The organism is Pseudobutyrivibrio sp. AR14 (assembly GCF_900101325.1).
In the GTDB taxonomy this organism is placed as follows: domain Bacteria; phylum Bacillota; class Clostridia; order Lachnospirales; family Lachnospiraceae; genus Pseudobutyrivibrio.
Map to the genome: position 1 here is coordinate 1 of NZ_FMUY01000015.1, position 57,671 is coordinate 57,671.

At 39.2% G+C, this 57,671-nt stretch carries 50 protein-coding genes (1 of these 50 running past the window's edge); 6 read left to right on the forward strand and 44 right to left on the reverse strand.

From position 1 onward, the window contains the following. Window positions 1–150: 150 nt before the first annotated feature. From panD to BLP50_RS11930, 4 genes are all read right to left on the reverse strand, one after another. Window positions 151–540, reverse strand: a complete 390-nt coding sequence (panD, locus tag BLP50_RS11915; protein WP_090155037.1) for an aspartate 1-decarboxylase — start codon at window positions 538–540, stop codon at window positions 151–153. Window positions 541–627: 87 nt separating this feature from the next. Beyond that, a complete protein-coding gene (gene panC / locus BLP50_RS11920) occupies window positions 628–1,470 on the reverse strand; it encodes a pantoate--beta-alanine ligase (RefSeq protein WP_090155039.1) in 843 nt (280 codons plus the stop codon). Between the two features lie 13 nt (window positions 1,471–1,483). Next, window positions 1,484–2,362: a 3-methyl-2-oxobutanoate hydroxymethyltransferase gene (gene panB / locus BLP50_RS11925; RefSeq protein ID WP_090155041.1), complete on the reverse strand. Its 879-nt coding sequence runs from the start codon at window positions 2,360–2,362 to the stop codon at window positions 1,484–1,486. Window positions 2,363–2,380: 18 nt separating this feature from the next. Further along, the gene (locus BLP50_RS11930) at window positions 2,381–3,286 is read right to left on the reverse strand and encodes a Rossmann-like and DUF2520 domain-containing protein (RefSeq protein ID WP_278335213.1); all 906 of its coding nucleotides are present in this window, start codon (window positions 3,284–3,286) and stop codon (window positions 2,381–2,383) included. Between the two features lie 479 nt (window positions 3,287–3,765). Between BLP50_RS11930 and BLP50_RS14345 the strand changes: the two genes are divergently transcribed. Genes BLP50_RS14345 through BLP50_RS11945 form a run of 3 tightly spaced genes read left to right on the forward strand, consistent with a single transcriptional unit; the run spans window position 3,766 to window position 5,068 of the window. Further along, window positions 3,766–3,990, forward strand: a complete 225-nt coding sequence (locus BLP50_RS14345; RefSeq protein ID WP_176753771.1) for a hypothetical protein — start codon at window positions 3,766–3,768, stop codon at window positions 3,988–3,990. Window position 3,991: 1 nt separating this feature from the next. Continuing rightward, a complete protein-coding gene (locus BLP50_RS11940; protein WP_242869267.1) occupies window positions 3,992–4,195 on the forward strand; it encodes a helix-turn-helix transcriptional regulator in 204 nt (67 codons plus the stop codon). A 33-nt stretch (window positions 4,196–4,228) separates the two neighbouring features. Next, the gene (locus BLP50_RS11945) at window positions 4,229–5,068 is read left to right on the forward strand and encodes a CPBP family intramembrane glutamic endopeptidase (protein WP_090155049.1); all 840 of its coding nucleotides are present in this window, start codon (window positions 4,229–4,231) and stop codon (window positions 5,066–5,068) included. 79 nt (window positions 5,069–5,147) lie between these two features. On the opposite strand, the gene BLP50_RS11950 is transcribed toward BLP50_RS11945, so the two are convergent. The 20 genes from BLP50_RS11950 to BLP50_RS12045 form a co-directional block, all read right to left on the reverse strand. After that, entirely contained in the window at window positions 5,148–5,735 is a 588-nt protein-coding gene (locus BLP50_RS11950) for a rubredoxin-like domain-containing protein (protein ID WP_090155051.1), read from the reverse strand. 26 nt (window positions 5,736–5,761) lie between these two features. Further along, window positions 5,762–6,145: a Fur family transcriptional regulator gene (locus BLP50_RS11955; RefSeq protein WP_090155053.1), complete on the reverse strand. Its 384-nt coding sequence runs from the start codon at window positions 6,143–6,145 to the stop codon at window positions 5,762–5,764. 156 nt (window positions 6,146–6,301) lie between these two features. Next, window positions 6,302–6,694: a holo-ACP synthase gene (gene acpS, locus BLP50_RS11960; RefSeq protein WP_090155055.1), complete on the reverse strand. Its 393-nt coding sequence runs from the start codon at window positions 6,692–6,694 to the stop codon at window positions 6,302–6,304. Window positions 6,695–6,731: 37 nt separating this feature from the next. Continuing rightward, entirely contained in the window at window positions 6,732–7,742 is a 1,011-nt protein-coding gene (locus BLP50_RS11965; protein WP_090155057.1) for a phosphate acyltransferase, read from the reverse strand. 26 nt (window positions 7,743–7,768) lie between these two features. Next, window positions 7,769–8,008: an acyl carrier protein gene (locus tag BLP50_RS11970; RefSeq protein WP_090155059.1), complete on the reverse strand. Its 240-nt coding sequence runs from the start codon at window positions 8,006–8,008 to the stop codon at window positions 7,769–7,771. Window positions 8,009–8,161: 153 nt separating this feature from the next. Next, complete coding sequence (locus BLP50_RS11975; protein ID WP_090155061.1) at window positions 8,162–8,584, reverse strand: Zn-ribbon domain-containing OB-fold protein; 423 nt, start codon at window positions 8,582–8,584, stop codon at window positions 8,162–8,164. Window positions 8,585–8,599: 15 nt separating this feature from the next. Further along, window positions 8,600–9,895 (reverse strand): thiolase family protein, encoded by a 1,296-nt coding sequence (locus BLP50_RS11980; protein WP_090155063.1) that lies wholly within the window; start codon window positions 9,893–9,895, stop codon window positions 8,600–8,602. Window positions 9,896–10,029: 134 nt separating this feature from the next. After that, window positions 10,030–11,136: a butyrate kinase gene (buk, locus tag BLP50_RS11985; RefSeq protein ID WP_176753772.1), complete on the reverse strand. Its 1,107-nt coding sequence runs from the start codon at window positions 11,134–11,136 to the stop codon at window positions 10,030–10,032. A 180-nt stretch (window positions 11,137–11,316) separates the two neighbouring features. After that, window positions 11,317–12,321, reverse strand: a complete 1,005-nt coding sequence (locus BLP50_RS11990) for a flavodoxin family protein (RefSeq protein ID WP_090155067.1) — start codon at window positions 12,319–12,321, stop codon at window positions 11,317–11,319. 249 nt (window positions 12,322–12,570) lie between these two features. Next, window positions 12,571–14,043 (reverse strand): MFS transporter, encoded by a 1,473-nt coding sequence (locus BLP50_RS11995; RefSeq protein ID WP_090155069.1) that lies wholly within the window; start codon window positions 14,041–14,043, stop codon window positions 12,571–12,573. A 69-nt stretch (window positions 14,044–14,112) separates the two neighbouring features. Next, the gene (locus BLP50_RS12000; RefSeq protein ID WP_090155071.1) at window positions 14,113–15,069 is read right to left on the reverse strand and encodes a flavodoxin family protein; all 957 of its coding nucleotides are present in this window, start codon (window positions 15,067–15,069) and stop codon (window positions 14,113–14,115) included. Window positions 15,070–15,238: 169 nt separating this feature from the next. Further along, on the reverse strand, window positions 15,239–17,638 hold the full coding sequence (locus tag BLP50_RS12005; protein WP_090155073.1) for a GH39 family glycosyl hydrolase: 2,400 nt from the start codon (window positions 17,636–17,638) through the stop codon (window positions 15,239–15,241). Window positions 17,639–17,863: 225 nt separating this feature from the next. Beyond that, window positions 17,864–18,934 (reverse strand): Gfo/Idh/MocA family protein, encoded by a 1,071-nt coding sequence (locus BLP50_RS12010; protein WP_090155075.1) that lies wholly within the window; start codon window positions 18,932–18,934, stop codon window positions 17,864–17,866. Window positions 18,935–19,127: 193 nt separating this feature from the next. Then, entirely contained in the window at window positions 19,128–21,539 is a 2,412-nt protein-coding gene (locus tag BLP50_RS12015) for a GH39 family glycosyl hydrolase (RefSeq protein WP_090155077.1), read from the reverse strand. A 131-nt stretch (window positions 21,540–21,670) separates the two neighbouring features. Continuing rightward, entirely contained in the window at window positions 21,671–22,726 is a 1,056-nt protein-coding gene (locus tag BLP50_RS12020; protein ID WP_090155079.1) for a sugar phosphate isomerase/epimerase family protein, read from the reverse strand. A gap of 16 nt (window positions 22,727–22,742) precedes the next feature. After that, window positions 22,743–23,135 (reverse strand): C-glycoside deglycosidase beta subunit domain-containing protein, encoded by a 393-nt coding sequence (locus tag BLP50_RS12025; RefSeq protein WP_090155081.1) that lies wholly within the window; start codon window positions 23,133–23,135, stop codon window positions 22,743–22,745. Between the two features lie 224 nt (window positions 23,136–23,359). Next, window positions 23,360–24,808, reverse strand: a complete 1,449-nt coding sequence (locus tag BLP50_RS12030; RefSeq protein WP_090155083.1) for an FAD-dependent oxidoreductase — start codon at window positions 24,806–24,808, stop codon at window positions 23,360–23,362. Window positions 24,809–25,038: 230 nt separating this feature from the next. Next, window positions 25,039–26,145 (reverse strand): NADH-ubiquinone oxidoreductase-F iron-sulfur binding region domain-containing protein, encoded by a 1,107-nt coding sequence (locus BLP50_RS12035; protein WP_090155086.1) that lies wholly within the window; start codon window positions 26,143–26,145, stop codon window positions 25,039–25,041. Next, window positions 26,145–28,268, reverse strand: a complete 2,124-nt coding sequence (locus tag BLP50_RS12040) for an FAD-dependent oxidoreductase (protein ID WP_090155088.1) — start codon at window positions 28,266–28,268, stop codon at window positions 26,145–26,147. Before BLP50_RS12040 ends, BLP50_RS12035 begins: the two co-directional genes overlap by 1 nt. A 194-nt stretch (window positions 28,269–28,462) precedes the next feature. After that, window positions 28,463–29,674 carry a 6-phosphofructokinase gene (locus tag BLP50_RS12045; RefSeq protein ID WP_090155090.1) on the reverse strand — a complete coding sequence of 404 codons (1,212 nt, stop codon included), beginning with the start codon at window positions 29,672–29,674 and terminating at the stop codon, window positions 28,463–28,465. Window positions 29,675–29,740: 66 nt separating this feature from the next. Between BLP50_RS12045 and BLP50_RS12050 the strand changes: the two genes are divergently transcribed. Continuing rightward, entirely contained in the window at window positions 29,741–30,136 is a 396-nt protein-coding gene (locus BLP50_RS12050) for a hypothetical protein (RefSeq protein WP_090155092.1), read from the forward strand. Between the two features lie 163 nt (window positions 30,137–30,299). Here BLP50_RS12050 and BLP50_RS12055 read toward each other — a convergent pair whose 3' ends face one another. The 6 genes from BLP50_RS12055 to BLP50_RS12080 form a co-directional block, all read right to left on the reverse strand. Next, complete coding sequence (locus BLP50_RS12055) at window positions 30,300–30,842, reverse strand: glutathione peroxidase (protein ID WP_090155094.1); 543 nt, start codon at window positions 30,840–30,842, stop codon at window positions 30,300–30,302. A gap of 193 nt (window positions 30,843–31,035) precedes the next feature. Next, a complete protein-coding gene (locus BLP50_RS12060) occupies window positions 31,036–31,734 on the reverse strand; it encodes an adaptor protein MecA (protein ID WP_090155097.1) in 699 nt (232 codons plus the stop codon). A 130-nt stretch (window positions 31,735–31,864) separates the two neighbouring features. Further along, window positions 31,865–32,773 carry a dihydroorotate dehydrogenase gene (locus tag BLP50_RS12065; protein ID WP_090155099.1) on the reverse strand — a complete coding sequence of 303 codons (909 nt, stop codon included), beginning with the start codon at window positions 32,771–32,773 and terminating at the stop codon, window positions 31,865–31,867. After that, window positions 32,773–33,537 carry a dihydroorotate dehydrogenase electron transfer subunit gene (locus BLP50_RS12070; protein ID WP_090155100.1) on the reverse strand — a complete coding sequence of 255 codons (765 nt, stop codon included), beginning with the start codon at window positions 33,535–33,537 and terminating at the stop codon, window positions 32,773–32,775. Before BLP50_RS12070 ends, BLP50_RS12065 begins: the two co-directional genes overlap by 1 nt. A 69-nt stretch (window positions 33,538–33,606) precedes the next feature. Further along, entirely contained in the window at window positions 33,607–34,527 is a 921-nt protein-coding gene (pyrF, locus tag BLP50_RS12075; protein WP_090155102.1) for an orotidine-5'-phosphate decarboxylase, read from the reverse strand. A 266-nt stretch (window positions 34,528–34,793) separates the two neighbouring features. After that, on the reverse strand, window positions 34,794–36,071 hold the full coding sequence (locus tag BLP50_RS12080; RefSeq protein ID WP_090155104.1) for a dihydroorotase: 1,278 nt from the start codon (window positions 36,069–36,071) through the stop codon (window positions 34,794–34,796). A 169-nt stretch (window positions 36,072–36,240) separates the two neighbouring features. Between BLP50_RS12080 and BLP50_RS12085 the strand changes: the two genes are divergently transcribed. Then, window positions 36,241–37,635 (forward strand): hypothetical protein, encoded by a 1,395-nt coding sequence (locus BLP50_RS12085; protein ID WP_090155106.1) that lies wholly within the window; start codon window positions 36,241–36,243, stop codon window positions 37,633–37,635. Window positions 37,636–38,040: 405 nt separating this feature from the next. On the opposite strand, the gene BLP50_RS12090 is transcribed toward BLP50_RS12085, so the two are convergent. Further along, a complete protein-coding gene (locus BLP50_RS12090; protein ID WP_090155108.1) occupies window positions 38,041–39,111 on the reverse strand; it encodes a hypothetical protein in 1,071 nt (356 codons plus the stop codon). A gap of 12 nt (window positions 39,112–39,123) precedes the next feature. Next, the gene (locus BLP50_RS12095; protein WP_090155110.1) at window positions 39,124–39,723 is read right to left on the reverse strand and encodes a hypothetical protein; all 600 of its coding nucleotides are present in this window, start codon (window positions 39,721–39,723) and stop codon (window positions 39,124–39,126) included. A gap of 200 nt (window positions 39,724–39,923) precedes the next feature. On the opposite strand from BLP50_RS12095, the gene BLP50_RS12100 reads away from it, so the two are divergent. After that, complete coding sequence (locus tag BLP50_RS12100; RefSeq protein WP_090155112.1) at window positions 39,924–40,616, forward strand: hypothetical protein; 693 nt, start codon at window positions 39,924–39,926, stop codon at window positions 40,614–40,616. An 81-nt stretch (window positions 40,617–40,697) separates the two neighbouring features. Here the strand turns inward: BLP50_RS12100 and BLP50_RS12105 are convergent, their stop codons facing one another. From BLP50_RS12105 to BLP50_RS12160, 12 genes are all read right to left on the reverse strand, one after another. Then, window positions 40,698–42,020 (reverse strand): aspartate kinase, encoded by a 1,323-nt coding sequence (locus BLP50_RS12105; protein WP_090155115.1) that lies wholly within the window; start codon window positions 42,018–42,020, stop codon window positions 40,698–40,700. A gap of 131 nt (window positions 42,021–42,151) precedes the next feature. Next, on the reverse strand, window positions 42,152–42,952 hold the full coding sequence (locus BLP50_RS12110; protein ID WP_090155117.1) for an ABC transporter ATP-binding protein: 801 nt from the start codon (window positions 42,950–42,952) through the stop codon (window positions 42,152–42,154). Further along, entirely contained in the window at window positions 42,945–43,898 is a 954-nt protein-coding gene (locus BLP50_RS12115) for an ABC transporter permease (protein ID WP_090155119.1), read from the reverse strand. The genes BLP50_RS12110 and BLP50_RS12115 overlap by 8 nt, the downstream gene beginning before the upstream one ends. After that, window positions 43,898–44,950: an ABC transporter substrate-binding protein gene (locus BLP50_RS12120; protein WP_090155122.1), complete on the reverse strand. Its 1,053-nt coding sequence runs from the start codon at window positions 44,948–44,950 to the stop codon at window positions 43,898–43,900. The genes BLP50_RS12115 and BLP50_RS12120 overlap by 1 nt, the downstream gene beginning before the upstream one ends. A gap of 200 nt (window positions 44,951–45,150) precedes the next feature. Further along, window positions 45,151–46,134, reverse strand: a complete 984-nt coding sequence (locus BLP50_RS12125) for an FAD:protein FMN transferase (protein ID WP_242869268.1) — start codon at window positions 46,132–46,134, stop codon at window positions 45,151–45,153. Window positions 46,135–46,249: 115 nt separating this feature from the next. Further along, on the reverse strand, window positions 46,250–46,561 hold the full coding sequence (locus BLP50_RS12130) for a hypothetical protein (RefSeq protein WP_090155126.1): 312 nt from the start codon (window positions 46,559–46,561) through the stop codon (window positions 46,250–46,252). 147 nt (window positions 46,562–46,708) lie between these two features. Then, entirely contained in the window at window positions 46,709–49,774 is a 3,066-nt protein-coding gene (locus BLP50_RS12135) for a toll/interleukin-1 receptor domain-containing protein (protein WP_090155128.1), read from the reverse strand. A 35-nt stretch (window positions 49,775–49,809) separates the two neighbouring features. Continuing rightward, window positions 49,810–52,821 (reverse strand): TIR domain-containing protein, encoded by a 3,012-nt coding sequence (locus tag BLP50_RS12140; RefSeq protein ID WP_090155130.1) that lies wholly within the window; start codon window positions 52,819–52,821, stop codon window positions 49,810–49,812. Window positions 52,822–53,086: 265 nt separating this feature from the next. Beyond that, window positions 53,087–53,512, reverse strand: coding sequence for a hypothetical protein (locus tag BLP50_RS12145; RefSeq protein ID WP_090155132.1), 426 nt, complete (start codon window positions 53,510–53,512; stop codon window positions 53,087–53,089). Between the two features lie 22 nt (window positions 53,513–53,534). Then, window positions 53,535–54,482: a leucine-rich repeat protein gene (locus BLP50_RS12150; RefSeq protein WP_176753773.1), complete on the reverse strand. Its 948-nt coding sequence runs from the start codon at window positions 54,480–54,482 to the stop codon at window positions 53,535–53,537. A 19-nt stretch (window positions 54,483–54,501) separates the two neighbouring features. Then, window positions 54,502–55,305: a leucine-rich repeat protein gene (locus tag BLP50_RS12155; RefSeq protein ID WP_176753774.1), complete on the reverse strand. Its 804-nt coding sequence runs from the start codon at window positions 55,303–55,305 to the stop codon at window positions 54,502–54,504. A gap of 134 nt (window positions 55,306–55,439) precedes the next feature. Continuing rightward, window positions 55,440–57,671: the 3' portion of a hypothetical protein gene (locus BLP50_RS12160; protein WP_090155139.1), read on the reverse strand. Its footprint extends 450 nt past the window's final position; the window shows 2,232 of its 2,682 coding nt (coding positions 451–2,682); its start codon lies off the right edge, out of view; it ends in the stop codon at window positions 55,440–55,442.

Consider the following 57,671-nt stretch of genomic DNA (forward strand, 5'->3'; position numbering starts at 1 on the left):
AACTCTTACTGCCTATTTTCTTTTTTCTCTTCTAGGCAGTACATTTTTCCAAAACTCTTACTGCCTATTTCCGTTTTTCTCTTCTAGGCAGTACATTTTTTCAAAACTCTTACTGCTTATTCCCTTTTTTCTCTTCTAGGCAGTAGAATTTTACATATCTTCCAACTTGCCATGTTTTTCATAGCTAGTCACGCGACTAATGGCATTTTTTCCATCCACGAATACTACGCTTGGTTTATGACTTTTGGCTTCCATGGCATCCACAGTACAATAGCACATGATAATTACATGGTCTCCCACCTGAACGCAGCGTGCAGCTGCTCCGTTTAAACAGATTACTCCACTTCCACGCTCACCTGCGATAGTGTATGTTTCAAAACGATTGCCATTTTCTACATCAACAATCTGAACCATCTCATATTCAAGAATCCCAGCAGCATCAAGCAAGTCCTCATCAATTGTGATACTTCCCACATAATCAAGGGCTGCCTGTGTGACTGTAGCTCTGTGAATCTTACCTTTAAGCATTGTTAAATTCATAATATCCTCATTTCCTAAAACCAATTAACACGACTTTCTGCTTGCAAAAAATAGAATTACCCGCAGAAATCTATGACTTATTGTGGACTACTCCACAATAAAGTTATCAATCAATCTTACATTGTCGATGTAAACAGCTACCGCTGTAAGGATTGGTCCATCAATAACATCGCACTGCTGGAGTTCTCCCAAATCAACAACCTCTACATAATCAATTTTTGCAAGAGGCTCTGATTCGATAATGTTTGTGATTTCTGTGCGGACTTTTATAGCATCAGTCTCACCAGCTCTTACCATCTCTTCGCCCTTTGTCAGTGCCTTGTGAAGGATAGTTGCCTTTGCTCTAGCATCATCTGATAAGTAAGTGTTTCTAGAACTCTTAGCAAGTCCATCTTCCTCACGGATGATTGGGCAACCAACTATTTCAATGTTGAAATTAAGATCTCTAACCATGCGCTTTACGATAGCAAGCTGCTGTGCATCTTTCTGACCAAAGTATGCCTTGTCAGCTTCTGTAATGTTAAAAAGCTTGCTAACTACTGTACATACACCATTGAAATGGATTGGTCTGCTCTTTCCACAAAGTCCAGCTGATAATGTATCAACACCTACATACGAATGAAAATCTGGGCTGTACATTTCACTTGGTTCTGGATGGAAAATCAAATCAGCTCCAAGGCCCTCACATAATTTGCAATCTGCATCAAAATCTCTTGGATATGTTGCAAGGTCTTCCTTTGGACCAAATTGAATTGGATTAACAAAATCCGATACGATTACTTTGTCACACTCCCCACGTGCACGCGATATTAGGCTTGCGTGCCCCTCATGTAAATATCCCATAGTTGGTACTAAACCAATTTTAAGACCATCCTTCTTCCACTGTCTTACATTTGCTTTTACTTCTTCAATTGTTGTTGCTACTAACATTTTCTCTCCTTTATTACACTGTCTCAGTTTCAAATTCTACTCTAAATTCTGCGTTACCCTGTGCTGCCTTGACCGCTTTCATTACATCAGCATCAATAGCAAAATTATGCTCAGCAGCTGGGAAAGTCTTTGCCTTAACCTCAGCATCATAGGCCTTAAATGCATTCTTCATTTCCTCACCAATATTTGCATAATGCTTTACAAACTTTGGCTTGAATCCAGAAAACATTCCCAGCATATCCTGATATACAAGGACCTGCCCGTCGCAGCCTGCGCCAGCTCCAATACCGATTGTAGGAATAGTAAGCTCCTTTGATATAAGTGTTGCAAGCTCCTCTGGAACACACTCTAAAGTAACCATAAATGCACCTGCTGCCTCAACAGCCTTTGCATCTTCTACTATCTGAAGTGCACGCTCTACATTTTTACCCTGAACCTTAAATCCACCAAATGCATTAATTGACTGAGGTGTTAATCCAATGTGCGCCACAACTGGAATATCCGCATTTACGATAGCCTGAATTTGCTGGCAAACAGAAGCTCCACCTTCAAGCTTTACTGCTTGAGCATGTCCTTCTTTTACAAGTCTACCAGCATTTTTCACTGCATCATAAACAGATGTCTGATAAGACATAAATGGCATATCTGCCACAAGGAATGTATCTTTTAATCCACGAGATACACTTGCGCAATGATGAATGATATCATCTACTGTCACAGGAAGAGTATCACTATATCCCATCATAGTCATTCCAAGTGAATCACCTATTAAAATTGCATTAATTCCTGCATCCTCCATAAGGCATGCAGTTGTGTAGTCATAGCATGTGAGCATGCTGATTTTTTCACCCTTTCTCTTCATTTCCTGAAGAGTTGTAACTGTGTTTTTCATTTCGTTCTCCATCCTTTTTTAAGAAGATAATAATTGCTCCATTGCTTTATAATCTGAATCCGGATGCTTATCCATTGCTATTTCCAGTGCCTTTCTGGAAAGAATTCTGTAAACATCAAGATTATTTCCTTCGAAGGTATTTAAGTGCTTTTTCACTGTTCCCACATCATTTCTTTCGATAGGACCTGTCAGTGCATCTTTTGTGCCAACAGAAAGCACCTTGTTCACATTCCCCACTATTAAAGGAGTTATTGCATCTGCCACCTGCTCGTCAGAAAATCCGCATATACGAAGTTCCTCCTGTGCAGATTGAATCAGACCTACAACAAGATTAGATGCAAAAACTGCTGCTCCATGGTAACGAGTTTTCATCGCTGCACTTATACGTGCTGTTGACAAATTGCATGACTTTAATAAGCCTTCAATTTCATCAATGTGTTTTTCATTTCCTTCGATAGTAAATAAAGCTTTTGGAAGTTCCTGGTATGATTTGTATCTATCCGATACCGCCAGTAATGGATGGACTGAGAAACCGAATGCGCCAGTTTCTTCTATATCCTTAAAGATTTCTGAAGATAAAGATCCGCTGCAATGACATATCATTTTGCCAGTAATAGACATGTGCTTAATCTGCTCCCAAACAATAGAAATCGCATCATCTGGAACAGTGATAAACACTGCATCACTATCTTTAATTAATGTCTCTAAATCTTGAAAATAAGTTGATTTGGTAAAATCAGCTGCATCAATAGCTGATGATGAATGTCGGCTATAATAGCCTAATAGATTGTGCTGACAGTCATTAAATAGCTTTCCTAAGGAATAGCCTACTTTGCCAGCGCCTACAAATCCAACCTTCAATGGCAACACCTCCTTTATTCGCAAGGTGATACAGTCTCGTTCAAAGTGATACGAGCATGCCACGGGTCTTTTATTTTTAAAATTTAGAAATTATAAGGGTATAGTTTCTTGTCGAATACCATCCATGGGACACTATAACAAATGTGAGGTGCAATGTAAATGAAGTTTTTAATTCAAAAGTTGACATACATTAATTTGTGTGATATTTTTGTCACATGAAGTGATAAATATATCACTCATTGTGCACAGATTAGACTAGGAGGATATTATATTTTATGAGCCCTAATTCACCCCAAAGTAGCCAGTTTAAGAAGGATTCAAAAAGACATCTTATGACACTGAAAGCTCAGGCAAGGATAGGATTCTTTACCGGGATATTTTTTATTTTAGAAGTCATTTTTTTGTTTTATGTAAATCATACTATTCCCCACAATATGACAAGAATCCTAGGCATTATCATTCTTCTATTAACCTTTTCCTTTCTAATTTACATCAAGACTAGATGCAAATTGGAATCAGGTGACGAATTATCACAACAACTTATGGGTAAGGCATTATCTTATTCAGCATATGCTCAAATCATCTTTGTATTTATTGTTGGCCTAGTTCTATCAGCAATAGAAAAAGCATATGACCTTAAGGTCCTTATCTCAAGCACACACATAAAGGGACTTGCTCTTTTAATGCTTGGTATACATATAGTTGTGAAATATGGTTCTTACCTTTTGCTAGACAGACTTCCTTCAGGATATGAGGAGGAGGACTAATATGCCAGAATTAAAAACAAAGATAAAAGAATTTAGAGCCTCTAAAAACCTGAAGCAAGGAGAACTTGCAGAACTTGTTAATGTTAGAAGAGAAACAATAATCCGCCTAGAAAAGGGACAATACAATCCTTCATTAAAACTTGCAATGGATATTGCAAAAGTATTTGATACAACAGTTGAAGAAATCTTTACCTTTGAGGAATAAAGTTTTTTCATGTTTACATAGAAAGGAAATACTATGAAAAATCAATTAACTAGAACTATTTTTATATGCTTATTTTCATATTTGGGATATTTATTATTCAGCGTACTTGGTGATTTTATAGCGGTCAAGGCACTAGGACCAGATACTGACGTTTATTGTTTAGCTACGATTGTCGGACTCTTTAGATTGCTATTCCTACTATGCTTATTATTTATTATCAAGAAAACATCAGTCCTTACTAATAAAGGAAATGGTTTCTTTGGAGGCCTTGTATCTGGAGGTTACACAATATTCTCGGTGATTGCCGCATCTATTCTCATACTGTTTACAGACTATCTTGAAACAGGAATCTATAATTTTAAGCTTCCAGAAAAATTCTATTTTGGGCCTACCCAAATTTACCTTATTCTGGCAATTACTATTAGTGCCGGAATATGCGAAGAATTATTATTTAGAGGAATTATTCTAAATACACTCAGAGATTTTTTTGGAAAAGATTCCTTTAAAGGGACAGTCATTGCCATTATCATTTCAAGCTTTGTTTTTGGCGCACTCCATATGACAAATATAATGTCGGGAGTATCTGTATTTGCCGCTGTATTACAATCTATTACAGCATTTGCAGTTGGAATTTATTTCGGAGCTATTTATTGTAGATGGGGAAATATTAAAATTGTTATGTTGCTTCATACTCTCACAGATTTGGCTTCTCTGCTATGTATTAGTATGAGAACAAATTCCGATTTTAGTTCATCGGTTAACAATATTTCTGGCAATTACTCACAGCTTTTTACAGCAGCGCTGTATACTTGTATTGGAATCTTTTTAATGAGAAAGAAAGTCAGAAATCAGATGTTCACTTATTCAATTTAATACTGAGTAAAACAAAGGGCAGGAATTAATCCTGCCCTTCTTTTTTTAAGAAATTCTCTAGTGATTAGTAGTCAGCATATTAGCTAAAATAACGATCTAAGAATCCCTTGAGTGCCTTACCATGTCTAGCCTCGTCGCGAGCCATCTCGTGAACTGTATCGTGGATAGCGTCAAGGTTGTTCTTCTTAGCACATGTAGCAAGGTCTACCTTACCCTGTGTAGCTCCGAACTCGCAATCTACTCTCCATGCAAGATTCTTCTTAGTAGAATTTGTCATGTTAGCCTCGAGATCTGAACCAAGTAACTCTGCGAACTTAGCTGCATGCTCAGCCTCTTCAAAAGCTGCCTTTTCCCAATATAATCCGATTTCTGGATATCCCTCTCTATGAGCAACACGAGCCATGCAAAGGTACATACCAACCTCAGAGCACTCTCCTTCAAAATTAGCCTTGAGCTGTTCGAAGATGTATTTCTTGTCCTCTTCAGAAATATCAGGGTTGTTCTTAACTGTTGATGCATAAACACCAAACTCATGCTCTGCAGCAAGAGTAAGCTCACCCTCTACCTTCTTAAACTTGTCACCAGAAACGTGACATACAGGACACTCCTCAGGTGGATTATCCCCCTCATGAATATAACCACAAACCGGACATACGTACTTTGCCATAATTAGACTCCTTTCATTTTCAAACATTATTTATCATTATCCATGCAGTCTTTACAAACACCTGTAAAGAGTAGTGATGCTTGCTCAACTGTCCCTAGCCCCGTGCTAGATGCAGCGAGAATTTGATCTACGCTAGGTGTAATCTCAACATCCATAACTCTGTGGCAACATCTGCAATAGTAGTGACTATGGGCTGATGTGTCCGCATCATAGTGCTCAGTGCCATCGCCAGTGGAAATCTTCTTCACCTCTCCAAGCTCCACCAGAAGAGTAAGATTTCTATATACGGTACCAAGACTAATTTTAGGATATTCTTCCCTAACATTCTGATAAATAACCTCAGCTGTAGGGTGCTCTTTGGTAGACATCAAATATTCTTTTATGGATTCTCTCTGTCTACTGTAATTCATATAACACCTGCTTTCTTCAAATAACCTCGATAAGCAAAATCGATAATGATTATCTATATAATATCATTTATTATAGCTTTGTCAATATAAAATTAGTAATTATTATCATTTTATATTCAATCACAATATTTGCCCACAAAAAAAGTAGCCTTGCGGCTACTCTCTTTTTATCAACTGGGCAATTGCTATAGCAAAATCGCCTTGATTTGAAATGGAAACTAAAACATCCTCAGCACCTATTGTTTTTAATATATTAAGGAGTTCTATATTGGCAGAAAATCTTGGTGCTCCGTTAGGCTGTTTGATAGTTTCCACATTTCTATAATCAAAATTAACGTCAAGAAAGCTGCCACAAATTGCTTTGTAAACAGCCTCCTTGACAGCGAATCTACCAGCCAGGAACTCATAGTAATTAGATGCCCCCACAGCATCCTCAAGTTCCTTGCTAGTATAAGTCTGCTGGACAAAAGCACCTTTTGTCCTCTCGTCCAAATCACGAATTTCGCTTATTGAAACTAGGTCGATTCCGACCCCTAAAACGTTTCCCATAATTAGATTTGCTCCTATTTAAATCTACCTCTAAATCTTAGCAGTCCCTCTTTGCGCCAAGAGCACGAACAGCAGAGATAATAACATTTCCCTTAATCTCTGAAACAGGTGCCCCTCTAGAGCAATCACAAACAATGCTGTTGAATCCCTGAAGCATTGGTCCGTATGCATCAGCATGTCCAAATTGCTGAATGAGCTTTACAGCAGTATTTCCTACATTAAGATCTGGCCAGATAAGTACATTTGCCTTACCTGCAACCTTGCTTTCTCGATTGACTTTCTTTGCTGCCACAGCTGGAACAATTGCTGCATCAAGCTGGAATTCGCCATCAATATCAAGGTCTGGACGCTTTTCATTTGCAATTGCAAGAGCCTCCTTCACCTTGTCAATTAGCTCACCCTGGCCAGAGCCAAGTGTTGAGTAACATACCATTGCACATCTTGGCTGCCAGTCTAGAAGCCCCTTTACTGTATCGCAGGCAGAAATTGCAATATCAGCAAGCTGCTCGGCAGATGGATTTGTGCATACCGCACTATCTCCAACAGCCAGAAGCTGTCCTTCGCTTCCCTCAAATCCAGGAATATCACAGAGTCCAATAGATGAAACTGTGCTGATTCCCTCCTTTAGACCGATTATCATCTGACCAGCCAGAAGTACATCTCCTGTTGTATTGTCGATTCCAGCAAATGTAACGTCTGCCTCGCCCACAGCCTGCATTGCCATTGCAAAATAAAGTGGGTTTTCCATTCGACGTCCCAATGCCTTTTCCTTAAGAACAGTCTGTGGAAGTGCAACATATTTTGCAATAATATCGTTTTTGTAATCCTCATTTCCAATATCAATTATCGTAAATACGGATTCCTCGTAGCCTCTTTCAGCTATTAATTCTCTAATCTTTGAAGCATCGCCTACCAAAATAGGGACAATATATCCCTCTTGTCCGCATTCGTAAGCGGCTTGCATCATTTTTTCATTTTCAGCCTCTGGAAAAGCAACCTTTTGTGGATTAGCTTTAGCCTTTTCGTAAATATTATCAAGTACGCTCATTTTTTCTCCTTCGTATATACGAATTATTACAATTCCTCTTCGACCTTATCTACAAGCTCTCCGATAGTTGCACATGCAGCTGCATCCTGAAGTGCAATCATTGCATCTAATTCATTTTCAATCTCAGAAACAAGTCCTACCATGAGAACTGATGCTCCTTTTAAGTCATCCTTAAATGTAGTCTCCATTGAAAGATTAGCGGCATCCACGCTGTAGCACTTCGCCACCATCTCAATTATTTGAGACTCTAATTCTTTTCTGTCCATTACTTTACTTCCTTTCTATAATAGCCCTATCCCAGTTTCTCATGCTTCCGCAGGGCACCCTCCGCACTCTCGTGTGGGTCCTTCTGCCGGCGTAGGTCCTCCCACACTCGGCACGGTATCCCCTGCTCGCGCTTACCTAGTATATGTAAGGGCTTAGTTATCAAAATACTTAGAATCCAAATCAAATATTACTGTCTTGTAGCCGTCACGCTGGTAAATGGCAGCGTGGACGTCCAGTGGAAGCTTGTCTAAGAGTTCCTTTCTGGTCTTTTTAGAAATGCCACGGACTACCGCGTTAAGTCTAGCCCCTTCTTCTAGCTCTATCTCGCCATATGCAAACTTTCCTAGAGTCTTGTACTCAGGCTTGCTTGAAAGTGCAGCCGGCATAACGATCGAATGCATCTTGGCATTACCAGATATTTCATACCACTCAGTCTCTAAATTTCCACAAGAGTTGCAAGCATAAACTGGTGGGAATTCTACAGCCCCACATTTAGGACATTTTCTACCACATATTTTTCCTTCTTCAAGTCTATCGTAGAAACCCTGAACAACCTTTTCTAACTTAATTGCCATCTGTCACACCTCCCATTAATCAATTGTCCTGATGATATACGAGCAGATATTTTGCGCACCGCCGTATCCACGTAACATAGCAGTCTTAGGAAGTTTCTTAACCTGTCTCTCTCCGCACTCACCGCGCATCTGCTTTACACATTCATATAAATCAGCTAGACCAGATGCTGCATGGGCGTGGCCAAATGAAGTACGACCGCCATTTGTATTAATTGGCTTATCCCCATCATAGGCTGTTCTGCCATCGCAGATGTATTTCCAACCCTCGCCATAAGGTAAATATCCAGCAATCTCTGCAGATACCAAATGGGAAGTAATAATAAAGTCATTTGCAAAGAAAATATCTATATCCTCTGGCTTAACTTCTGTCACCTCATACACTTGGCGAATGGCCTCTTCCGTAGCCCTTACTTCAAAATGAGGTGTTGTAGCCTCACAAGCTGCACAGCCCACACCTAAAACCTCAATAGGCTTGTGATTTTTATTACCCATGTATTTATCTACCATGTCAGTAGCACAAACAATCACAGCTGCTGCACCGTCGCACTTCAGCTCAATACCACTCATTCGTAGGAAATCACCATTCTTTGGGTTGTATGGGCTTCGCATGTAATCCATAACATCATCAAAGCCCGCCTCTTTGGCAATCTGCTCATATGTGCGTCTCTCAATTGCAAGCTCATCCATGGAAGCATTTTTTCTATTGTTGATTGACATATGGTTGATAGTATCGTCCATCTGCTCATCAGTAAGACCTCTGGTTCTCTTGTACCATTCTGCTGCATCATCATAAATAAGCTCCTGGCCTGCCATAAGAGAACGGGTGTAAGTTCTGTCATAGAGCCAAGCTGTCGTCTGGAGGAACTTCTCCATTGAAAGCTTCTCTCTCTTATATGGATGATTTGGCACTGCTGCACTATCACCAAACTCCACACAACCTGAAAGTACACAATTGTATTTGCCCGAAGCTACCGCATTTACGGCCTGCTCGATAGCATAATATCCTGTACAGCAAGCCTCCGAATGATGAATAGAAGCCTTGCCTTTCATACCAAACCAATTTGCAATCTGCACATTTGGAGTAAGGTAATTTGACTGGTGAAGAGGCGAAGCCTCACCATGAAAATAGAAATCAATATCCTGTGGATTCACACCAGCATCTTCCATTGCCTTTAAAGCGGCGTAGCCAAATAGCTCCCCCTCTGTAAGACCATCAGTCTCTGGATTGTCCACCGTATACATAAATGGAGTACAACCTACGCCGATTATTGAAACGCTGCGGCTATACTTATTAACCTTAGTCTGATTCATACTACATTCTCCTCTCTTCTTTATTCCGCTAGTTACGTTCTCAAGCCTTAGATATTGCTTTCGTCGACTAACACGTCTCCTTCAGCAACACTAAGAGCTTGATAACTACTAGCTCTTTTAATAATCTAGTTGGGTTATTCCGCTAGTTCGTTAGGCGTCCAGCAAGGGACTCCTGTATATTCCTTAGCCGCTTCGACTCCATCTAGGACACGGATGGCTCCGGCAGCCATTGCCTCAAGCTCAAACTCTCCTGGGTAGGCGCTGACAGGTGCAATCCATGAGCAGGCTTCTGTGATGTCTGCAACTAGTTTTTTGTTGTGAACCATTCCTCCACCTAAAAGGATTCCATTTACCTGGCCATGTAATACTGTGGCCATTGCGCCAATATAGCGAATAATCTGATATGTCATTGTGTCCCAAATGAGCTTGGCTTCCTTGTCACCGGCCTCTGCTCTATTGAATACATCAAGGGCATCAGATGTACCTAGATGACTTACAAATCCACCTGTCTTTGTGGTAAGTGAAAGTGTTTCCTTCTTATCTGGATGGTCATATGCATATCTAATTATCTGGGCAGCTGGCACTGAGCCACAGCGTGTTGGCGCCATTGGTCCATCGCCAGTAACAATATCATTACCATCAATCATCTTGCCCTTTCGATGAGCTGAAATAGATACTCCTCCACCAATGTGGCATACAATATAATTCGCATCTTCGTATTTAACTCCATTTAGCTGACTATGACGAATAGCAGTCTCCTTTAGATTTAATGCATGAAGATGAGACTGACGGTAAACACCTTTGATACCAGTCATTCTAGCTTCAATAATAAATTCGTCTGTGTCTGGTGGATTTACCACAAATGCAGGCTTTCCATATTTTTTAGCAAACTCATTAGCAAGCTGTGAGCCAAGCTGCGCCGGATGTTGAATTCCATTTGCTCCTCTTTTTGCATGGTCTAAAAGCACCTGACCAACTTCGTAAGTGCCTCCTTCTACAGCAAGAAGTCCACCACCTCGGCCTACGTACGCATCAACTGTAGCTAGGTCTATTCCAGCTTTTTCAAGCTCCGAAAGGATTACTTCCTTTCTATATGGAAGCTGATCACTAACACTGGCAAACTCCGCCAGCTTTTCTGCATCATGAGATACATTTACAGAAAACTCCAGCTTTTCACCATTGAAGAACCCTACTTTTGTCGATGTAGAACCAGGGTTAATTGTCAAAATTCTATAACTCATTTTTATTCTCCTGTCCTGATATTTGAGTTCATTATATTATTGGAAAAACAGAAATCATTTTCTTTAGTCCCATTTATCTAAACTAATTATTGCAACAGGAATAACCGTAAATAGTATAGGTGCAACAATCTTGTCAAGACCGTTGCACCTAGATTTCGGCTCTACGTGATTGATTCAAAATTACTTTTTTACATTCCCATATGCATTTTCATCTACTGGCCATACACCCGGATTGAAATCTGCATAAGGCTGCTTAAGTTCCTTAAGATTTTTTATTGTTCCTGCTGGCTGAGCCTGAGTTTTAATCTCTGTAGAATGCTCAAGCTTACCACCCCAACGAAGACGTGAGCGATTCAATTCCTCATCGGTATAATGCATAGTAAATTTTCCGTCCACAATATCAAAGGTACCAAGGCTACCGCACACTAGGCAGGAAGCAGTCTTTTTATCGTGAGAAAATTGGATGAGGCGTGTATGACAAATCGGGCATGTTCCCTCTTCATCACCTCGATACTTAATACGCTCATCCTCGTCACCAGCATTAATTGACTCCACAATATTTTTACCAACACGAGTCATTCTCTTCATCATCTCAGGATTGCCAGCCACATTTTCACAAGCCATAGCACCGTAGTATTCCACTGTATCTACAACATCTATTCCCATTGGGAAGGTAAACTCATACATCATCGGAAGTGTAAGTGCAATCCACTCCTCTGTCATGGCACCGCCAACAGAAATGAGGGCTGCTGAGCGCTTCTTAAATGCTCGAGCATCTGGTAGCTGCTCCTCAGGAACTCCCGCTTCTTTGCCCTCTTCATATCTTGCTTTTCTAAATGTAATATCGTGGCTTGGTCCAATCCTGTCACAGATAGTCTTGAAACGACCTGTAACAGAAGTCTCATATGTTGGACATGCAAGAATTACTGCATCCGACTGCATAATTGCCTCATCAAGAATGTCAAAATCATCATGCTTTACACAATATCCACGGCCTCTACCTGACATCATTCCGATAACACAAGCAATACATCCGGTACAATTATTAATCTCTAAATCATCTGCTCTGATAAACGCCACATCACAGCCTTCTCGCTGGCACTCCATAAGTGCTTCCTTGACCATGACATCGCAGTTTGACATCTTTCGACCAAATGAAATACCAAGTACTTTTTTCTTCTCCATTTTTAACCTCCGTTTTTCTCCTTTTATATTGTTACTATAAATGAACAATACCGGTGACTCTTTAAAAATGTTGGGCTCTATTTTGTCAAATATTGCACCCTTTTTTTGAAATATAAAAAAGCGCAATACATTGCATTCTGCTATTGCAATGTATGCCATCCACTAAAACCCACATATGAAAAAAGAAGCCAGGGCTGAACCCTGGCTCCAAGTAAAAGGATGTTTATATTAGTTTCTAGAAAAGTAATCTTATTCTGCTGAACGAGCCTTATTTCTCTCTGTAAGACCGTCTCTAACCTTATCCATGTATCCTGGCTTATCAAGGTTGTAGATAAGAAGTGGAATGATTCCAAGAAGGAATACAATACCTGGAAGAAGGTTTGCACACATGTTGATACCAAACTCTGTGTGTGCAATCTGCTGTGTAAGGCTAGCAATTACTCCTGGATCTGTAGCTTCTGCTAACTGCTCTCTTACACCAAATAAGCTATCATATCCAAAGTATCCCATGATAAGAAGGAAGATAGAGTTTGCAAGAGCTGTACCCATCTTTGTAGCCATTCCTGAGAATGAGAATGCCATACCATCATTTCTGTAACCATACTTAAGATCAAAATCATCGATAGCATCAACAACCATACCTGATCCTGAAGGACCAGCAATGTATCCAAATCCGTAGATAACCATCATTACGAAGTTGAATGGAATACTCTTTGATGGACCAAAGAAAATGATAATAAGTGCAAGACCCTGAATGAGCATTGAAAGAATAGCAATGTTTCTCTTACCATACTTAAGGCAAAGCTTTGGAGCGAGTGGCATTACAAGTGTACCAACAATCATCTGCATCATCATAAAGATTGTGATGTATTCAAAATTCTGTACAACGTGCATGTAGAAGAATACTGCTACAGAGATACGTCCAAGCATACCAAACATGTTCATTAAGCTATAAAGAAGTGCACATACAAGGTTTCTATTCTTAGCGATGAGCTTGAGACCTTCAAGAATGCTTCCCTGCTCACTCTTCTTAACATCAATTCTCTCCTTTGAAAGAGCTGCAACTGCCCAGAACATTGGAAGTGCTACAAGTGCAAGAAGAATAGCTGTTGACTGATAACCTGCAGCCTGATTTCCTTTACCAAACCAAACAACGAGACGAAGCACAAAAAGGTTAAGGATAATCTGACCAATTGTCATACCCATCATCTGAGCTGCATTAAGCTTGTTGATTTCCTTTGGATCACGTGTCATAACAACAGGCATTGCAAGGTAAGGTACGTTTGTCATTGTGTATGACATACCAAGACCGATGTATGTGATGTAAGCATAAGCGAGCTTAGCTGGACCACCAAATCCTGGTACAGTAAATGTAAGGATTGTAAAGATTACAAGGAATATTGCACCTACTACAATGTAAGGACGGAAGCGACCATGCTTTGTGTGAGTACGCTCCATGATTGTTCCCATCATTGGATCATTAATAGCATCCCAAACCTTAGCGATAAGCATAAGGAGTGCAACTGCACCAGTTCCAAGACCAAATACATCAGTATAGAAAATTGAAAGGTAAGTGCTTACCATTGTCCATGAAAGCTGAGAAGCAAAATTACCCATACCATAGACAAAATAATTAATTGGCTTCAAAGGAGCCATACCGTACTGGTTTAACTTTTTAACACCAGACTTTGCAGAGCTACCTGCTAAATTTGTTGCGTCCATTTTCTTTTCCCCCATAAATATCATACATATACAAATATCTAACTATCGAACAAGTGCCATATAATGGCTCTAATTCCAATGCAAATCGAAATTCTTATATTTCTCCATCATCTTAGGAAGTGTGTCCTTGTTTGCCATAAGCTTTGGCACACAAACTGTAATCATGTTCTGAATTTCGTTGTAGTGCTCATAGATTCCAATTGGAGTGTTACGAGCTCTGTTCTTCTCCTCCTCAGAGAACTCAACTGTTACCTTGTCTCCATCAACAGAGAGCTTTCCGTAGATACCGCAAATAGGGCATTCAACAGTTGTTGTTCCGTTCATTGAGAGAAGTGGATTGTGACATACTGGGCAAACACCCTCATCGCCTACCCATGTGTCAACCTCATCGTAAGGCTTGCCAAGTGATTCAGCTACTGCTGTACCAAGCTCAGCACACTTCTTCATAAGATCCTTGTCAAATAAAGGATGTCCTGTGCGGCCCTGGTCGTAAGCATCTACATGACCAACACATTTCATACAGAATGAGAATGAGAATAAGTCAAGCATTGGAAGACCAAGTGAAACCCAGTTGTGTGTCTGCGCACCGCCAACTGAAATGTAACCTACATATCTGTCTTTGAAATAACGCTCATCAAGAAGTGGCTTTCCTGCTTCTTCTCTCTTCTTGTTCTCCTCCAAAAGTGCTGCTCTATCATGAGATGGACCAAATCTATCAACAAAGTTCTTAAACTGGCCAACAATACCTACTGCATAAACAGGTGCTGCGATGATAATACCATCTGCATCAAGACACTTCTCTTCGAGGATTGAGTAGTCGTCTTTCATACAGCAGTGAATTTCAACATCCCCCTTATCACGGCAACGACTGCAATAATCACATGCTCGGCAATGACCAATATTAAGTCTGACTGTGTTGATAAATTCCACCTCTGCGCCAGCTTCTTTTGCTGCAAAGAGAGCTTCCTTTACCATAACATCGCTTCTTTGATCAATACGACCAAAAGAAATACCTAATACTTTCATTCCTTTCTCCTTTCACATCTTGAATGAATATGTGAATATTTTATGTCCTATTGCCGTTTTCGACTTTTCTGTATTTGGCAATTTTCATTATCTGAATTAGCTCTAAAATATCCCCCGAAAAAATGGAGAACAAAAATCATAGTACAATTTTTGCTCTCCAAAAATCTTGCTACTCATATTTGAACTGATATTTAATCTCTATGAATCTTATCTCTGTAGCCTTTAGGTTAAATTCAACCTCCAACCTGTTGTCGGATACCTCCACCTGCTGCATCTCCATGTTTGGATTGGCATGTTTCTTAATAAATTGAATTTCTTCACTCTCCATGGATTCTGCAAGGCCTAGTCGCTTCCACATATCCTGAACACTGCCGTACTCTGGGTTGATGTAGTATGTCTTTATCTGGTAGTTGCCATTTTGAACATTGTTCAAAACGCATTTCATCCCCAAATCCTCAGTGTCTTGTATGTAGTGCTCAATGTCTTTTATCTGAATCAAATCCTCTTCGATGTCCAGATAGTTTTCCGATAATGGCTTGAAATTGTGACACACAATAGAGTAACTACCGCGTCCATTTGTGGAAATGATTCCATTATCGTTTCTGCAAATCTCATTACAATAACTGCGATTCAAAAACTCCACCGCGTAAAATGATGGCTTCTTGATTCCATCTCTTGAAATCAATCCCGCATCACCACTAAGCAATGAATTGGTGTCATAGTACTCTGCATACAAATCAAGTCCGTGCCAATAGCACATCACATCCACATTACCAATCATGTCGATATAATTTTTCATGATGTAGGCTGCATGCTCGCAACTATCACTGATGACATTTCTATTGGATACCGTGTAATTCCATTCGTCTAAATGGAACTCTTTTACATTAAATCCAATGTCTGCCATGAACTGTTTCATGACTGAAACCTGATTTTTAACATAATCCTTGTCCAAGGATTTCTTGCCGTAAATAAATTGTCCATCGGTAAATGATATGTACTGAAATGAACCGAAAGAAATAAAGTCTGGCCATATTTCTCGTTTTTTCCAAATGGCAAAAACCCTTTCTGCCAATGCCTTTTCATATCCTAAAACAAGTCCCGGACCACCGATATTGATATCCTGACTTATGTTTTTAAATATCTTGTAGATCAAATCGAAGTATCTATAGTACTCTCCAGTTTCCTCTCCAATTTTTAATAGTGGATTATTCCAAAACTCGAAGTACCACTTTTCAATTTCCTCAATGCCATATCTGTTAACCAGATGAATGCTCAAATCTTTGATTAGCTTTTTATAAAAATCGTATTCAAATAATTTGATTTCCTTGGAATCTGGATTAATGTATCGCTCAGGGGCATACATTAGAAGGGTTGGCTTTTGTCCCAGTTCCATGTAAAGCTTAATGTCATTGTCCACAAGAAAATCCAGCACATTATCCAGCTTATGAAAACTGTATGTGTCGTTTTCTCTAATGCATGTGTTTGATGCGAATACATTCCACACTCTCACATGGGTGATTCCCAGCTTGTCCTTCAGCTCAAGAAGCTGTTCCTGAGCCTCCTGCTGAAGCAACATATAAATGCTGCCTATATTAATCACTCGCGTCTCGTCTACATATTTTTTCTTGTAAATGGATGCATCAACCTCTACAAGCAATTGACTTGCTTTACCCTTCTCCTGTTGCTTGCTTTCATTTTCTATAAAAGAAATGATTTCCTGCTTTCCAATTTCATCTTCATTTGCCACTTTCTCGGCGCTTTTTTCAGCAGACTTTCTGTATTCACCTGGTGACATATTGAAAACTTTTTTGAAGGATTTATTAAGGGCTGCAGAAGTGCAAAAACCATTATCCATGGCAATATGAGTCAGGCTTTTATTTGTGTAAACCAGCTCATCCACTGCATGGAAAAGTCGAATGTTGTTGAGATAATCTATGAATGTCATTCCAAATTTCTTTTTGATGTATTTGGAAAGATATGCTGGTGTAAGGTACATTTGCTCCGCCAAATCATTTAGGCTGATTGGGGACTGGTAATGTCCCTGTATATAACTTTGAATCTCGCTGATGCGCTCTTTGTCTGAGTTGTGATCAAAGAGGACCTTGGCCTCTTCAGTCTTTACCATGAAATTCGCAATCAGCACATGGAGCATCTGATAGTAGAGCGCCTGAAGATAGCATTTATCTCCCTTGGTCTCAGTATAGTAGTATCTGATAATCTCCTTAATCTGATGGCGAAGCTTGTCGTAGGCTGAGTTTTTATCCACTGCAGAATTGCATAGGAAAAGCATTTGAGTAGTTCCTACGGTCTGTGACAACAGATAATAATCGATTGCAAATCTGATAGCCAAAAGGTTGCCTGAGTTTTCAAACTTATGACGCTTATTGGAATTGATTAAAATCATATCCTCCTCTTTAAGGTGATATTCCTTGTCATCAATCACCACGTCAACAGAGCCAAAGAGAACATATAGCATATCAAGATTCTGATGATAATGCTGTTCTCTTGGCTCATTGTTGGTTTCATGAATAATATTAAATTGCACTATTTCCCTTATATTTTCCATGTCAAAAATTATATATGACGCCACTTAATATTGCTTGATTAAAACCCGTCACTGGCTTTCATTTTTTTGCAGATTTTTACTTAAACGTATTAGGAGTAACAACGTTTTGAGGTAAATTGTTGCAACGAAATAGAGATTTGAGAAATTAAAAAAGTTGGCTGACCACAGAATATTTCGGCTATGTAAAATGCCTCAAGTTTGTGGTCAAAACCAACTTAATGTCTACTATTCAAAATCAATTGATTTGCCTGTGCGAGCTGACTCCCTAGCAGCCTCCATAAGTCTGAGAACTCTTCTTGTCTCAGGAATTTTTACAAGGAATTCTTCCTGTCCGTCAAATGCCTTGCGATAGTTCTCAAAGTAATCCTCATGAGTTGTGTCTGCAAGTGGAAGTGGCTCAGTTACAAGCTTGCCCTCTGGTGGTGGACCAAATGAACGAGTTGGGCCCGCTGCTGTCATAGTACGCTGACCGCCTACATTCTGGAGAAGTCCATTGGTGCGAACGATAGCACCCTGTGGATCAAATCCATCAAGGTAAGCCGTACCCTTGTTTCCACCCATAATCCAGTGGCGTTCAAACCACTTGTTGTCCATCTTGTCAGTAAGGAAATATGTGCCAAGCTCTACCTCTGCCATAATTCCATTGTCAAATTTCATAAGAATCTTGAAATAGTCATCAACCTCAAAGTTGATTACATTTCTTACATCCGCAAAAACGGATTTAATCTTTGCGCCAGGCATCATCCAAAGCATCTGATCAAGGAGGTGAACACCCCAGTCAAATAGCATTCCCCCGCCCTCTGCAATGTAAACATGCCAATCGTGCATATTTCCGTTGAAGCCGTATAAGCTGCTCTTGATTGAATAAACATCACCAAGTGTCTCGCTGTCAAATACGTTTTTCATTGTACGGAAATCCTTGTCATAGCGTCTCTGATGATGAACTGTGAAATTAACACCACACTCATCTACAACCTTTACCATGTCATCAAGCTCTGCAAGATTCATAGCTACCGGCTTTTCGCAGATAATATCCTTTCCGGCTTTTGCCGCCTGAATAACAAGGTCATGATGCTGATTGTTGTTTGCAGCAATGATAACCACATCAACTTCAGGATCATTAAACATCTCCTCGTTGTTAGCATATCTTTTTATACCCTCTTTAACGTCTTCAAGCTGCTTTGGGTCGATATCTGAAATACCAACTACCTTGTAGCCATCAAGGCGTGTGAGCATTGACTCATGCTCATGGCCCATGAAACCATGGCCTATGATACCAATTCTGATAGTTTCCATATGTCTCTCCTTTATAAATATAAATAAAAAAAATCGATATCTTTTATCTACATAAAATATACCGACTTTCTTATTTATATTCTCTTATTAGCTTTTCAATATTTTATTATCTGTTGCAAAGACAATTATTTTGGAAAAAATCACCGCAATCAAATATAGTATTTTATTGCAAGTGGGGCCCTCCCCTCTGCTTTTAGTATTCCGGAAGAACGTGGAGCATGCAAAATTCCTGTGGCTCTAACTCCAGTTCAAGTGTAAGCATGTGGCCCTTGGACTGTACCTTTGTCCTAGAAAGCTGTGGAACACACATCTCCTGAAGATATTTAATCTCAGTCCTCTCAAGCTTCTCATCGTTGTCAAACTTGCCCCATTCGTCAATGATAGAACCCTGGTTGCTATTAACACTTCTTCGCTTTACATAGTAGCCACTATTCTCGCTGACTCCCGAAAGCTTTATAACTATCTTTTTCTTGGTGTTGGTCTGGTCAAAATATGCCTTAGCCTCAGCAACAGTAGCCTGATTTTCAGCATTGATAAAATAGCTGGAATTGTACCAATTCAAATTGAAGCATACAATCTGGAACTCATCTGCTGCCAGCTTAGTAACCATGAAATTCTCTCCTCTGGCCACCACCTGACTACCTAAATGATTAATCATTTTGATGGCGTAGAAAATAGGCTTTCTAATGGTATCTTTTGAGAGCAGTCCTCCGCCTCCATTAATAACATTTCTGGCTGAATATGAATTACACTGCCAATCTGAGGCAAACCAAAGTCCCCACACATCAATATCCGCAGCAAATTTAACTATGTTTCTGATAAATAGACAAGCTCTAAATGTACTGTCATTGAGATAGTTGCGATTAGAACATGTAAGGTTCCACTCAGAAATAACAATTTTATTTCTAGGAATACCTAGCTTATCAAAGGCCTTGCCAATACGCTCTAACTCATTGCCCTCGAAGTCACGATCCTGAGAGCGCACAAACTGAGCCTTGCCCCCCTTTAATCCCGACACTGTCTTTGGAATATATGGGAATAATATTACCGAGATAAAGTCCGGCTGAACTTTGCAATCTCTAAGCTTGGTAAGAATTGTGTCAAATGATGTCTGTCCCTCAATACCAGGGCCTGCTGAATAACCTACCTGGGCAGCTGGAACCAGCTTTTTAACAGTCTGGGCAATAAACTCATACACGTCTATAAAATCATATCCGTCAAGGATATAGAAAGTGTCATAATCGGAATGGAATCCCTCTAAGCCAATTTCAAATCTCCATTTAGAGACTTCCTTTTCTCCGTATCTACGAACTAGCATTTTGAAAAACTGCTTGTATAAATTCTCCCAAACTCTCTTGTCCTTGTAGACAATGCGAATGTCCTCAAACCAAGCAGATTCCTCCGAATTGGTCACATTGGCATATGGTCGATTAGTAAAATCAAGCCAAGGAGTAATGTGATGGTCAACTAGAAAATCAAGGGCCTCGAATATCATGTCGAAGTTGTAATTACCTACAGTGACTCCATCAGAAACCATAGTCTTTGAGTTAAATACCATCCAGATTCTGGCATAGGTAAATCCCAACTCCTTGTGGAGATACTCAATGTGATACTGAGTATTAGCCCTGAGAACATCATGGATAAAGCCAACATTTATAAGCTTGTTCCAGCAGCGCTTCAGCTCAGTCGTGTTCTGTACATCAACAATCGTTTCAACTGGAGCCACTTGATACTCGTCCTCATCTGGGCGCTTAAACTCAGCCTGAATTTTTTCCTTGATATCATCATCCACCTGAACTTCGTTTTTCACATTGCCCTTCATCTTTTGACGATATTCAGTTGGTGCCATGTTGTAGATTTCTCTGAATACCTTGGTAAATGCACTGGCATTTGAGAAGCCACAATCCATGGCTATTTTAGTCATATTTTTTTCTGTATATAAAAGCTCATCTATTGCATAACGAGTGCGAACCTGATTTACATACTCTGCAAAATAGGTGCCTGTCTGCTTTTTAAACAATCGAGAAAGAGTAGATGTAGATGTGTACATCTGCTTTGCTAGATCAGAAAGACTAATGCCATCCTGATAATTGGTGTGAACATAGTGAATGATAATCTGAAGCTTTTCATCAGCATCATGATTCTCGGAAATCTCTGAATTAGTATCATCAACCATGTGATGCTCAACAAGCTCATCAAGCAATTTGTAGAGCATACTATACATCAAACTGTCTGTCTTTTTAATAGATGCAACATGCTGATAAACTACATCTCGACATAGTCTAATTATCTCGTTGTAGCTTTTGGACTTGTCCACAGAACTATTGCACATAAAAAAGCTATTAGGCTTTTTAAGGATGTGAACCAAAATCTGATAATCATACATAATAGAGCAGACAATACTCTTCTCCACCGTCTCAATACTATGCTGAATACTAGAGTTGATAACAAAAACATCATCACGTTTTAGGGTGAAAACTGCATCTTTAATCTTGATGTTGATACTACCCTCAACGACATACAATAACTCAACATCTGTATGCAGATGCTGGGACTCAGACATATCTCTGTATATGTTAACTTTGAATTGATTAAAACTATTCATAGTATCTCCTATCTTTAGGACAACATTATACAACAGAAATAAGGGAGAAGTAAATTACTTCCCCCTCTATCCAATCGCCGCGAAGCCCTGATTTTGTGGTATTTTAGGCGATTATTAAATACTGGTTTGAATTATTTTCCTATGTACTTTTTCATGGCTGCCTGATGACGACGTACCTGCTCAATACTGTCAACATCTAAGTCAGCTCTAAGGTGTTCTCCACCTTCATACTCAGAACTTAAGAATCCTGTGTAACCAGCTTTCTTGTAAGCCTCGATTACCTCTGGAAGAGCAACAGCTGTCTCTTCAAGGTCCTCGTGCACATTGTAGAACTTAGCATGTGTATGGAAAATATAATCAATGTTGTCGATAATATCCTGTGGTTCTGACCAAGAATATGTAAATGAAGAACCTGCATACTCTAAATCCGCTGGGCCACCACCTGCAGCCTTTACAGCATCCATCATTTCTGCCATTCCATTTGCCATACGGTATTCCATATTAGCCTTACCAAGGTTAAGGTCATACTTAATCTTTGTAAATCCGTTAGCTACACGCTTTGCATATGCATCATCAACAATCTTGATGCACTCTTCCTTTGCGCCGTGACGACGAGCCTTGTCACGGACAACATCAGGAATATTCTTGCAGAAGATACCCATATCTGGAACAAATCCAAAGAACTTTGTGCCTGTTCTTTTAATCATTTCCATGTATCCATCTGCCCAGCCTGAATTAAGCGAGAATGGAGCATGTACTTCAAGACCGATTTTTACACCCATCTCCTCTGCATAAGGCAAGCTTCCTTCGATTACATCCATTGGAGTCGAAACCAATGTACGAAGCACTGGAAATCCAAGAAGTGAAGCAAGACGAATATCTCTATTCATCATGTTAACCTGCTCTTTTAAAGTTAGAGTACGGTTGTCATAAATATGGTTCTCCAAAAATGCATCATAACATGCTGGTGTAAGATTATATTTTTTCATCCACTCAAACCACTGGTCTCTGAAATCTTTAGTTTCAATTGGAAGTGGAAACTTTCTAATCATTTGCTCTGCAAGAAGCTCTACACCTGTTGCTCCTGTTGCAGCTGTCTCCCTCAAGCATCCCTCTAAATCAAGCTTTCCAAGATAGAACTCGTCCTGATAGCTATATAGAGACACACATCTTTTAATATCGCTCATTTATCTGTCCTCCTGACTATATTTCGAATTCTGTGTTACATGGAGCCTCAATCACGAATGGCATATATGAAGGAGCAATTTTCTGTACTGCTTCGATGTAATGCTTACCCTTTGAAAGGCCGCCCTCTTTTAATACTGTAACTGTTGCGTACTCACCAAATTCCCATCTATACTCTGGATCAACCACTGTTCTACATTCCTCAAGTGTAAATGTAGCCCCGTTTACTGTAATACTAATATCGTCTCTGTTATATTCCTGACCATCTACTTTAATTACCAAATCCCTTAAAATTGAAAGGGTAAAAGAACGATAGTACTGGGCTTTCCAATCAAATGAAAAACCAACCACATTACCGTCGCGCTCTACATTCTTAAAGCTGGATGGTCTATATATAGGTCTTCCTGCCATTTTTATTTCCTCCCTAATAGTCCGCTTGTTACATTCACAATCCTGAGTATCTCTTTCAGTGACTAGATGTCACTTGCAGAGATCTCAGAGATTGTGAACTACAAGCTCATCAATACGCTATATTTACTGGTAGGCATCAAGCTCTTTGTTCTCTCAAGCGAGACGTGTTGTCGAGCAGAGAGAATCAAAGGCTTGTAGCCGTAACCAGTATTCATATCCTACGTTTAATCTTCGATATACTCTGCAGCTTCCATACCTGCGATACGTCCTGTGTTGACTGCATATCCCATTGAGTTACCTGGAAGCAAGAACATGTAACTGTCATCGTAAATATTGCATGAATCCGCACCGCAAGCATAAAGTCCTGGAATAGGCATAAAGTCCTTATCGCAGCATTCGCAATTTTCGTTTATACGGATTCCACCTACTGTACCGTATCCGCCTGGATGGAAAGCACCTGCGTAGAATGGTCCCTTCTTTAACTTGCGAAGGAATCTATAGTTCTTGAAGAACTCTTCATCTCTACCTTCGCAGTAATCATTGTAATCATCAACTGTCTCTGCAAGAACCTCTGGGTCAATGCCAATCTGCTCAGCAAGCTCCTCAATGGTATCTGCCTTGAAGAAGTTCTTTGAACCCTTTGCAAGAAGCTCCTCCATTCCCTCATTGAAATCAGATACATCTGGATCTGGAGTAACAAGGCTAGTTACATCTACGCCATTTTTGATGTATGACTTAACAATAGAAGAATCTACGATAGAGTAAATTGTCTTGTCCTTCTGGTGCATAGCAACATTTGAAAGGTATGTTGTATTCTGCATGAACTCTTCATTCATGATTCTCTTACCAAACTTGTTAACAAGAAGGTTTGGCTGTCTAAGCACGTTTTTAACTGATGCAGATGCTTCCTCGCCGCCACCTACATCACATGCCTGCTCGATTCTAACTGGAAGGTGATCAGCACCTGCCTCCCAAGCCATCTTAAGGCCATCGCCCATAAGACCAGGGATTGCAAAGTTAAATACATCCTTGCCAAACTCTAAGCCGATTTCCTCTTTTATAAGCTCTGGATTGTTACCAGCACCACCTGTTGCGATGATTGCTGCCTGACATTCAATTGTGAATTCCTCACCATCTTTGTTAACTGCAACAACGCCGCAAACCTTGCCTTCATCATCCTTCAGAATCTTCTTACCAGCTGTCTCAAGAAGGACCTTTACGCCAAGCTCCTGAGCCTTGTTAAGAAGAGCCTTATTCATATGACCAGCTGCACGTGGTCCGATTTTATTTCCTGTTTTTACAATGTGCCATGTAGCCTCTGACTGTGGGAAATATTTGAAAGCGCCTTCAAACTCAACACCCATATCCTCTAACCACTCAATTGTCTCGCCAGACTGCTCGAAATATCGCTTGATGAGTCGTGCATCAACATTGTAATGTGTGTAATCCATAAACATGTTAAATGCCTTCTCAACAGTGATATCAATCATCTGCTCCTGCTGATATTTTGTTCCAATACCAAGTGGGCCCATACCCATGTTAGCTGCACCACCTGTGATGTTTGCCTTTTCAATTACAATGACCTCTGCTCCATCTTCAGCTGCCTGAACCGCTGCCGACATACCAGATGGGCCACCTGCAATGACAACTATCTGTGTTTTCAAGTTTTCCATTTTCTTCTCCTTATAAAACGATCTTTCTAATTCTCATTCACAAGCAAAATCACTAGTTTACCCAAGCATTTTGCTCGTGCATGGTTCTTATTTTCTTGCTATTAATGTATCATCACAGGCTACATACAACTTCTATCAAGTTCCTGAATCTTTATCTATTATTGCATTCAAAAAAAGGACAGAAAAAACCCGTGCAATAAAAGACAAGCTTTCGTTGCACGGTTTTCCTTTCACCATTTACCGCATTTTGTTTTTTTCTTTGGAAGCTTAGGAAGCTTTGTGGCTGTTTTAATGCAGCCTTCGTCGCATGCTGATACGCACTTGCCGCATTGCTCGCAAAGATCCTGGTCAATTATATGGATAAATCCATCTTTTCCTTCGATTGCATCCTCTGGGCAGGCGTCAATACACTCGCCACATCCGATACACTCATCTGGATCAATATAGTAAAGCTCTGCTTGCTTGTAGCACTTGCCACATTTGCAGTATTTTTTCTTGATGTGTTCCTCAAATTCATCAGCGAAAAGTTCCATTGCAGATGTCAGAGGCTTTGTCATGCCCTGACCAAATGGGCAATATGCTCCGATTGAAATAAGCTCTGATACCTCTTTGATAAGGTCCAAATCAGACATCTTCGCCTTGCCTGTTGTCATCTCTGTCACAATCTGCTTGAACTGTGATGTGCCCTCACGGCATAAAACACATTTACCACAGGACATTTCGTATGCTTTATTCATCAGCTGAACACATGCATCCACAATACATTCGCTCTCATCATAAATTGTTATAGAGCTGAATTTTTCTGTCTCATCAATTTTAAGCTTTGCAGCCTCAGAGCCTGAAACAAACTTACCTTTTAAACCACCAAAAAGTACTGCCTTGGCACCATCAACTGCTGCAAATTCTCCCACTGGCTGGCCTACATTTACCTTCTTGATTTCAGTATTCTCACCCTTGTTTATGGCAACGAACTTTTCCTCAAATCCCTTAGTCATACCGTATGCCGCCTCAGGTGTAATAACGGATACCGCCTTGCCATCATACACTGCCACATAGTCATCCTGAATCATAGGACGAGGCAAATTGCCTGATAAAACCTGAGCAACTGAGTATGGGTTATTAAGAGTTGGAGAAATCTGGCTTGTATGAACAATCTCTCCATTCAAGCCTGAAACATCTTCGCCTTCTGGAAGAAGATAGATTATTTCAGCGTCAAACTCCTTTGAATATTTGTCAACACCTGCCACAACATCAGCTGTATAATTCTTCAGTATATACGTTGAAAGAGGTGCTTTTACATCATCACTTACGCAACTAACAACTAATAAATTCTTCATTACTGCTGACCTCCTTCCTCTGCCAAAAAATCACTCCAGAATTTCTGTGGAGAAATCTGTACTCGAAGGTCACACTGTAAGCAACGACTTGCCTCGCAACCTGCCTTGCTGCAATCAAATCCCAAATCCATAGGCTCAAAGTTACATTTTCTAGAATCAACTTCTGTAACTGTTGGCTCATTTCTGTGAGTCTTTGTCAGGTTCTCATTTTTTCCAATGCAAGGATTAGCTATCTGCTCTGGCGCAAGTTTTTCTTCAATATTTCCATCACCGCCAAGGAACTTATCTATTTCAGAAACAGCCTCTCTAGCCTCTGCAATAGCTGCAATTACTGAGCGAGTTCCTGTAACAGCATCACCTGCAGCGTAAATACCTTCCACCGATGTCTTATGACCATCATTTGTAACAATACGTCCTCTGTTAAGTTCTAGACCAAATTCCTCTGTAATGTCAGGATGCTGGCCAACAGCAAAAATAACTGTATCGGCAGGGAAAGTAACTGTGGAATCTGGGATTCGTGTAAACTCAGGTCCCTTAGGGCCAAATTTAAGTCCCTCTATTCCAGTAACAGTAAGGCCTGTCACCTTGCCATTTTCTGACTCTATTGCATCGAATGTACGTGAATTTTCAACTATGATTCCATCTTCCTTGGCCCATGTAACTTCCTCTTCAGAAGCAGTCATCTTATCAGGAGCCTCAAGACATGTCATAACTACATGCTTAGCACCAAGGCGTAGTGCCGACTCAGCACAGTCTATTGCTACATTTCCGCCACCGAGAACAACTACATTCTCGCCTACTTCAAATGGCTTTCCTAGGTTGATAGAACGGAGGAAGTCTGCATTGAGATAAACACCTGGTAAATCATTGCCCTCAAGTGGAAGTCTGTTACCGGCATGAGTTCCAACTGACACGAATACTGCATCGTAGCCCTGTGCCTTAAGTTCGGCTGCCGACTTAACATCCTGATTGCACTTGATTTCCACTCCGATTGACTCTATTTCAGCGATTTCTCTATCTAAAACCTCTCTAGGAAGTCTATAAGAAGGAATGCCATATCTCATCTGTCCACCTGCCTGTGGAAGCTTTTCAAAAATGGTTACCTCATGACCAAGCTTCTTAAGATAATATCCCGCTGTAAGTCCTGCTGGACCTGCACCGATTACAGCCACCTTCTTACCTGTAGATTCCTTCATGAAAGCATTTGCTTTCCAGCTACCATCATCCTGACTAGCTGCAAATCTCTTTAGATTTCTGATAGAAAGTGGGCCATCAAGATGATTCCTCTTACACTGAAGCTCACATGAATGAACACATATGTATCCAAGTGACTCTGGGAATGGTGCCTTTTCACGAACTGTTGCTGCTGCAGCTGGGAAGTTGCCTTCCTTAATAAATCTAATGTATTTAGGCACATTGATATGTGCAGGGCATCCCTCGCTACAAGGAACAAGTGTCATTTCACGGCTGAGGCCTGGGTCATCTTTGAATACACCAACCTTGTCACGGATTGAACCAGTAGGACATACCTCAACGCAAGCTCCACAGAACTGGCAGCCTGCATCCTCAAGGCTCTTACCGTTAATAACAACCTTCATTCTGCCATCAACTTTTTCAAATTTAAGGGCCCCTACGCCGCGAAGCTCAGAACATGCTCGCACGCATCTACCGCAGAGTATGCATCGATACATTTCGTGAAGCATCAATGGATTTTCCTCATTTTCAATAAGAGGTAACTTTTGCTGACGTAGGTCTCTGCCAGAATCACCTACATACTGTGAGATAGATGCCAGCTGGCACTTGCCATACTTTGGACAACCTACACACTCACTTGGATGAGTCTTAAACATCAAGTCCACTGAAAGCTTTCTAACCTTTTCAGCTGTCTCATCTTTTGTTGTAATCACCATCCCCTCTTTTACCTTGGTTGAGCATGAAGTAATCACACCGTCTACTCCGTCCTGTTTCACCACACAGAGACGGCATCCACCATTTGGATGCAAATCATCATGATGACATAGATGAGGGATGTATATTCCATTATCAAGAGCTGCCTCAAGTACAGTCTTTGACTCATCTGCCACAATAGCTTTGCCATCAATGATTAAATTGACTTTTCCCATAATTTTAGACTCCTTTAAAAACTATTAGAAAATAAGAACTTTATTAATCAATCTTCATTTTGACAAATACTATTCTATTTAATGCTTGGGGCTGTATCTTTTAATTTTTTTCTGTATTTTTAACAAAAAATTGCACGGTAGATTACCTTAATAATCCACCGTGCAACATAGGCTTGTATTTTATTGCAACATATTTATCTAGTTACGAATACTGGAAGTCCATCTCTGTACTCCACATCTGGAAGACCAATTACAAGCGGTCTAAGGTACATTAACATGTCCTTTGTAACACCGTTGTGCTCTGGATTAATCCAATCCTGAGGTACTTCCTTGGCCTCATTTGCAATGTCATGAATCTTAGCATAATCAAACTTTATCTCATAAGGTGCATTGCTGATACGCTCCATTGTAACCATTGCGCCAGTAACACCTTCCTCAGCAATATCTACAGCCTTTTTGCCAATTGCCTCTGACTCATTGATGTCTGTAAGGCTGGACATATGAGCTGCTGCTCTCTGAAGAACATTTACCTCGATTGAACGAACCTTAACGCCAAGCTTGTCCTTTACAAGATACTCTAATGTCTTGCCAGCACCTGAAAGCTGAGCATGACCGAAATTATCAAGTGTGCCTGTTGATGCAGAAATGTACTCCCCCTGTGCATCTCTGATTCCCTCAGAAACTGCAACAACAACATTGGTCTTTTCACCGAGAATTGATTTAACATCCTGTATGAACTTTTCCTTATCAAATGCAACCTCTGGAAGATAGATAAGATCAGGACCATCGCAACATTCTGTCTTGGCAAGAGATGTTGCAGCTGTAAGCCATCCGGCATCACGTCCCATTACCTCGATAATAGTAACACTTGGGTTATCGTAAATCTGTGCATCGAAAATAACTTCCATTGTAGAAGTTGCAATGTATTTTGCAGCTGAACCAAAACCTGGTGTGTGGTCTGTTACACAAAGATCATTGTCAACTGTCTTTGGCACGCCAACGAATCTAATATCAGAGCCAATCTGTGCTGCATATGCAGAAAGCTTGTCTACTGTATCCATAGAGTCATTGCCGCCAATATAGAAAAATGCCTCTATTTGGTATTTGTTAAATTGTTCAAATAATGTATTATAGATAGGGTCACCAGAGTCAATGGCTGGAAGTTTAAAACGACATGAACCTAGATACATAGCTGGAGTTGTCTTTAAACGCTTTAAGAAATGAGGGTCTGAAGCCACGATAGAAGATAAATCAATTATATTGTCATCTCGAATACCCAAGATGCCATTAATCGATCCATAGATTTTATCGTAGTTTGAACCAATTGTACCTTCAATTACACCAGCAAGACTGGCATTGATAGCCACAGTCGGGCCACCTGATTGTGCTACTATTACGTTACCCATAATAAATATCCTCCCTATGAAATTAGAGTATCTGTTGGGATGATTGTAACACAGGAGAGACATTTTATGAACAATTTTTTATATGGCATTATTGACATAATTACTTACTTCCATACGTACTTTTTGTCCTTAAACGATTCATACGAGGCAAACTTCACTGACAAGCAGCTTCATTTCATTGTAATCGGTGTAATTGGCATGATTATGATTTTTATCGTGCACCCACTCTTTACTCTTTTGGCAAAGAGCGGTCATGTGCTTGCCATCAGCTGGATTTATGTTTTCACACTTATTATCCTGCTTACATTTGCCATTGAAATCGGTCAAAAAGTTACCCACACAGGCGTCATGGACTTCAACGACATTGTATTCGGTGTCTGGGGCTTCATGCTCATGTTCCTAATCTTCGCCGTAGTCCGTGGCATCATCAAAGGAATCATTAAGTTAATTAGAAATCGATAAAATAAAAACATGTGGCTGCTTTTGAAAAATGAGGGAATCAAAAGACTATGCCACATGTTTTTTGTATAAGTAAATATGGAGAAATTCTATTTGTATTACAACTGGAAACACTTTCTATTGAAAATGTTAAATTATGGCCTGTATTAAACAGGCAGGTGTGATATTACATGAGGCTTGCTACGCACTCCTCAACCTTCTTCATGTCAGCTGTTGGCTCGAAACGTGCAACTACGTTGCCTTCGCGGTCAATAACAAACTTTGTGAAGTTCCACTTAATATCAGGATTGTTCTTGTAATCCTTGTCAATCTTCTTAAGCATTACGCCCATTGCAAGAGCTGCAGGGCCCTTTCCAAATCCTTCAAATCCCTTCTGAGACTTAAGATACTTGAATAACTCGATGGCATTGTCGCCGTTAACATCAGCCTTCTTCATCTGAGGGAACTGTGTGTTGTAGTTGAGCTGGCAGAACTCATGAATCTCTTCATCGTTGCCTGGTGTCTGACCTGCGAACTGGTTGCAAGGTACATCAACTACCTCAAATCCCTGCTCATGATACTTCTCATACATCTTTTCAATTGGCTCGTACTGTGGTGTGAATCCACAACCTGTAGCTGTATTAACTACTAAAACTACCTTGCCTTTTAAGTCAGCCATTGAAAGCTGTGTGCCGTCTGACTTCTCAACTGATAAATCATAAAATCCCATTGTCTTGTCCTCCTTAAAATAATCATTAATACTCTCTAATCGTTTAATTCGATTGTGCGCAATTGATTTTATAGATAGATTGTACGCAATCGAATTTCATTTGTCAACACTTTTCTAAATTTTTTTGCCAAGCTTATTTTCCAATAAAAAAATGGCACTGGAATAATCCAAGTGCCATTTAAAAAAGTCATATTTAAATCTGAGATAAAACATTTACGCAATCATCGCTTATCAAATCTCCATGCTCTAATAGAAATGCTCCATCAAAGCTCTCTGTAAACATCTGACTTGCGAACTCAGCAATAACAAGAATCACTGCTGAAATCTGGCGACGTGTTAACTGGAAGTTAAGCTTGATATAGTAATCATCGCCATAACGGTAAAGCGAGCTCTTAATTCCCTCATACTTTGGAACATGCTTGCATAATTCGATAGCAGCATCCAAATCTGGAAGAATAGCCCACAACGGTGTATCAAGATACTGATCTGTAACCTCGTCTCTCTCGTCCTTAAGTACTGTTGCGTTCTGCACCGGTACATCAGCTGTGCTGGCTGAAATAGGAGGTGGATTCTTAGTCGTAGAAAGTGTCTCCTGTAAACCTGTTAAATGTTTCTTCAATTCCTCAATTGCAGTTGCCAGTCCTGAACTTGAATCTGGGGATATAAGTAATGCAACATCGCCCTGTGGCATAACTGTCATCTGAACACTATAAGCCTTGGCGTGAGTCTCCATACCTAAAGTCTCGCATGCCTCAGCTAAAATATCCCTGATAAAGCTTTGGGTCTTTTCCTGGTCACTGACGAAATCTCCAAGCTCCATGCCGTTCTGTTCCATTTCTTCTTTGGTGATGACGCAGCGTATTTTATCCTCGCCTATTCTCTTGAACTTCATCAGCTCCCCCTCCTTTCACATAGTGTGTCGATGTAATAAAAGTTTAGCAAATCGATTTAAATGTGTCACGGAAATTTCTGAGTATATTGTCTGATTTTTCTGTGAACATCGGGATAAGTGTCAATCAATTCTATTTTACAATTCCTATTATATCATTTATATCATCGATTTTCTTGCGAACCATATAATCTTTCATTCCTGAGAGAATATCAAGTGTCGCTGTTGGATTGTAAAAATTAGCTGTCCCTACAGATACAGCTGTTGCACCAGCAAGCATCATTTCCACTGCATCCTGCCAAGTTGAAATGCCTCCCATTCCTATAATAGGGATGTTTACTGCATTTGCACACTCATATACCATTCTAACTGCAATTGGATGAACTGCTGGGCCTGACATACCGCCAGTCTTATTAGCTAAGACAAAGCTCTGACGTTCCACATCGATTTTCATACCTGTAAGAGTATTGATAAGTGATATGGCATCTGCTCCACCTGCCTCTGCAGCTTTTGCCATTACCTTTATATCTGTAACATTTGGCGAAAGCTTCATAATGATAGGCTGCTTTGCATGGGCCTTGACCAACTTTGTAATCTCCTCAACCGCCTTTGGATCCTGTCCAAATGCAATTCCGCCCTCTTTAACATTAGGGCAAGAAATGTTGATTTCAAGCATATCTACTCGAGATTCACCAGCCAATCTGTCTACCACTTCAATATATTCTTCGGCTGAATGTCCGCAAACATTAACCACCACTCTGGCATCTTTAAACTGCTCAAGGAATTTTAAATCTCTCTCGCAGAATACCTCAACGCCTGGATTCTGCAAGCCAATAGCATTAAGCATTCCTGAGCTAACCTCAGCTATACGAGGTGTTGGATTGCCTGGCCATGGCACGTTGGCAACACCCTTTGTCACAACAGCGCCAAGCTTATTTAAGTCTACAAATTCTGAGTACTCCATTCCTGAACCGAAGGTGCCGGAAGCCTCCATAATAGGATTCTGAAACTCAACTCCTGCAATGGTAACTTTTGTATTCATTACAACACCACCTCCGTAGAAAGAAATACTGGTCCGTCCTTGCAAACCCTTTTATTGTTAACATGGCTGTGGTCGTCTTTTTCAGTAGACTGGCATACACATCCTAAACATGCGCCTACTCCGCAAGCCATGCGCTCTTCCATTGATACATAGCACTTGATTCCACGCTCAGCCGCATACTCAGCCACGCCTCTTAGCATAGGCTTTGGGCCGCAAGCATAGATAACATCTGCATCCAAATCATTTTCTTTCATGGCGTCAACCACAGTACCATGTACTCCTACTGAGCCATCATCTGTGGCAATAATAAGCTCAGCTGCCACATCTGTAAATTCCTCTGTAAGGAACATGTCGTCATTTCTATAGCCCATAACTGCTGTTACGCTGCCTGAAAGCTGCTTTGCAAGCTCAATCATTGGAGGCACACCGATTCCACCGCCAACAACTACAGTCTTTTCTCCCTCAAGTGGGAATCCATTGCCAAGAGGTCCCATAACCTCTACCTCATCTCCTGCAGTTAACTGCGAAAACTCAGCTGTTCCCTCACCTACTACACGATAAACTACGCGAAGTGTACCTGCATTTTTATCAATCTCGCAGATACTGATTGGGCGTGGAAGAAGCTTGCTTCCATTGTTGCTGTATATACTTATGAACTGACCTGGGATAGCATACTCAGCAGCTGTAGTCTTAAGCTTCAAGCTGTATACTCCCTCAGCCAGCTTCATTTGTTCTAAAACCTGGGCTTTTTCTTTTACTTTCATTGATTCCATGACTCCTAAAAATTTTCTTTACCTCTCAAAACCGGCTTCCTCTTCGGTATGAGGTAATTACTAGTTAAGCGCTCCTCTGATATCAGCGAGCATATCCTCTACAGCTGCGCGGCTTGCTTCTGCAAAATTAGCCTCGCCATATTTAGCGTACTTCTCCTGCTGGTATGCAGCAATGATTCCACGGCTTGAGTTTACAATTGCGCCAAGGCCATCTTCGTTGAAGAAGTTTACAAGGTCTGCGCCCTTTCCGCCCTGAGCACCGTATCCAGGAACGAGAATATATGTATGAGGCATAAGCTTACGAAGCTTTGCGCCCATCTCAGGATATGTAGCACCTACTACTGCACCTACATTTGAGTAGTTGCCCTCACGTGTGTCTGCGCCCCACTCCTCGATTTTCTCTGCCATATGCTCATAAAGTGGTCTGCCATCGATAAGTCTGTCCTGGAACTCACCAGAAGATGGATTAGATGTCTTGCAAAGTACAAAGATACCCTTGTCCTCCTCCTTGCAAACATCAACAAATGGCTTGACTCCGTCTGTTCCAAGATAAGGATTAACAGTAGCCATATCAGCATCAAATCCCTGATACTTGTAATCGCCAACCTGAACTGAGCCAAGATGTCCAAGAGCATAAGCTGTAGATGTAGAACCAATGTCGCCACGCTTGATATCAGCAATAACTACGAGGCCAAGCTCCTTAGCATAATCAACTGTCTTCTTGTATGCAATCATGCCTGGAATGCCATAGCTTTCATACATGGCAATCTGTGGCTTAACTGCTGGAATCAAATCAGCACAAGCGTCCATAATCTGCTTGTTGTAATCAAACATTGCCTCGCCCACAGCCTCAAGTGTCTGGCCATGTTCAGCAATGTGCTTGTCCACAAGGCTCTTTGGCATGAGCTTCATTGTAGGGTCAAGACCTACAACTATTGGAGCATCCTTCTCTTTAATTTGGCTAATTAATTTCTGTATCATAACTTTATCCTTTCTATTAACTAGTCGGTTACGCCTACAAGCCTTATATCTTCTCCGCTCGACAACACGTCTCTCTTGAGAGATATAAGAGCTTGATGTCTACCGACTATAAAAAATTTCTCTTCACTGAATTAATAGCGTACAGGCTCATATAATTATATATTGTCACTCAATCCCGCATGTTACGCCTACAAGTCTTAGATATTGCTTCACTCAACTACATGTTTCGCTACGCAACACTAAGAGCTTGATAGCTACTTGCTCATCTAATTACCATAAACTACGCGACCACCAAAGATAGTCTTGACCACCTTACCCTGGACCTTGCGGCCTTCGAATGGCATATTCTTTGATTTGCCTACAAAGTCTGCTGCATGAATCTCATATTCTATACTTGGGTCAAAAATTGTGATATCGGCTGCCTTGCCTGATGCAATATTTCCAAGGTCATCGCGACCGAGGATTCTAGCTGGATTAGAGCTCATGTATGCCGCCATTGTAAGTGGTGTGATGAGGCCTGAAAGTACCAGCTCTGTATATGTAAGGCTTGCAGAAGTCTCAAGACCTACGATACCAAATGGCGATGCAAAGCCCTTTGCCTTTTCCTCTGCTGTATGAGGAGCATGGTCTGTAGAAATAACCTCAAATACCCCCTCAGCTAAGCCTCGTCTAAGGAAGTCTCTGTCCTCTGCTGTACGGACAGGAGGATTCATTTTGTAATTGCCATCACCTGGCACGATGTCGTCCTCTGTAAGTGTAAAGTGATGTGGGCAAACCTCTCCAGAAACTTTCACGCCTCTGGCCTTAGCCTCTTTGACAATGTCATAGCTCTCCTTTGTAGAGCAGTGGCAAAGATGAAGTGTTGCACCTGTTTCCTCAGCAAGCATAATATCGCGAACTTCAATAATATTCTCAACAGCATTGCTGATTCCCTTTTCTCCCATGCTGTCTGATTTGGCGCCCATGTTCATAACGCCACCCTGAACTAGATTAATGTCCTCGCAGTGAGCAAGCACTGGAACATCGGCTGCTGCTACGATTTTCATTGCCTCACGGTAAATGCCCGAGTCCATAACAGATTTGCCATCCTCTGAGATAGCAGGAATGCCTGCATCAATCATGCCCTTCAAATCAGAAAGCTCCTTGCCTTCCATTCCCTTAGTCACGGAGCCAACCTGGAGAACTCTTGTCAATCCAACTGACTCTGCCTTGTCATGGACATAATTTACAAGCTCAGGATTATCTACAACTGGCTTTGTATTTGGCATAGCAAGCACTGTTGTAACTCCTCCTCTTGCTGCTGCCCTAGAGCCGGTCTCGATATCCTCCTTAGCAGTCTGACCGGGATCTCTGAAGTGCACATGCATGTCTATAAGTCCAGGCATGACATAGCATCCTTTCGCATCAATCACCGTATCAGAAAAAACGGGAACAATATCAGCCTCAACAGCTGAGATAATGTTCCCGTCTATCTTAATATCTAATATTTCATCTGTGTCTGTAGGTGGGTTTAATACCCTGCCGTTTTTAATAATAAGGCTCATGCTATACCTCTTTCAACTAACGTGTTTTCAACTTCAAATAGTATAGCAAAATACCGCCCTGCTCACAACATTTACATGGTTATTTTATGTTAAATGGAAAAATAAATTATTATTTATTGAAATACAAGTGAAGTTATAGATTTCTATGCAACAGAAAAGGAGAATAATTATGGCATTACAAAATAATGAACATCCATTTGTGGTAGCAGCTGATGTTGTCCAAAGAGGATATGCGAGAATTAATGCATACTATAGTGCAATAGACGATTTGCTAGCTACAAATAACCCTAAGTACAAAGATTTTATTGATAACTATTCAAAAAATATTGACGATTTATTAAAACAAACGGCTGCCGCAGAAAAGATTATTGAAACAACTAGTAAAAACTTGAAATCCGATAGCGGAAGAGCTAAGAATAAATTTCAAGAAGATCTCCTAAAGCGAAATGTAAACGGTGAATATGATAATTTAAAAAAAACTAGAGATTCTATTCCCACCAATAATGAAGACATAAAAAAAACTAATGCCTTGCTAATCGCTGTTACCGAAGGAATGATAACTAAAGATGCAGCATCTGAATATGCGAGCTCTCCAATGCGTCTACAGCAATTAACTGAGGTAGTCCAAGATCATCTTAATCAGATAAGGAATACTGCCGTCTCACAAAACACAAATAACAAGGCTGCTTCTTCCAGTACAACTGAACAGCATACTCAACAGATTTCACATACGAATAGAGCTATTAGTAACCCACAGAATGAATCTGTTAAAACCACTACAGAGACTACTAATCAGTCAAAAGCTTCTTCGAGTACTGTCGATGCTGAGACTCCACAAGCCGCAAACATTTCGCCTAAGCCTAAAAATGAATTTCCTAGAAATATAAATGACAATGATAGTAATCATTTGAAAGCTGAAAAAGAACAGCAGGAAAGAAATGAATTTCGCGCTAAAAGGATTCAGATAGCAAAAGACCCTGAATATAGAAAAAAAATGCTAGAGCGTTTGAATATTAATTTGAATACTACTAATCAGGAAGCTATTACTCAGCCAGAAGCTACTGCAAAAAATACTAACCAACAGACTAACACTCAACCAGAGACTGCCACAGGATCTACTAATCAGAAGAATAAAAATAGACGTTTTAATAACTTACGTAACCTTTTTACTCATTCTACCAAATTTTTGTCTAATAAGAAAAAAACAAATAGTAAGCATGGTTTTATAGTTCATTCTGTTAAAAAAATTAGTTCCGATATAGATGTGTCTAATTTGTATTCTGCACCGAAAAATGCTTCCGCAGATACAAAACAATCCACTGGTGAGAATATAAGCCCAAGGAATACTACACCTTCAATATCCGAAGAAAGAATTAAGTTATTAAGACCTGCTAAGAAGCTTAGAAGGGATTTGGCGAATAATGGTTTTACAAGACAAAACGAAGCATATAACCGTATAACTGATGCCACAGTTATAGATGGCAAACAAAAAGTACCTGTCAACTCTAACCCTAACAAAACTATTAACAACCTTCAAAGAACTACTTCTGTGCATTCTATTTAATAGTGCTGTACTAGTTTAATTCTAATCAAAAAAGCTTCCGTCTCAATTTCTTGTCACACATACTAGAAAATTACAACCATTTTTAAGGAGTGAAAATAGAATATGCTCGACAGTGCTTAGATTATTTCCATAATAATCCACCCGCTAAAATAGACGAAGCATACCTTAATAGTCGTAGAAATGAGCTTTGCACTCAAAGTTACTTCAATCAACCATCAGAACGTAGACCACGTCGCCAGAATAATAATGAACCTAGTTCTAGCAATAGTTATCATCTAAGGACAACTTCTTCCCATTAAATCCTATTCAATATATCCTTCAAAAAGGGAACACTCTCAGATTCATCACATCCGAGATTGTTCCCTTTTTTTCTTTCTTTCTAAAAGCAGTGATAGAATGCAACTATCACTTACTCTTGTTATACAAATGGAGCAAGTACTTTTTAAGCATTTTGGACATATTCTCATAGGCGATTAAATCATAAGCCTCCAAATATCTATGATACTCACTTGCCGATATAATTCTCTTTGCAAGTTCCGGAAAATTTGGATCTCTAAACTCTTGCCTGATTGCATTTCTTGCTTCAGCCCTTTCCATTTTAGTGGCAGCGGCATCAATGGCTTTTCCAATTTTTCCTACTGATTTGATAATTCGCCGTTCATCCCCACCGTGGATAATAGAGTCCTTGACTCCTACTAGATATAATTTTCCGCAATAATTGGCAATACAACTAGTAGATACTCTATAGTCATATGCTTTACCAAGTTGCCAGAAATAAATTCCAATCCAAAAAAGAATGATAAAACCAGCTATTTTCAAATAATAAAGGCTAGTGCCCTTTTCAGCAGATGATATAGCGTCAATTGTCGTCACATAATTATACATAAAGAAAGCTGATGCAATCATTATCCCTATCCCTACAAATATGGCAACGTAGAGTTCAATAAAGGAGCCTTTAAAAAATACTATTTTAATGGCTTCATCCTCACCATGTACATGAGATAATCTGACTGGACTCTGCCTCTCATCCTCCACCTGACGTCCTTGTTGGCTCTCTTTCTTAAGATTATCCTGTCTCTCCTTTTCCATCTCCTTCTCAAATGCTGCAGTTCTTTCTGCCGCAAGTCTAATTCTCTCAGCTTGCAGTTCCTGAGCTTCAGATTCAGCCTTCTGTTCTTTCAGCACCTTAGCTTTTTGCCTCTTTTCAATATCTCGATCATTTGGCAAAAGATGATGGTACAATTTTATAGCTCCCACTAGCAAAAGTACTCCAATAATAATTGCCCCAATAAAAATAGGTACTATATCTAAAAGATATGGATTGTGGAACATCAAATAATTCTTCCTTAGCAAAAGCAACTGATAAATGCTTCCCAACACAAGCACAATACCCACAAAAGAAATCAGACATACCAATACTCTGTATAAACCCGCCTTATTCTCATTACGCTCTTCCATCTTTCCCCTTTCATACATAACACATCTCTCTTAATTATTTTGTCTTTCCAATGAAAAACTTATTAAAAATCCTTCAATTCCATAGAATATTGCTGCTAATCTCTTTAGAATTATGTCCTGCTGATTGACTGTAGATGTTACATGCTCAAAAATAGTCGAAGGGACCGTGTTTGGCACATTTTCAATAACATAATGTACAGCAAATAAATATACCGCCACCCCGACAACTAACAATGCTATAACAGACTTTTTTATCTCTTTTCCATCCTCATCAAAATAATGATTAAATGCTAATACACTACATAAACACAACAGATTCTGAATACCGTACCAGGCACCACCCACAGTAAAAAATCCCATATTTAACAGTCTATTCAACACAAAATCCATCCCAGTCTCAATAGCGCCCCATATCACCGTATAGACAATAGCCATTTTTATGGCATGTCTTATCTCTCTAGTGTAAGTATAATCCACCATGGAAAACACATACACCCACAAAGCAACAACACAGATAGTCCTACCACTAAAAGAAAAAACAGACATACTCCCGTAGGATGTCATCAAAAGAAACACAATAGCCTGCACTATCACTGCAGTTGATATTAAAGGTACTCTCTCTTCTTGCATCAATATCTTCCTCTTATGAATGGTTATATAGTAGTTATATACTACTTGAATGAATAAAGCAATACCCGTTTCTGCGTTTCCAATATTCAATCTGAAACATTTTAGTAGTCTTTTTGTAATAGGTTGGAAAAAACGCAAAATCTTTATTGAACTAATAATAGTACTGATTTTATATGCCTATAGGCAAGGAGGATATAAATATGGCATTAGGCAATATACTCTCTCATGAATTAGAAGATGTTATTAATTCCATTAATACGAATAGTAATGATATTTATAATCCAAATTCTTCACCAAAGTCGATTTTAAAAGGAGAAATGGATAGAAATAAAGTATCTTACTATGACACTGTTCAAAATGATAATAAACAGGAAAATACAAACAACTTCAAAGGTACTCAATATAACCAAAACTATCAAAAGACCAATCAAAGCGATGCCGTAGCAAATGACAATTCCCGTCCTGACTCAGCAAACAGCTATAAAAAGAAAGTAAACCTTTCTGATTACAACAAACAAATTGAAGAAGGAAAAGATTTAAGAAAAGCACCTGATGAAACTATAGTGTTCACTCCAGAGCAAAATCACAGTAGAATAACTAGACAAAATAATCAAACATACCAGTCCAATCAGGATAACCAAGAGGCTCAGTCTTATAATTATAACCAAGTATATCAGTACAACCAGCCCTACAGATATACTCAAATATATGAAAATGAAAAAAAAGATTTTGGAACTAACCCTGCCTATATGTATGCTCAGGCACAATCCACTACAACCTCTCAGCCCAAGATGATTATCCAAAGCGATACACAGACTGGCAATGCCCCAATCCCAAAACAGGCCAAGCAGTCTAAACAGGTGGGGGGAAGAAGAAGACGTGGACGTAGGTAAAAAAATACAAAAACAGCATACAAAATTGAATTGCAATATAAAAGAGCTGCATCAGACTGATGCAGCTCCATTTTTATTATATTAAAGTTTTGTAGTTACGAAAATATCGTAGATAGCCTTAACAGCTGTCTCAAAGTCCTGATTCTCAACACCGATGATGATGTTAAGCTCTGAAGAACCCTGGTCAATCATGCGGACATTAACATGTGCATGGCTGAGGGCTGAGAAGATACGACCAGCAGTACCGCGTGTGCTCTTCATGCCACGTCCAACGACTGCGATAAGTGCAAGGTCTGACTCAATCTCGATAGAATCAGGAGCACAATTGCGATGAATAGCAGAAACAACAGCCTGCTCCTTGTTGATGAACTCATCCTCATGAACAACAACTGTCATTGTGTCGATACCTGAAGGCATGTGCTCAATGCTGATGCCATTGTCCTCGAATGCCTGAAGGGCCTTTCTACAGAAACCTACCTCAGAGTTCATAAGTGACTTAGTAATGAGGACTGTACAGAATCCCTTCTTACCAGCGATACCTGTGATAACGTACTCATTTCTCTGGCCTGTGCTCTCTACAATCCATGTACCGTCATCTTCTGGTCTGTTAGTGTTCTTGATATTGATAGGAATACCAGCAGAACGAACTGGGAAAATAGCATCCTCGTGAAGAACTGATGCACCCATGTATGAAAGCTCGCGAAGCTCTCTGTATGTAATAGTCTGCATACCAACTGGATTCTTAACGATGCGAGGATCGCAAATCAAAAATCCTGATACGTCAGTCCAGTTCTCATATACGTCAACCTTGGCAGCGCCGGCAACGATAGAACCTGTTACATCAGAACCACCACGTGAGAAAGTCTTAACACGACCATCCTTATCACAACCATAGAATCCAGGAATAACTGCATGAGGATGCTCCTCAAGTGCCTGTCCAAGGACCTTCATTGTCTTGTATGAATTAAGATGTCCCTCTTCGTTAAAGAAGATTACATCCTTAGCATCGATGAAATCATAGCCTAAATACTCAGCCATAATCTTACCATTAAGGAACTCTCCACGGCTTGCAAGATAATCAAGTGATAAATCTGCCTTGATATCCTCAGCAATCTTCTTGAAATCATCCTCAAGGCTAAATCCCTTGAGATTAAGACCATCAATAATCTCGTCATAACGAGCCTTGATAGCTACAAGATTCTCAGATACGTCCTTGCCTGCCTTAGCATCCTCGTAGGTCTTAATCAGCATATCTGTAACCTTTGTGTCCTTGCTATTGCGCTTACCGGGCGCAGAAGGAACTACAAATACTCTATTCTCATCAGCGCGAATGATATCGCCAACTTTCATGAACTGCTTAGCGTCTGCTAATGAGCTACCGCCAAATTTTACAACCTTTTTCATCGAATATATCCTCTTCCTATTTTTTAATCGTCGGCCCAAGGCCGCCTGATATTATATTGCTCACGATTCGCAATTACATAATACTATACAACAATACTTTACTAAATTAAAGTACTAAATTACCCAAAAGTTTAGGATAAAAGCACTCTATCATTATCTAATTCCTCTCCAGCTCCTACCTTAAACTTCTCAAGTAAGTCTGCAACCGATAGATTTGCCCTCTCCTCACCAGCTGTATCAAAGACAATTTTGCCGGCATTCATCATGAGGGTCCTATTGCCAACCTCAAGGGCCTGATGCATATTGTGAGTGACCATAAGACATGTGATTCCTCGCTCAGCAACAATTGATTGGGTAAGTTCCAAAACCTTTTCAGCTGTGGCTGGATCCAAGGCTGCTGTGTGCTCATCCAAAAGCAAAAGCTTTGGTGTAACAAATGTAGCCATAAGAAGTGTAAGCGCCTGACGCTGTCCACCTGAAAGAAGACCTACTGGCTGCTTCATTCTATCCTCAAGTCCCATTCCAAGAAGGGCTAACTGCTCTCTGAAACGAGATTTGTCCTTTGCTCCAATACGAGAAAATAAATGACTAGATGCGTGAGAAGCTCTCAAAAAAGCAAGGGCCATATTTTCCTCTATAGTCATATTTGGAGCAGTACCCTTAAGTGGGTCCTGGAAAAGATGTCCAATAACGCGGCTACGAACGTGCTCCTTTTTAAATGTAATATCCTCTCCGTCCAAATAAATATTGCCTTCGTCTACGATAAATGTGCCTGCGATGGCATTGAACATAGTGGACTTGCCTGCTCCGTTAGAGCCTACGATTGTAGCAAAATCGCCATCTGCTAAATCTAAGCTGAGATTAGTGAGGGCCGCCTTTTCATTTACAGTGCCAGGATTGAAGGTCTTTGAAATATTATCAAGTTTAAGCATTTTCCTTTACCTCCTGACTGCGCTGTCCTCTATAATTAGCAAACTCTCTCTTCTTAAGAGCTGCCTTTTTGCGTACATAAGGTGCAGCAATGGCAACTGCAACGATGATTGCAGAAACAAGCTTAAGAGCCTCTGCTGGCACAGACATTCTAAGGGCTATAGCCACAATTACTCTGTATAAAACTGAACCTAAAATAGTGCCGATAATTCGTCTGAGCATGCTTCCCTTATTTCCAATAAGTGTCTGACCAATGATCAGTGAAGCAAGGGCGATTGTAACCATACCTGTACCGATATTGATATCAGCTGACTTCTGATACTGGGCAATAAGTGCACCAGATAAAGCTGTAAGGGAATTGGCAAGACAAAGTCCTACAGTAATTGTAAATGTAGGATTGATTGAAGATGACTTAACCATATCAGCGTTGTCGCCTGTAGCTCTGATAGACATACCAAGTGTGGTGCCAAGGAACCACCATAAAAATACAGCAATAAGTGCAACAATAGCTCCTACAATCAGTAGCTTGTACCAATCACCAATGACTCCGCTTCCAATTGTGTCCTTACCGATGGAAAAAATGGTGTCACATCCGAAGAGATTAGTAAGAGACGAAAATCCCATCACCGCAATATTGATGGTGTACAAACCGGTATTAACTATAATTCCTGCAAGAATTGACTCGACTCCCAGCTTGGTCTGTAAAAATGCTGTGCAAAATCCAGCCAAAACACCAGATATAAGCGCTGCAAAAAAAGCAAGGAATGGATGGCCTGCAAGGGTAACCATAGCACCAACTGCGCACCCCAATGTGAAGCAACCATCAGTGGTCAAATCAGCAATATTTAAAATGGTAAATGAAATAAAAAGTGCTAAAGCAACTAGGGCGTATATACACCCTAGTTCTAAAGCACTCTGAAAAATCGAAATTGAGAAAAGTGAAGACATTACTCAAACTCCTCTGCTGTCTGAATTTCTACGAATCCATCACACAAATCTCTAAGTTTCTCGTAGTCTAAACCAAGAGCCTCTGCTGTGTCAGTGTTGACTGTTGCAGTACCATTGTCGAGAACCTTAACTGGAAGTGTAGCTGGGTCCTTGCCATCAACTAAAATCTCAGCAACCATGTTAGCTGTCTCTGTACCAAGTGTTGCGTAGTTAACACCATATCCAAGATAAGCGCCATTTAATGCAAATGAGTCAGCACCACAATAATGTGGGATACCTGCCTCAATGAACTTCTCATAGATACCAAGCTCTGCTGTCATGATTGTGTTGTCAGTAGGTGTGAAAACTGCCTCAACATCTGCTGCAATAAGAGCATCTGCTGCAAGCATAACCTCGTCATTTGTAGTACCTGTTTTTTCTACATAATCGATTCCCTTAGCATCAAGATATTCCTTAGCTGCTGCAATAGGAGCTGCTGAAGCATCCTGGCTCTTGTCGTATAAAAGGCCTACCTTGCTAAGGTCTCTATCCTGCTCAATCATCAAATCAAGTACTGCCTCTGTGTTAAGGGCATCAGAAGTACCAGTAACATTTGAACCAGGAGCATCATTGCTAGCAACAAGGCCAGCACCCTCTGGATCTGAAACTGCTGCAAATACAACAGGAATCTGATTGTCCTCTGTAGCTGCCTGACAAATCATAGCTGTAGGAGTAGCGATAGGTACTAAAATATCAACCTCATCATTGATAAGCTCTGAAACCATCTGATTGATTGTTGTAGAATCAGCCTGACCGTTGCAGTAGTAGTCCTCGTACTCAAATGTAACGCCCTTTTCCTCAGCCAGGACATCAAGCTGCTTTTCCAAGCTGTCAACAATCTGATTTAATGAAGCATCATCAACATACTGGATGATACCTACCTTATATGTCTGAGCATCTGATGCAACCTCTGTCTTAGCGTCCTTGCCATCAGTAGTCTTATCTCCACATCCAATCATCATAGCTCCTGCCATAAGAGAAACCATGAACATAGAAAATAATCTCTTTTTCATATTAAATCCTCCTAAAACCCTCAGTTATCTAAGAATATCAGACTTAATTGTAGCACAACACTTTAGCAAGTTAAAGTATAATATTTAAATTTAACGTTACTATTCACAGTTATAAATATTTAAAGATTAATTCTTGTCAAGCTTGCTTGTAAAAAATAGGCAAGAAAAAAGGACGATTTTACTCGTCCTAAATACGCTTATCATTTAAATCCTTTTGAATAGACTATGGAGCCATCTTGCATTACCCACATAGCCTCAACACCTGGGTGGTTTGAAATGAATTCCTGGCCCTCTTCTAGGGTCATATTAAAAAGTGCTGTTGAAAAAGCATCTGCTTTTCCTGAGTCATCCGACACGATAGATACCTGCTTAAACTCTGTGGCAGGGAAATATGTATCAGGGTCAATGATATGGCAATATCTAGTCCCTTCCACTTCGTAATATCGCTGGTAATCACCGCTGGAAACAACACAAACTCCATCAGAAATTGAAACCGTCTCTATGTAAAGCTCATCGCTTTCAATATCTGGATTCTGGATACCTATATTGAAATCTCCCTTAGCTCCCTTAGTACCAATGCAGGATATGTTGCCACCAACATTTAAAAGCAAATGGTCAATACCATGCTCATATCCCTCTTGTACTACCCGTTCAACTGCGTATCCTTTAGCAATGCCTCCCACGTCAAGTGACATCTTGGCATCTGCTAGAAAAACTGTACCGGCTGTCTCATCGATTACCACATCCTCAATATCAGTATGTGATGCCGCCTCTTCAAGCTCTTCCATGGATGGTAAGCTAGCAGACTCCGGTGTCTCGACACCTGCCTGCCTATGGTCATGCCATATAGATAGCACCGCACCCATAGCGATGTTGACCTGTCCGTCAGTTTCATAATATATATCTTTACCAAATTTTATTAGCTCAATAATATCCTCACTCACCCGTACCGGCTTAACACCAGCATATTTATTTATATCGCGGATATTATTAAACCCTTCATAACTCTTGTAGATATCGTATTGCTGATTGTAATAAGTAAGCCTATCTTTTATAAAATCAACATTCTCAGTGAATGTGTCTTCATCAGTCTCATAACCACAAATCTCTGTGCGAGTATCGAATAAATCGATTAAAACTACAGAATACTTATCCTGCCCCACATCAGAAACTGTGCCTAACATAGCTTTATAGACTATAAAAATAATCAGTATACAAATTGCCCCGATTGAAATTAGTTTTCCTTTACTCATAATTCAGATTTTATCATAACTTCAAATCTGAAAAAACAAAAACTAATTAATGATTTCTCTGGTAAACTGGACCTCTGCTAACACTGCTTCCCTGTGTAATGCCATGAATTGTACTAGCAATACTAGAAGATTTATAGTTAGCCTTTGTTCTGTTTTTTGCTGGTGTGCCAGCACCAGAGCTTCTTGTAATAATACCTCTGTGCATTGTGGAAACAGCCTCTTCTGAAGAAACCTGCTCTACAGCTATTGTAGAAATCTGTCCTTCCTCCTTTGGAGTTCCCTTAGCAAGGAAAGCTCCGCACATTAATGCCAAAAAACATAATGCAAAAAGTAATAGTCTGTTTGCCACCTTTGCCATTTCAATTACCTCCTTTTTAGATTAGCGTATTTTTTCTTTCTGAGTAGTATAATATTACTATCAATTATTTATGTCAACACTTTTTTGAAAATTTTTTCAAAAAAATTAGGCTCCCGGTCCTAAGACCGAAAGCCTAAGTAAAGTTAGCTATTCAATTCCATAATCTAATTTTTCTAAATCAGTTAATTCATCGTCGCCATAAATATCGTTTGCCATCTTAAGCAACTCATCTACTTCCTTGAATTTAAACCCATATACATACTGTCTATATGTGCAAACTACCGTACCGCTCTGAGGTACATAAGCCAATCCATGTTCAATATAACTGAGTTCACCCATCTGGTTAAGATCTATAATTGACATACCTATAAAATTCGATACTATCAATCGATTTGTAGTTTCATCGTACTGACAATAATCTAATTCGTTAGTCTGCTCCTTAAACTTAAACACGAAGTCCTTGTTAGTAAGATCGTAAATCTTAAAATATAAATCAGCACCTTGTAAATACAGATGAGTATTGTCCTGGGAGAATTTAATCAAACCACTGTAGGACTTTGCATAGAATGTTATCTCATCCAGACAATCCATTGTTTTTATATCATATATTCTAAGCTTACCATCCTTGCAAGCAGCAGCAAGCAATGTGTTATCGTCACTCAAAGCAAATCTATCTACTTGATAATCATCGATAACCTTGCCTATTTTATCTTTTTCAATATTGTATTTACAGAGACTATCATTATCTGTGCTAGAAATATAGTAAATCGTCTTACCATTATTAGCTATTGTCCCACATGAGTACGTTGTTATATTAGCATCATGGTTGTTAACCTGATATTTTATTTTTAAATCAGGAATACTCAATACAACCTTTTCTGCCCCTCCACTGTACAACATATACTTGCCATCTGCTGAATAGCTTGTCACTCCACTATATGTTCCCTCTAACAACTTCTTTGGCTCAAGCTTACCATTAGAAATAGTAAATACATAAATATTACCATTAGAAGAAGGCACAACTATCTTGTCAGAATCAACATATCTAGCATCTGCTGAATTAGCATGAGGAACTGTAAATGTCCCCTTAATATCTCCAGTCGCAGTATCGATTACATTGAATTCATAGGAAAATTCCTCAGTATCGTGTATTGAACCAGATACTACATAGGAAGAACCATCTGGAGAAATTGCCGAAACCCTACTTGCTTCGTTTTCACACTCAGTCTCATAAAGAAGCGATTCATCATTTGAATACTTCATAACAGTAAGATTAGCACCTCTATATGCGCTAGCAACAAGAGTACCATTTGCAATATGCCAGTCAATCATTGTATTATCCATGACCTCATTTACTCCATTGGACAATGTAATCCCTGGCTTAGTAGTGTAGAGTGTTAATTTACCATCATTAGTTCCAACATAGATATAATCGCCTGAACCATTAAATCCGATTCTTTGGATAGAAGCATCTGATGGAATAGTATTAACTAATTCTCCGGTATACAAGTCTAGTACTGATACAGCCTTGGAGGTATTGAAAATAATACGACCGCATTCTTCACCATCAATGTCTGTAATTGTGCTAGAAATATGAGTATAACTCGTATCGAAGGCTGAAATTGAATCCTGAGCCTCTACATTCCATAATTCCTGACCCGTTGCAATATCAAATTTCTGAAAATGCATTGGAACATTTCCAACAGATAAAAGGTCATCATAATCAATAGATGCGACAGCTATTTGTCCATCTACTGTAAACTTTGCTTCAAGATTACAATCTTCTGCCAGAGTACAATCCACATATTCATCAGTCTCCAAATTGTAAACTGTAAGGATGTTTTTCTGGTCAACATCTACGTGACGATCAACTGCTACGTAATTTCCATTATTGTCTATAGCAAAATGATAACCAAATCCAAAATCTAGATGGTCATCGTACTTTTTAATAACCTCACCTGTTGTGGTATCCATTACAACAAGTGTATCTTTTGTAATATATTCAGTATCAACAAGTCCGCTAAAGTGATCAATAAAAACTACTTTATTGGCCACCTGATTTATAATGCCATTTTTGATGGAACCCTCAGGATTATATTGATAAAGAATCTCGCCCTTTTCATCATAGCCTGTTACAGAATTAGAACTAACAACCACCACTGCATTATCTGAGAAACTAACATCTTTTATTGTTATTTCATCCACAAGTCCAGAATCCATATAGTTGTACTCTGGTGGCAACTCAAATAGCTTTTCTCCTGTTTCTAGATTCCACAGATACACATACTTTGAAGTATCGTAGCTAACAACTCTAGTTCCATTGAGATTCTCTTCAAAATCATCTACTTGCATATTGTGAGAAAGAATCCTGTCATGGCGCAACTCAGCTCCTACATCATAACAATCCAATGCACGAGACAGTGCGTATACAGACTCTGGCACCAATGGTCTATCATTCTCATCTGATGGAAGCCCCTCCATCGCCAAAAGAGCTGCCACTCTTCTGTCTCCCACATCTAAGGCATCTTCTGATTTCTCTGCAAGCACTTTAGATTCATTAATAAGCTTCTGCTGATACTCTGCGTTTATCTTGTCTAGGTTATATGCATTATACAAACCAAAGGCCACAGCAAGAGCTGTAATAACAGCTGCAATACTAATAGCTGCTGCAAGGAATTTATGCATCTGGCGCTCTCTATGGCGTTGTTTCAAATCATCATAATCAACCTGTAAGATAGCTGCTGCAAGGCGCAAACTCTCTGTCTTAAGCTTTTTCTTGATTATTTTCTTTTTCTCACCACGAACATCAGCTGCCAATGGCTCAACGGGATTGCCCGCTTCATCCGTAAGAATCTGTGGAGGGAAAGAATCTCCAGGTTCCCCATCCACTAGTACTGCAAGAATATTCTCCCTGCCATGCATGGAAATAAAGGTGTCAATTTCCTTCATCACCCAATAAGAATCCTTAGTCTGTGGAGAACATATTACTATTAAGAATTTCGCCTCCCTAAGAGCAGCCTCTATATTGCTGCCCAAATCACTTCCGATAGGAAGCTCCTCCTGATCTCTAAAAACTCTGTTAATTCGCTTACGTCCGATTTCCTTTTGAATCTTCTTAGGAATCTTCGCTGTTTCTAACGCTCTGTGAACTCTTTTAGCTACATACATATCCTTTTCAAGGTGTCTGTAACTTATAAACGCATCATATTTCATTACTCGTAATTCTCCCTAACGGATTTTTATGTATGCTATTCTTTTCCAATACCGTAAATTAATCTCTGTTCTTCTGACAATTCAGAATCACCATATCTTTTTCGTGCTTCTTTTATAAGCTCGTCTGCATCCTTGTAATTGAAAACAAATATATCGCCATTGCTTCCACTAAGTATCTGATTAGATCCATTTATAAAGAATCTTCCCGATGGTATATAGGCTAGCAAACCCACAGATTCCATATCAATCAGATACATATCTGTAACTGTAGAAACCGCCAATATTCCAGCACTTTCATCATAGGAAATACGCCTAATTTTTGAATCTATGGCATCTGTCAGAAGCACAACCGAGCCTGTTTCTATATCGTAAATACGAAAATAATAATTTGATGACTGGGCAAATACATATTTTCCATCTTGCGAAAACTTAATATATCCCTCACGGCTTGCCACAAAATCAAATGCTACTGTTTCTTTTCTGGTCTTTGAGTCTATTACTCTTAACTTGTTGTCATCGCAATTGAGAACTAATTTGCTATCATCGGGACTAATTGCTATCTCTAAGATTCCATAATCCTCGTCAAACAACTCATCCTCTCCGGTCGCAACATCAATTCTATGTAATCTACACTCACCATCAAAAATATAATAGTAATCACCAGCTGATGTAATAGAACAATCGGTAATGTCATAGGCAAAATCTTTATGCGCAACCTTTTTTCGGGTAGTTAAATCGTAAACATCTGCAAAAGTAAAGCTATATAGAACAAAGTATTTTTTATTATGAGATATATTCTGCCCTACATCTCTAACTGTTATATCACTCTTTATCACATCTTGCTTTTTGCTTGATATAGAGTAAAAAATCAATTCCAAATCATCCGTAGGAACAAATATTGTGTCATTGTCTATAAATTGCACTCCACTATAAATAGCATTTTTAGCCTTAAACTGCCCTACTTTTTCATGATTGCTAGATTTGCATATAGTAAAAATCTTCTCTGACGAATCATTTTCTGCTTCTGAAGCAATATAGTAATATTTTCCATCGGGACTGCTCATTCCATCCCTACTATCACCTTCCACTTCATAGCTAGCATCATAATACTGAGTATTGTCAGTGTAGAATATTCTAGCATCAGGACTAGTACCATCAATTGTGACAAATCGAGTATCAGTCATGCATATCTGAGCAATATTATTGGACATTTTACGCTCAAAAAATGGATTCGTTACTCCTTCAGAATATATATAAAATCTAAGAAATCCCGCTTCAGTAGAAACTATAAAGATTTCTCCGCCTACAATGATGTCACTAAAAAGTGAATCTGATTTAATCTGATTAACGATCTCCCCAGTAGCATTATCAACTATGTAAATAGAACGACCCGCAGTAATTATAGAAAAAGCATAACTAGAAGATGTACCATCATCCAAAGGTAGTATTTTGTAATCGTCTGCATTTGCGTACTGTATAAAATAATCAGTAGAAATAGTCCAGGTCTTATCTAAATCAGCTAAATCATAATATTGAAGATCAACAGTTACTTCTCTTCCATCACCAAGGGTCTCATACGGAGCGGAGGCAATTATTAAACCAACATCCTCCGTATATGCAATTCCCAATGAAATAGTTGAATCATTTTGCACCAACAGTTTTCTATAATTTTCTTCATCAGAAGGGCAGTAGACTGATACATAATTTTCCTCGCCATCCATCTGTAAATGTCCTACTATAACAAGGGCTCCCGTGCTATCAAATTCAATTATATTTGAATATGGTGCATTACAATCATTTTCATAAATAGCAAGTTCCTTACCATGGTAAGGAGAAATAACAGCCAACGTATCTGGATAATAGTCAACTCCATTTGAGGCATATTCTATTGCTAGACAATTATTATACCTAGAAAACCTAGCCGCAAGCACAGGCTGTTTAGGCGTGTACTCATAAATCATCTCTCCTGATTCATCATAACCTCTAACAGCATCCTCTGAGATAATAACTAATGTGGAACCATCTTCTGTAAAACCTATATCAAAAACAGGCGTAAGTATACCATTAACGTATTCCGCCTGAATTTCATATAACATCTCACCTGCATTTAAATCCCATACATATACGTTTCCATTATCATCTAAAATGCCTACAATATCATTATCATTAGCATAATTATTGCACACCTTTTTTATTGAGTAATCTGCATGAACAACTGTCTCACTAGAAAGTGTCGTACTAGAATCGTATATGCCAAGAGCCTTGGACAAAGCATAGAGTGACTCAGGTACAAGAGGTCTCTCATCATCTTGTGGTATACCCTCCATAGCAATAAGTGCCGCTGTTTTTCTATCACCAGTCTCAAGAACATCTGCAGATGTTGCAGCTAGAACTTTCGACTCATTAATCAACTTCTCCTGATACTCTTCATTAATTCTGGCCAAATTGTAAGCGCTAAATCCTCCAAAAATCAGTGCAAATATAGCAATTCCAAGCACAAAAATCATATTACGCCTTGTCTTGCGCTCCTTCTGGCGCTGTTTTAAATCGTCAAAATCAACTCCAAGAATCGCTGCTGCAAGTCTTACAAGCTCTGTCTTAGCCTTTTTATTAATCTCTTTTCTGGTGGCACCACGAAAATCTGCTGCAAATGGCTCTACTGGATTGCCCATCTCATCCTTGAGCAACAACTCTGGAAAAGACTCATAAGGCTCTCCTTCTGCAAGAACAACAAGGACCTTATCTCGTCCATGCATTCGAACAAAATTTTCAACTTCCTGATTGCACCAATAGCTTTCCTTTGTCTTAGGTGAACTAATGACAATCAAGTATTCTGACTCCTCCAAGGCAGCCATAATATTAGCTCCCAAATCGCTACCTACTGGAAGCTCTTCCATATCTCTAAAGACTCTGTTAATCCTAGTTTTCCCTATTTCCTTTTGTAGCTTTCTAGGAATCCTAAGTGTCTCAAGTCCCTTATGTACTTTTTTAGCTATATATTCATCTGGCATCAAATGCCTATAGCTAATAAATGCATCAAACTTCATCTTTTTATTACATGCTCCCTACTGCACGAAAAACTAAAAACCATACCAAATGAAATTCAAACAGAATTCACAATTATTTCATATTTTATTATAAATTAGGCTTATTTACAATTCTAAAGTACTGTCAGGCCTAGTGGATAGTAGTTTCTAGTCCATTTCAATGCAAGTTCTTGCCCCATCCATATAATATAAGCCTGGCTTATTATAGCCAGGCTTTATGTTACTTCTATATATTCTTTTTCTTAATAAATCCCATGCGGAATCGCTAGCCACATTGATATCTTTCTGGATGATTTTTCCTATCCTCTGCAGCTCTGCGCTCCTCTTCCTCGATACGTTTAATTTCGGCTTCACACCATGCGTTATCATCTTGCAGCTCTTTTATTCGCTTGCGTGCATTCTCAATACATGTATTAATATCCGATACAGCAGTTCCACATGATGTTATTGCTCCATCTATTCCTTCGACCACCTTAGCTTGGTAATCTTTGGCGTCAACGCACAAATCTTCCTTCCATTTATCCTTATATGAGATATCATATTCTTCTGCCGTTTTTTTCTGATTTTGGAATTCCACAGCATAACGAGAAACAACCTTTATTGCCGTTTCCATCGCCGTAATATCTTTTTTAATTTCCTCAATTTCTGCGTTATTACTGTCTATTCTAGCTCTTAATTCGCTAATACCCATATTTTTTCACTCTTTAAATCCTTTATTCTTGATATGTTATTTCACTTGCTGCTTCTGTCTTCTCTCGCCATGTCGCTTCTTCTTCCTCAGTCATTACTCGGAAATCTACATTTTTTTCTTTGCAATATTGTTCCATGTATGAGCCTGCTGGGGCAACAACAGTTCCATGAATAAAACAATCCATCTCATCTTCCAAATTTTCTATCTTACCATTGCCAAAATATACAGTTGCCTCTTTTGGAATTATTAGGGCATCCGCTTTTTCAACTGTATCTGGTATATATAACTCTTTTACTTTATTATCCAATAATACAGAATTAGGAATAACTTTTATGCCCGAAGGAATTACCACTTCTTCCTCATCCCCATTATAAAATAGCAATACTCCATCTCCAACTACATAATATTTATCATTTAAGTGTTTATTTTCAAATAAAACATCATAAAGATCAAAAAGACCTATATTTGTTATCTCTTTAGGGAATTCTATATTTTCCAATTTATCGGCATATGTTAGGCCTAAAATAGAAATAGATTTAACTGTCTCTGGTATATCTATTATTTTTAAATTATTACAAGAATCAATATTTATACATGTAATATTTGTAGTACCGTCCTCAAAATAAATCTCTTCCAAACTACTTGCATTTCCGATATCTATGATGTCCATTTCTTTTGGTACGTAAATAACCTTTACTCCATCTTCTTCAGACGCACCACCGTCGAATTTAGTACTCGAAATATCAATTTTCGTTATCTTAAAACCTACTATTTTTGTTGGAAGAGTTATTTTAGTTTCATTTCCCCTATAATCTCTAATAGAAGCTGTTTTTTCTTCTAAATTAAAATAATACTTGTAATCCCCTAGCCAAATTCCTTCTGTAGTAGCCTTTTTTACAACAACATATGAGACAATACACACTACTGCAATTAAGAAAACTATTATCCCAACCAAAATCTTCTTTTTCATCATTAACTCATTTATCCCATTAGTCCTGATACACAATCTCACTTGCTGCTGCTTCTGTTTTTTCTCTCCAGATAGCTTCTTCTTCCTCAGTCATTACCCGGAAATTGAGATTATTTTCTTTACAAAACTGCTCCATATATGAGCCTGCTGGGGCGACGATGGTACCATGGTATGTTTTTATATATCCGAGATCATATTCTCCATTACCCAAATATAATGTGTCATCATCTCTAAGTATTAAGTCCATTGTCTTTACTGAATCAGACATATAAATAGATGCATTATCAGCTCGATTATAAATATCTAGCACACCTTCCCCAACACATGTAACTCCCTTTGGAATAACTATTTCATCCTGAGGACCATTGTAGAATACAAGAACTCCTTCCCCTGCTACATAATATTTATCGTCTTTGTGCTTTTCAGCAAATGGTGTATTACTAAAAAATGAATCCATATGTTTAACAGATGAAGGAATATACACATCCGATATATTCGTTCCGGCAAACGCACCATCACCATATAAATATTCAATTCCCTCAGGGAAATTTACTGTATTCAATTTACCACATCCTGCAAAATAATAGTCGTATGAGACTTTAGTCCCCTCTTCATATGTAACCTTTGTAAGATTATTACACCCATGAAAAATAGTTGATATGTCATCTTGGGGATTATTACTTATAAATACGGTCTTTATATTTTCATCTTCTTTAAATACTTCCGATTTATAACCAATAACGTCACAAAACAATATTTTTTTAGGAAGCACAACATCTCCATCGCCTCTATAGTCCACAATATATACCTCTTGTTTAGGCATATTAAATCGGCATCTATAGTCTCCCACCCAACAAGTCATGTGCATTATTTTTTTCAATCCGAAAACAATAGTTAATATGCAAACCACTATTGAAAGGATTATTAATATTTTCCTTTTAGTCATCAAAGTTTCTCCTATCTATACGACTCTATCTGATCCTCAACACTAGCATAATCATTACCAAACTTCTCATTATTATTTTTAATAATATCATCAGCCCTTGTTACACACTTCAACATTATATCTACTGGTATTTCAGTAACCGATGTATAGTATAGATTATTGCCATCCTCATTTCCATGAATAAAGATGCTAACTGCCGCCTCAACCTGCTCTCGTTGTTCCGAAGATGAAACATCTAAATCTTCACATATCATATTTACTAATGTAGATTCGTGACGTGACATTTTATCACAAAAATCCTGATTATAAATCCCCTCTAATCCATTTTCATTCCAATTCTGAATCATTCTAATCATATTCAAATCATCAATTTTTGCATAATAGCTTTTGCTGCCTCCAACTACATCATAATAGTTTACGCTATACCACAAAGATTTATTTCTAAAATTTTCCAATTCTTCTTCTTGTTTATCAGATATTGCCTGAATTTTTTCACTATACTTAACTAAATTTGATATTATAGATGAACTTGCTCCCGCTCCCATTTTTAAAGCACTTCCGTCTTCTCCAACTTTGCCTGATAAAGTCGAATAAACGCCATCATAATCTTCGGAGAACGCATCTTTTAATAATGATACCCCCTCTCCCAAAATTGGGTAAACATCTTTAACCAAATCTACTGTTAAATCAACCGCTATTCCCCTCATTACATCAGCTTTCTTTTGTTCTAGTTCATACAGTTCTGCTGATGTAATATCTTTTTCCGTTTCATTTCCACTATCGTGTGAAATTGTAATTATATCTTTTTTTGAATTTATCTTGTTTCCATCACAATCGTACTTATCGATGTATAAGAAATTATGATCAATATCTATTTGTACAGTTTGAGTCCCCCATTCAACTTCATTCTTATAATGATAAAGTGTGTATCCAATCAATTCATTATCATTAGCTATCTGTATTCTTCTTGATAAATCCGCCTCATCATGCTTTCCATCATTTTCAGATGACGCCCACGCACTTGCTAAATATAAATCCGACACAGCTGCGCTTCCGGAAGCATACAATCCAATATACTCATTAGTGCAGACATTTCCATTAACAGTATATTGAACAGAAGAAATCTGGCTCAAATAAGTATTATACTCATCACCCTTATTAGCGACGCGTAACTCAACCCCATAATCTCCCATAACAAACGAAGAAAACTCGCTTAATTTGTTCGGATCTATTACAAAAACATTTTGATAATCTCCCTGATTTTTCATCAGATTATCTATTAATTCAACATCACCAGACGTCTTTGCAGTACAGTAATAAGCAACAATCTGGTCATCAGATAAAAATGTTGATGCGTATTTATAACAATCTGGATTCTGTTTTTTCCAATAATCGATACAGGCTTTGGTTCTATCAATTGATGTATGACATAGTATTTCCTCAGTTGTATTATTGTAATCTGTGAAATTATACTCGAATACGACACCTACTCCATCAATTCTAATATTAAGTGGTGTACCACCGGGATAATCGTATAATTGCCCATTCATATGCTCCGAAGGCTTTACATTACTTAATTCATCAATATATACCTTTGCAGCATCACTTGTCATATATGATTCTAATTCTTTCATTGCTTCAGAATTATACATACGATCATCAAATCTATATTTATCTGGATCATTTAGCATCACAGTACCAATTATTACTTCTAATCTAGCTTCCTGTTCCGCACATTTCTCGTTTGACAAATGTCCATCAATATATTCAATATCCACCTGAGTAATGTTAGCATATGCCTTCCTTCTCTCTACAGACATTTCTTCCCAACTAACATCATCAAAAGATGAAAGATCGTGTCCATAAGTAAGGAGAATATTTATAATTTGGCAATCTACTGCATCATCACCTGTAAAAAACTGCTTAGCATAATTATATTCTTTCTCAAACTTATCGATATTCCCTACATACTGTTCCAATCCAGAATCAGGGTAACGTTCCGTCACACTAGTAACTAGTTTTTGATTAATAGCATCTACTAGATCCATTAAATTAAGATCAGCTAAATGAGTTGCCATTGCCTCGTCAAAATCAACTAACATCTTCTGACACTTGGATAGATAATCATCCGCTCCATCCCCATCCTCTTCTCCGCATAAAGCTATAAAAGCATCCTTGCCGGGAGAAAAATCAGGAATAGTGATGGTATGATTATATTTTCCACTATACTTATTTGAGTATTC

Coding starts and splice junctions, on each gene's coding strand:
- BLP50_RS12065 (WP_090155099.1), bottom strand. CDS start 32,773: ATGAATACAAAAGTTACCATTGCAGGAGTTGAGTTTCAGAATCCTATT.
- BLP50_RS12100 (WP_090155112.1), top strand. CDS start 39,924: ATGGCATTAGGCAATATACTCTCTCATGAATTAGAAGATGTTATTAAT.
- buk (WP_176753772.1), bottom strand. CDS start 11,136: ATGAGTTATAGAATTTTGACAATTAACCCTGGTTCTACATCGACAAAA.
- BLP50_RS11970 (WP_090155059.1), bottom strand. CDS start 8,008: ATGGACAGAAAAGAATTAGAGTCTCAAATAATTGAGATGGTGGCGAAG.
- BLP50_RS11990 (WP_090155067.1), bottom strand. CDS start 12,321: ATGGAGAAGAAAAAAGTACTTGGTATTTCATTTGGTCGAAAGATGTCA.
- BLP50_RS12110 (WP_090155117.1), bottom strand. CDS start 42,952: ATGCTTAAACTTGATAATATTTCAAAGACCTTCAATCCTGGCACTGTA.
- BLP50_RS12150 (WP_176753773.1), bottom strand. CDS start 54,482: ATGAAAAAGAAGATTTTGGTTGGGATAATAGTTTTCTTAATTGCAGTA.
- BLP50_RS12015 (WP_090155077.1), bottom strand. CDS start 21,539: ATGAATAGTTTTAATCAATTCAAAGTTAACATATACAGAGATATGTCT.
- BLP50_RS12040 (WP_090155088.1), bottom strand. CDS start 28,268: ATGGGAAAAGTCAATTTAATCATTGATGGCAAAGCTATTGTGGCAGAT.
- BLP50_RS12025 (WP_090155081.1), bottom strand. CDS start 23,135: ATGGCAGGAAGACCTATATATAGACCATCCAGCTTTAAGAATGTAGAG.
- BLP50_RS12145 (WP_090155132.1), bottom strand. CDS start 53,512: ATGGGTATTAGCGAATTAAGAGCTAGAATAGACAGTAATAACGCAGAA.
- BLP50_RS12085 (WP_090155106.1), top strand. CDS start 36,241: ATGGCATTACAAAATAATGAACATCCATTTGTGGTAGCAGCTGATGTT.
- BLP50_RS12045 (WP_090155090.1), bottom strand. CDS start 29,674: ATGGGTAACGTAATAGTAGCACAATCAGGTGGCCCGACTGTGGCTATC.
- BLP50_RS12010 (WP_090155075.1), bottom strand. CDS start 18,934: ATGGAAACTATCAGAATTGGTATCATAGGCCATGGTTTCATGGGCCAT.
- BLP50_RS12030 (WP_090155083.1), bottom strand. CDS start 24,808: ATGGAAAACTTGAAAACACAGATAGTTGTCATTGCAGGTGGCCCATCT.
- BLP50_RS12120 (WP_090155122.1), bottom strand. CDS start 44,950: ATGAAAAAGAGATTATTTTCTATGTTCATGGTTTCTCTTATGGCAGGA.
- BLP50_RS11980 (WP_090155063.1), bottom strand. CDS start 9,895: ATGAATCAGACTAAGGTTAATAAGTATAGCCGCAGCGTTTCAATAATC.
- BLP50_RS11965 (WP_090155057.1), bottom strand. CDS start 7,742: ATGAGCGTACTTGATAATATTTACGAAAAGGCTAAAGCTAATCCACAA.
- BLP50_RS12090 (WP_090155108.1), bottom strand. CDS start 39,111: ATGTATGAAAGGGGAAAGATGGAAGAGCGTAATGAGAATAAGGCGGGT.
- BLP50_RS12130 (WP_090155126.1), bottom strand. CDS start 46,561: ATGGCAAAGGTGGCAAACAGACTATTACTTTTTGCATTATGTTTTTTG.
- BLP50_RS11995 (WP_090155069.1), bottom strand. CDS start 14,043: ATGGACGCAACAAATTTAGCAGGTAGCTCTGCAAAGTCTGGTGTTAAA.
- BLP50_RS12135 (WP_090155128.1), bottom strand. CDS start 49,774: ATGAAATATGATGCGTTTATAAGTTACAGACACCTTGAAAAGGATATG.
- BLP50_RS12105 (WP_090155115.1), bottom strand. CDS start 42,020: ATGAAAAAGGTTGTAAAATTTGGCGGTAGCTCATTAGCAGACGCTAAG.
- pyrF (WP_090155102.1), bottom strand. CDS start 34,527: ATGATACAGAAATTAATTAGCCAAATTAAAGAGAAGGATGCTCCAATA.
- panD (WP_090155037.1), bottom strand. CDS start 540: ATGAATTTAACAATGCTTAAAGGTAAGATTCACAGAGCTACAGTCACA.
- BLP50_RS14345 (WP_176753771.1), top strand. CDS start 3,766: ATGGGTAAGGCATTATCTTATTCAGCATATGCTCAAATCATCTTTGTA.
- BLP50_RS12070 (WP_090155100.1), bottom strand. CDS start 33,537: ATGAAAGTAAAAGAAAAAGCCCAGGTTTTAGAACAAATGAAGCTGGCT.
- BLP50_RS12080 (WP_090155104.1), bottom strand. CDS start 36,071: ATGAGCCTTATTATTAAAAACGGCAGGGTATTAAACCCACCTACAGAC.
- BLP50_RS12020 (WP_090155079.1), bottom strand. CDS start 22,726: ATGAGCGATATTAAAAGATGTGTGTCTCTATATAGCTATCAGGACGAG.
- BLP50_RS12140 (WP_090155130.1), bottom strand. CDS start 52,821: ATGAAGTTTGATGCATTTATTAGCTATAGGCATTTGATGCCAGATGAA.
- BLP50_RS11945 (WP_090155049.1), top strand. CDS start 4,229: ATGAAAAATCAATTAACTAGAACTATTTTTATATGCTTATTTTCATAT.
- BLP50_RS12115 (WP_090155119.1), bottom strand. CDS start 43,898: ATGTCTTCACTTTTCTCAATTTCGATTTTTCAGAGTGCTTTAGAACTA.
- panB (WP_090155041.1), bottom strand. CDS start 2,362: ATGAAAAACACAGTTACAACTCTTCAGGAAATGAAGAGAAAGGGTGAA.
- acpS (WP_090155055.1), bottom strand. CDS start 6,694: ATGGGAAACGTTTTAGGGGTCGGAATCGACCTAGTTTCAATAAGCGAA.
- BLP50_RS11950 (WP_090155051.1), bottom strand. CDS start 5,735: ATGGCAAAGTACGTATGTCCGGTTTGTGGTTATATTCATGAGGGGGAT.
- BLP50_RS12035 (WP_090155086.1), bottom strand. CDS start 26,145: ATGAAGAATTTATTAGTTGTTAGTTGCGTAAGTGATGATGTAAAAGCA.
- BLP50_RS12055 (WP_090155094.1), bottom strand. CDS start 30,842: ATGGGATTTTATGATTTATCAGTTGAGAAGTCAGACGGCACACAGCTT.
- BLP50_RS12000 (WP_090155071.1), bottom strand. CDS start 15,069: ATGAAAGTATTAGGTATTTCTTTTGGTCGTATTGATCAAAGAAGCGAT.
- BLP50_RS12005 (WP_090155073.1), bottom strand. CDS start 17,638: ATGGAAAATATAAGGGAAATAGTGCAATTTAATATTATTCATGAAACC.
- BLP50_RS12095 (WP_090155110.1), bottom strand. CDS start 39,723: ATGCAAGAAGAGAGAGTACCTTTAATATCAACTGCAGTGATAGTGCAG.
- BLP50_RS11940 (WP_242869267.1), top strand. CDS start 3,992: ATGCCAGAATTAAAAACAAAGATAAAAGAATTTAGAGCCTCTAAAAAC.
- BLP50_RS12155 (WP_176753774.1), bottom strand. CDS start 55,305: ATGCCTAAACAAGAGGTATATATTGTGGACTATAGAGGCGATGGAGAT.
- BLP50_RS11955 (WP_090155053.1), bottom strand. CDS start 6,145: ATGAATTACAGTAGACAGAGAGAATCCATAAAAGAATATTTGATGTCT.
- BLP50_RS12125 (WP_242869268.1), bottom strand. CDS start 46,134: ATGTTAGGCACAGTTTCTGATGTGGGGCAGGATAAGTATTCTGTAGTT.
- BLP50_RS12050 (WP_090155092.1), top strand. CDS start 29,741: ATGAACAATTTTTTATATGGCATTATTGACATAATTACTTACTTCCAT.
- BLP50_RS11975 (WP_090155061.1), bottom strand. CDS start 8,584: ATGGCAATTAAGTTAGAAAAGGTTGTTCAGGGTTTCTACGATAGACTT.
- BLP50_RS12060 (WP_090155097.1), bottom strand. CDS start 31,734: ATGAAGTTCAAGAGAATAGGCGAGGATAAAATACGCTGCGTCATCACC.
- panC (WP_090155039.1), bottom strand. CDS start 1,470: ATGTTAGTAGCAACAACAATTGAAGAAGTAAAAGCAAATGTAAGACAG.